Source organism: Acinetobacter halobius (assembly GCF_044130335.1).
Taxonomy (GTDB): Bacteria; Pseudomonadota; Gammaproteobacteria; order Pseudomonadales; family Moraxellaceae; genus Acinetobacter.
This window is the reverse complement of record NZ_JBIQOD010000002.1, coordinates 1-56971: the sequence shown is the minus strand read 5'-3', so window position 1 is coordinate 56971 and position 56971 is coordinate 1. Positions and strand designations below refer to the sequence as shown.

The following is a 56971-nucleotide window of genomic DNA, read 5'->3' as shown; positions in this document are numbered from 1 at the left end:
ATGTTCAATTGAACCACAGGTCACAGGGTTACGTTCACCGAGGCTACTGTCTGCATTGACCAAGAATTTAGGCACAATGAACAGTGAAATTCCTTTGGTGCCTGCAGGTGCATCTGGAAGACGCGCAAGTACGATGTGAATGATGTTTTCAGTTAAATCTTGTTCACCTGCTGAGATGAAAATTTTAGTGCCTGAGATGTTATACGTGCCATCAGCATTCGGTTCGGCTTTGGTTTTGACTTGACCTAAGTCGGTACCACACTGTGGTTCAGTCAAACACATAGTGCCTGACCATGTACCAGCCACTAAGTTCGGCATATATAGATTTTTTTGTTCGTCTGTACCAAACTGCAAAATGGTGTTCATACAGCCGATGCTTAAACCTGGGTACATTTGGAAAGACCAGTTTGCTGTACCCATCATTTCCGATTTAATCAGGTTTAATGATTGTGGCAGGTTCTGACCGCCAAATTCTTCAGGGAAAGACAAACCTTGCCAGCCACCTTGGACAAACTGGTCATAAGCGTCTTTAAAGCCTTTTGGTGTTTTTACTTCACCATTGTCGAAGGTACAACCTTCTTCATCACCCGATTGGTTTAAAGGAGATAAAATATTTTCACAAAAATCTGCTGCACCTTCTAAGATCATATCTACCGTATCAGCGTCGGCAGCTTCACCATTCGATAGGGTTTGATAATGTGCAGGATAGTCCAGCACTTCATTCATTAAGAAGCGAATATCATGTAAGGGAGCTTTATATGCAGGCATGTGTGTAATCCTAATTTAGAAATAGTATTGGATTATTTAAAACGATCATTTCATTATTCATACATCGTATCAAAATACATTGATAAATCAGACCTAAAAAAATGTCAGAAAGGCGAATTGGTAGATAAAATCATCAATCTAAAAAGACAGTTCTGTTACACTGACTCGATGGTCTTTTGATCATGTACTTTTTTAATAAACTATAATTAACTCAGGTTTTCAGCAAGTATTATGCGCTTAAAATATATAACACTTTGTTTATTGGGTTTGAGTATCAGTGGGTGTACTCAGCATGTCATTAAATCCAATGCTTCTTCAGATCAGCAGTTGGGGCAACAAGCCACGCATGGTCTAAATGCCATGTTTGAAAATGCCAGTTATGATTTTAAAGGGCAGTTCTCGATTCAGTCGGATTTTAATTTTAATGAGTCAAAGCCTAGGGCTCAGTCAAATTCCAAGTCCAATGCTCAATCAAATGCAACGAACTTAGATCCAGAGTTGAAAAAGCAATTAGATCAATTATTAAAAAATCAAAAGATTCCATTTACAGCTAAAGAGAAGCAGGCCTTGTATGATGCGCTTGCGCGTGAACAAAATCCGTATGCATCACTGTATAGCACGGGTGAGTCACGTTCAGCTCGCACGCAAATTGCAGAATCATTGGTGAATTTACTCAATGATTTGCAGTTTAGTTACAACGGTTCCGTACATTTTCGTCAAAAACTGGCTGCACTGACGTTGCAGTTGAGTTATCAAAAGCCAACCTTACAAGTGCAAGCACAGTTGCCGATGGTGGTTGATTTTAATGACTATAAGTTTTACACCAACTATTTTGCCTTTATGCCATTCATGGTGAACCGTGAAAGTCAGGATCGTTTTGCATACATTGACTTTTCCAAGCATAAAGATGCATTTGGCCATATTGATTTTAAGAAATTTGCAGAATATTTAAAGCAAATGAATGCCTTGCCTTATGCATTGGCAGAGCCAAATCAGGTACATAGTGTGGGTTTGAGTAAACCAGAAAAAGATGCAGGATTGAGTAAGAAAATTCGCTATATCGGCGACTTAGAAACAGCACAAGTACAATTGGGCTTATTTGAATACGTCAACAAACTGCACTATACCCAGCAGATACAAGCTTTTGATGCCGAGCGTCTGATTCAAGACGCTGAAAAAACGCCAAGCGCAGCAGATGATGCGATGCAAGCAGCGAAAGAAGCAGAGATGGCTGCCGCAGGTGTAGCAACTGAAGACCCTGCTTATGCCTCACTTGAGCGTGTCACGAGTTTAGTGAATCAGCAAATACATCACTTAGGTTCACATACAGATGGGGATGAGCAGGGCATCGCGGTAGATGCGGTTACAGATGCGGCTGCTGATGTTGCCTATGCAGAGGATGAGACAGAGGATACAGAAGAAGTCTCTGCTTCTGCATCATCTAATACCCTCTCTGAAGAAGCTTGTGATGCGCTCATCAATACTAAGAATATTCCTATCGGCAAAGTGACGGCATGTCGGGACTATCAAGATATTGATGTGCTTGCGCCTAAAGCCGTGACTCAATCGGTAGATACAGAGAGTTTTGGTCAAGCCGCGATCAATGTTTTGGAAGAGCTAAAACCACTCTTTACGGCGTATCAAACTGAGCAACTGGTCGATGCACAAGGTTTTAAACAACTTTGGCAAAAACATCAGGCTGAAATTACACCGATCATGGCACAATTGGGAACAGAGCGTTCACCATTTGTGATGGATGTTGCACTCGACCAAAAAGGCCGTGCGCAAAATATGGATTACAACATTGTAATCAGCGATGAGCAAATTGGTAAGCTACAAATTAAGAGTACCAATCAGGTGTTTAATTATGGCAATGCCACAGCGATTGACCGTCAAGCTTTAAAAAACGCCAAATCTATTGAGGAAGTGTCTAAAGGTTCATTACTGGAAAACGTAGTGAAAGGCATGCTTGGACCATTAGGTGCAGACGCTAGCGCATCTCAAAGTGTTGAGACAAAATTGTCAGATACGGCAGAGCAACCTAAAGACATTTCTGATTATTACCAGAAAGTTGCCAAACAAAGCTATGCACGTCATCATTCAGAGTTAAAAGCATATCAAGCAACCTTTGCCTTGGTATTCGCTGCGCAGCGTCCAGAATATATTCGTTATTATAGCCCAGCGACCATCAATGAAATTTCAGAAGTGTATGCCTATGAGTTCATGGATATTGCAGAGCCGAAAGGTTCAGCACTGAAACGTTTGAATCAGTTACGTCAAAAACATGTCCTACAGCACCAACAAGACTTTGACGAATTGGGCGAACGTGTCGCGAATATTGTTGAAGATGCCTTAGACGAAGCACAAGAAAGTCAGCAATGGAAAGACTTGGTTAAAAAATACAAGACCAAGCAGGCACTCTTTGCACATGTCTATCAAGAAAAATTTACCGATAGCTATGAGATTGAGCCAGAGCAAAAAGCAGACTTAGCGCAGGCGGCACAAATTTTTGCTAAAGCATTTGCCGATGACTTAAAAGGTCAATTGACAGAAAAATCATTGCAAGGTTTGAAGCTTGAACATGACGACTTCTTTAGTGAGTCGACTTATTATGAGACGTATAAATCCGTACAAAAGCAGATGAAGTAATGTGAAAAAAGAACCTCTGCGGAGGTTCTTTTTTATTGAGTTTTATAAAAAATCTTTCAGGTTAGGTTTGACGCCATTCCAAATGGAAAAAGATTCAATCGCCTGACCAACAAGCATGCCATAGCCTTCTGAGGTGAGTACGCCACGTGCTTTGGCTTGGTCTAAAAAGGTCGAAGGTTTGCCATAGGCCATTTCATAGGCATGTTGAAACAGGAGTGTCTCGGGCAGAACGAGGGCGTCACCACTTAGGCTTGCGGAGGTTGCGTTAATCACCAGATCAAACTGACCATCGAGTGCATCTAAGCCGATAGCTTGGAGTTCAGCTTGAGGGACAGCTGTTTTTAAGTCACTCACCAGTTGCTCTGCACGGGCAAGGGTACGATTGGCAATCACAATTTTTTTTACCCCTGCTTGTACCAGTGGATAAATAACGCCGCGAGTTGCACCACCTGCACCGATGATTAGCACATCAGTCTGGTCTAAGTTCCAGTCCAAAGCATGAATGGCATCAACTAGCCCTTGACCATCGGTGTTGTCTCCATGCAGTTGACCATCGACCATCCATAAAGTATTTACTGCTTTTGCGATTTTGGCACGTTCAGTGAGGACTGCGCAGGCAGCAAAAGCTTGCTCTTTAAATGGAACTGTGACGTTTAGACCTATGCCACCGTGGGCGAAAAATTTTTGGATGTTGGCGAGGAAGCCATCGAGCGGTGCAAGACGTTTACTATAGTTGAGATCGAGCCCCATTTTTTGTGCAAACGCATGATGCAGTTCAGGTGAGCGAGACTGCTCAATCGGGTTGCCAATGACAGCGAATTGTTTGCTCATCGCACCAAGTCCATGTGAGAAATGCCGTTCAATATACGGCAAATTAGACTCAGGCTAAAGCGTTAGACTATTTTTTCTGAAGCGGAAGGGCTTATGGATTACAGATGTTGTGAATCGTATCAAACAATAGCTTTGCCGCAGTCAGGGTTAAGCCGATACCTGCAAATACGGTGATGCTGATAGAAGCATTATCATTGAATGCACTTTCAGAAAAAATAGTGGTACTGATCGAGCTTAGCAACACTATAGCAAAGCAGAAAAGAACCATGGTGGTCGAGCTAACTCTTTTTGCGAACATGTTTGGGACCTCAGAGAACAGCAAAGGAGGATACTAAATGTTGATGTCATTAAAATGAATACATTGAAAATGACTTAATTTAGCTTACGGTTTTTGCGAACTCAAAAGAACCCAATTGCTGTTTTAAACCTGTGACAATGCTTTAATAAATGCAAAGAAATGACGCTTTGTGTAGTGGTCATTCTACGGGGAATTGATCGGGAAATATATAAAATTTAATGGATAAGCTGCCCTAATCTAGTGAAAAGGGCATGCGTAGAGGGTATAGAATTGTAAGCCTGTGTGTCTATTTGAGTAGGTTGAGCCAATCTTGGGGTTTGAGGTAATAATCGGTGAGTTTTTTCTCAGCGGAATCAAGCTCCCATTCAGGTCGATATGACCAACCCGCCAAATTCGGCAAGCTCACTAAAATCGACTCGATACGACCTCCTGTTTGTAGACCAAAAAGCGTACCACGGTCATAGACCAAATTATATTCGACATAACGACCGCGACGATAGATTTGAAAGTCGCGTTGTGCCTCGCTATATGGCTTGTCTTGGTTGCGCTGGAAGATTGGAAGAATGGCATTCAGATAGCCATTGCCCACAGCTTGAATATATTGGAAACAGGTTTCAAAGTCCCATTGATTAAGATCGTCAAAGAACAATCCGCCGACACCGCGCTGTTCATCACGATGTTTTAAGTAAAAATAGTCATCGCACCATTGTTTATGTTCGGCATAGACTTCAGCGCCAAAGGGAGCACATAAGTCATGCGCCGTCTGATGCCATGACAGTACATCTTCATCGTTGGGATAAAATGGGGTGAGGTCAAAACCACCCCCAAACCACCAAATGGGGTCTTGCCCTTCTTTTTCAGCCACGAATAAGCGCACATTGGCATGTGAAGTCGGGACATTCGGGTTTTTCGGATGGATCACCAAGGACACACCCATGGCTTGTGCTTTGGCACCTGCAATTTGCGGATGGCGTTCAGTCGCTGAAGCGGGGAGTTTAGAAATGTTGATGTGTGAGAACATCACCCCGCCTTTTTCAATCACTGTGCCATTTTGTAAAACGCGTGAACGCCCCCCACCGCCTTCAGGACGTTCCCAGTCATCTATTTCAAATTGCGCTGTTCCACCGCCAGCACACTCTTGTTGTTCAAGTGCAGAGCAAATACGTGCTTGTAAATCGAGGAGAAATTCGCGAACGCGTTGGATATCCGCAGACGTTGGGTGCTGCATGAAAAGCCTCAAGGGAAGAGATGAAAACTGCCTACATCAAAACATAAAATAGCAAAAAGATTAAGAATATTTTCCTTCGGACTGCTAATGAGAAGTCGGGCTAAAGATAAGGCAGTAAAAATGAAATACAGCTATGTGAAAAATAATCTGACTAATTCGCTAGGTTGAATTCTGATTCCAAGCTCAGCAGAATAACCCAAATACAGACCCGAGTTTGATGATGCAGAATGGGCTGCATCTTCTGAATGCGGAAGAACTGATGGTAAATATGCGCGATTCATTGATTCAAAAATACAATGTTCCTGGTCCACGTTATACCAGTTATCCAACGGTGCCGTATTGGGAAGAGGCGCAGTTTTCTTTAGAGCAATGGAAACAGACGCTGAAAACATCGTTTGCTGAATCGAATTCAACTGAAGGCATCAGTCTGTATATTCATCTGCCTTTTTGCGAAAGCCTCTGTACTTTTTGTGGTTGCCACAAACGTGTGACTAAAAAGCATGAGATGGAGCAGCCCTATATTCGGGCGGTTTTAAAGGAATGGTCACTGTATTGTGACTTGCTTGAAGAAAAACCCCGCATTAAAGAAATTCACTTGGGTGGCGGAACGCCAACTTTCTTTTCGCCAATGCATTTAACTCAATTGATTGAAGGTATTCTTGCGCAAGCAGAGATTGCTGAACAGTATGAGTTTAGCTTTGAAGGGCATCCCAACAATACCACACGGGCGCATTTGCAAGCCTTGTATGACCTAGGCTTTCGCCGTGTCAGTTATGGGGTGCAGGATTATAATGAAACGGTTCAAAAAGCCATTCATCGGATACAGCCTTTTGAACATGTCGAGCAAGTGACGCAGTGGGCACGTGAAATAGGCTATAGCTCAATTTCACATGATCTGGTCTTTGGTTTACCTTTTCAGAACCTAGATGATGTCCTCAATACCATTAATCAAACCAATCGTTTACGCCCAGACCGTTTGGCATTTTATAGTTATGCGCATGTGCCTTGGATTAAGGGCAATGGACAGCGTGGTTTTAAAGACCATGATGTGCCGAAAGATGAAATAAAACGCCAGTGCTATGAAGAAGGAAAGAATAAATTACTGGCACAGGGATATCATGAAATTGGCATGGATCACTTTGCTTTAGAAAGTGATGCGATGTACCAATCATTTCAGGCAGGCACTCTGCATCGCAATTTTATGGGCTACACCGCTTCGAAAACCCAAGTGATGATTGGTTTAGGGCTTTCCTCAATCAGCGACAGTTGGTATAGCTTTGCGCAAAATGAAAAAAAACTCGAAGATTATTATGCGAGACTCGAAAACAATGAAATTCCTGTCTATCGTGGGCATATTTTAAGTGCCGAAGATTTGATGATTCGTCGTCATATTTTAAATTTGATGTGTGGCTTTCAAACGTCGTGGGCAGAACCAGAGATGCAATTTCCAGAATTGGTTGAGGTCTTGGGACAACTAGAAGAAATGCAGGACGATGGTTTATTAGAGATTAAGCCACAAAGTATACGGGTGACTGAGCAAGGCAAAGCCTTTGTACGTAATATTTGTATGGCGTTTGATTTGCATTTAAAACGCCGCCGACCCGAGAGCCGTATTTTCTCCATGACCATCTAATATGATTGGAGTGCTCTAAGTCGCCCTTTAAAAAAGCAGGCTTAGAGCATGTTTTCAAAATTTAAAAATCATCTTTCTTGTACAAGTGCGCCATGCGCTCATGTTTGGTCTTTAAATATTCTTCATTGAAGGGATTTAAACCAACCGTCAATGGTACACGATCCACCACATTGATCCCTTGTTCTTGCAGTGCTGCAATCTTCAGTGGATTATTGGTAATCAAGCGCACCTGCTGAATCTTCAGGTGATCCAACATAATGCTGACCATGTCATAACGACGTGCATCGGCAGGGAGGTTAAGCATCAGGTTGGCATCAACGGTGTCATGCCCTTGGTCTTGCAGCGCATAAGCACGAATTTTATTGGTGAGACCAATGCCACGACCTTCTTGACGCAAATACAGAATCACCCCTTGTCCAGCTTCATTAATCAGTTTTTGCGTGGCTTGCAATTGTGGGCCACAGTCACACTTCAAGGACGCAAAGGCATCGCCTGTGAGACATTCTGAATGAACACGGACTAAAACGGGTTCTGTGATCGGCTGATCGAGACCTTTTGAGAGTGCAACATGTTCTTCACCGGTCTTAGGATCTTGAAATACGGTGATGTTAAACTCACCAAAAGCAGTCGGTAAACGGGATGTAGCAACAAATTCAATCGGCACAGCTAAACCTGTAAATAGTTCAGAAATTGGCTAAAGTATAGCGTAATGCATCGACATTGGTAGAATTGCATCCATGAATTTATGCAGAAGATTTTCTTTTTTGTATAAAGCGAACGATAATAGTTGATAAATAGTAAGATTATTCAGGATAATCACATCCACTAAACGAACACCCAGTGAGAGCACTGCTCAAAACTGCATCGCTAGAAATATGGCTGATTGAAGGTGATAGCATTCGACGATATGATCGAATTACCCATTTGACCTAGCTAGATTTGCCAGGCTTTAGAAGGCTTTGCCATATTATGTTGTATACAGAAATACCAGCTCATCGCCCTGTAACACCGTTGTTGGATACGATTGATCATCCTCAACAACTTCGCTTGCTTGAGCAAAGTCAATTAGCACAAGTGGCAGACGAGCTACGTCAATTTATTCTGTATGCCGCAGGACAAAGTGGGGGACACTTTGGTGCAAACCTTGGTGTGGTCGAGCTCACCGTGGCATTGCATTATTGTTTTAACACACCAAATGACCGCTTAATTTGGGATGTCGGTCATCAAGCCTATCCGCATAAAGCTTTGACTGGGCGTCGTGAACAGTTGACTACGATTCGTGCCAAAGATGGTTTAGCTGCCTTTCCTGCACGTGATGAATCGGTATTTGATACTTTTGGTGTTGGACATTCTTCGACTGCGATTTCAGCAGGTTTGGGGATGGCACTGGCACGTCGTTATCAAAACAATCCTTGTGAAGTGGTCGCAATCATTGGCGATGGGGCGATGACTGCAGGTATGGCCTTTGAAGCCATGAACGATGCAGTTGCGCATGATGCGGACCTGATGGTGGTACTGAATGACAACGATATGTCGATTTCATGTAGTACTGGTGGTTTTGCAAAACATCTGGCTTCAATTTGGGAAAGTGGACAGTCCATTAATATTTCAGATGATGGCGAAGCCTATGTGCAGCCACATCCTGAATGGACTTATAACTCGCGCTTACATAGTGCAGCCACAGATGCGGCCGACAACGTTTTTAAAGCGATTGGTTTTGATTACTTTGGGCCTTTCGATGGGCACGATGTCGAGCAGTTGACACAAGTCTTTACCGCATTGAAAAAACGTAAAGGGCCACGTTTAATTCATGTCTATACCAAAAAAGGCAAAGGCTTTGCCCCAGCTGAAGCTGACCAAATTAAATATCACGCAATTACAAAAATAAATGCTACCGCATCTAGCAATACTGCACCGAAGTACTCAGATGTCTTTGGTCAATGGTTATGCGATGAAGCCGCACAAGATGAGCGTTTGTTAGCGATCACCCCTGCCATGTGTGAAGGCTCAGGTATGGTGGGTTTTGCCAAACAGTACCCACAGCGCTTTTTTGATGTCGCGATTGCAGAACAGCATGCGGTGACTTTGGCGGCGGGCATGGCGTGTGAAGGCTTAAAACCTGTAGTTGCAATCTACTCGACTTTCTTGCAACGCGGTTATGATCAATTGATTCATGATGTGGCCCTACAAAACCTAGATGTTACCTTTGGTATCGACCGTGCAGGCTTAGTGGGTGAAGATGGACCGACTCATGCTGGGGCCTATGACTATGCTTTCATGCGCACCGTACCGAATTTGGTGATTATGGCGCCAAAAGACGAAAATGAATGTCGTCAAATGTTGCATACTGCTTATTTATACAATGGTCCTGCCGCAGTGCGTTACCCGCGTGGCAATGGTCTCGGAGTTGAGATTCAACAACAGATGACTCCGATGGAAATTGGTCAGGCTGAAATCGTCGCGAGTTTTAATGATGCCCAAGATGACGTTATTAGCATTCTTGCCTTTGGTAGTCGTGTTCAGGCCGCAGTAGAAGCAGCACAGAAATTGGCTGAACAAGATTTGGCTGTGCGTGTGGTAAATATGCGCTTTGTGAAGCCGCTTGATGAAAAAATGATTACGGCTTTAGCGCCCTCAACGGCTTTATTTGTCACGGTTGAAGAACATGCGGTGATGGCGGGTGCGGGCAGTGCAGTGAATGAATATTTGGCACAGGCTCAAATCGTGAAACCGATGTTAAATCTTGGTTTAGCAGATACCTTCATGCATCAAGCCACGCATGCGCAAATGTTGCATCAGGCCGGACTAGATGCCGAAGGCATTGAACGTTCAGTACGTCAAGCATGGTTAAAACTTGTACATATGGTGTAAACGCCGTTTTTAAATTTTAGAAACATTTTTTCCCTAAAAGCCCCGATCTTTGCTAAGATATGCGGGCTTTTATGCATTATTCTTTATCAATATCTTCAGATTGTAGTGGGTGTTCAATGGAACCTATGGTGGTGATGGCTGCGCGTGCGGCTCAATTAGTCGGTCAAGAGCTTTTAAAAGCGCATCAAAATCGTCATAAGCTCGATCTACAAGTCGAAGAAAAAGGAATTGATGGTCCTGTAACGCGTGTAGACCGTTATTTGGAACAATTGGCGATAGATACCCTACGTAAAAGTTATAAAAATCACAGCTTCCTTGGTGAAGAGTTTGGTCTTCAAGAAGGTAAAGGTCACGACGCAGATTGGTGTTGGATCATTGACCCACTTGATGGCACGTTAAACTTCATTAACGGTGTTCCTCACTTCTGTATCTCTATTGCAGTTCAACATAAAGGCATTACTCAACACGGTGTAATTTATGACCCTGTGAAAGATGAGTTGTTCTCTGCAAGTCGTGGTCGTGGTGCCATGATGAATCAACGCCGTATCCGTGTAAATGTAAAAGACAGCCTTGAAAATACATTCATGTCTGTGGGTCATGCTTACCGTGCAAAACGTAATGGTGAAGTGATTTCTTATGCAAAAAATCACTTTGATTCATTATTAAATGTGACTGAAGCTGGCGCGCAATACCGTCGTACAGGTTCAGCAGCATTAGATTTGGCGTATGTGGCAGCAGGTCGTTTCGATGCGTATTTCGAACTCGGCTTAAAGCCTTGGGACATCGCAGCTGGTGAGTTGATTGTGAAAGAAGCGGGCGGAACAGTGGTTGATGCACGTGGTGGTAGCGAATCTATGGAAAATGGCCAAGTACTGGCATGTTCTATGAAGCTGTTGAAACCTCTAATGAAAGCAGTTGTACCTGCTTGGGGTGAAGCTGCTAAGTAATCGCATGTAGATTGAGTTTAAGACATTGAAAAAGCCCTCACAAGAGGGCTTTTTCTTTTATGATGCGGAAAATAAAAACAAGTAAAGGTATTTATGCTCTTTCATTTTATCGGTTCTGGTGGAGCAGGAAAAACAACGGTTGCTAAACTACTTTCAGTACAAATGGAGGTAGAGAGCCATGATTTAGATGAATACTTCATGCATAGAGAGGGGGATATTTCCGATTATATTGAATATTATGGTTACGATACTTACGTACTTCGGAACATTGAATTATATATACAACTTGGAAAATCACTTAGTCGGCAGCAACATCATATTTTGGTGTGTTCATCTGGATTTATGACCTATACACATCCGCTTAGTGATACATATATAAGGCTTAAACAACAGATCATTTTAGATCCTTATACTTTTTTATTTTTGCCATCATTAGACAAGCAATGCTGTATTCAAGAAATTGTGAAACGACAAATGGGGCGCAGTTATTTAAAGGCAAATAAAGAAAAAGAGAGCACTAAAATCAATAAGCGTATAGATCACTATTTAAGTTTGCCGTGTAGGACCGTCATCACCGATCAATTGCCGTGTCAAATCGTGGCAGCATTAGAGCAAGAGCTAGTACAATTAATTGCGTTTTATGGTTGATAGTGGAGGGGGAGAACGAAGAATGCTATTTAATTTTTTCCTAGATGGTCAAAAAAGTTGAAGTGAAAACCTGTATTTATTCAATGTTTGATAAAAATATTGTATCAATTTTAAGAAAAGAGGTGACTTTTGAAAATATCCTGCTATACTCCGCCCACGCACTAAATTTCGTTCATTACCTGAACATTCTCTTCTATCATTGTGTATGCGCGTCCGGTCCAAAGAGAGGACATTATTTCGCGCCCCACCCAATCGCTTAAGCGATTCCTTCAGGTTGCGGCTGTAATCAAATGTGCGTTATACGCATCGTCGTTCTCGGATCGCCGCTGATTCTATATTTTCAGCGATTATTGCTGTGCCGCTTTTTGCCGATGTCCATCTGATTTTATTTTTAATGGAGCACCCATTTTTCGGGTGAAATACTCTATGAGCAAGACTTTTGCTGAATTTCCTTTACACGAATCGTTACAACAAGCTCTACAAAGCCTAGGATTTACGTCTCCTACGCCAGTTCAGGAACAATCTATTCCTGCAGCTTTAGACGGTAAAGACCTTTTAGTATCGAGCCAAACTGGTTCAGGTAAAACTGCAGCGTTTTTATTACCAACGTTAAACGCACTTGCAGGCCAAGAAACTTTCGTTCCGTTCAAAGAACGTATGAAAGCAATTACTCAACCGAATATTTTAGTTCTTTGCCCAACACGTGAGTTGGCGCAACAGGTGAGCCAAGACGCAATTGCATTTGTTCGCCACATGAAAGGTGCACGTATTGCTGCAATCATGGGTGGTATGCCATTTGGTAAACAAATCCAACAGTTAAAAGGTGCGCAAGTTGTTGTTGCAACACCAGGTCGTTTACTTGACCTTGTGAACCGTCGTCAAATCAAATTAGACAAAGTTGATGCTCTAATTGTTGACGAAGCAGACCGTATGCTTGATCTAGGTTTCTCTGAAGACTTAGAAGCGATTAGCGACCTTGCAGCAAACCGTAAACAAACTTTAATGTTCTCTGCAACATTTGCACCACGTATCATCACACTTGCTGAACGCATGATGAATGATCCTGAACGTATTGCAATTGAGACAGGTCATTCTACCAATACAGATATCACTCAGACTTTACACTGGACTGATGGTTTCGAGCACAAGAAAAAACTTTTAACTCACTGGTTGAGCGAAGAAGATCTTGATCAAGCAGTTGTTTTCGCGTCTACACAAGAAGACACAGACATGCTTGCTGAAGAATTGGCTGAAGCGGGTCACTCAGTGGTTGCACTTCACGGTGCAATGCCACAAACCGTACGTAACCGTCGTTTACGTAGCATCCGCGAAGGTCGTGCAAAAATCTTGGTTGCAACTGACGTTGCTGCACGTGGTTTAGACGTACCAACAATTTCACACGTTATTAACTTCGGTCTTCCTATGAAGAACGAAGACTATGTACACCGTATTGGTCGTACAGGTCGTGCGGGTCGTACTGGTAAAGCAATTACTTTAGCAACTTACCGTGAACGCGGTAAAATCCGTGCTTTAGAAGACTACTTAGATGCACGTTTAGAAGTATCTGAAATTGAAGGTTTAGAGCCATCTCCACCTCCAGCACGTTCTGGTCGTGATGGTGGTCGTGGTCGCAATGGCGGTGGTCGTCGTGATGGCGGTCGTGGCGGTTTTGGTGGCGGTCGTCGTTTTGAAGGCGAAAGCAACTTTAAGCGTCGTGAAGGTGGTCGTGATGGCGAACGTCGTTCATTCGGTGGTGAAGACCGTCCACGTCGCGAATTTAACAATGATCGTCCACGTCGTGAAGGTGGTTTTGAAGACCGTCCACGTCGCGAATTTAACAACGATCGTCCACGTCGTGAAGGTGGTTTTGAAGACCGTCCACGTCGCGAATTTAACAATGATCGTCCACGTCGTGAAGGTGGTTTTGAAGACCGTCCACGTCGCGAATTTAACAACGATCGCCCGCGTCGCGAAGGTGGTTTCAACGACAAGCCGCGTTTTGACTCGAATGATGACAACCGTGGTAACCGTGTAGACTATAAACCACGTCGTGAAGGTTCTTTTGGTGACCGTCCTAAACGTGATTTTGGTGATCGTCCACAACGCCGTGAAGGTGGTTTTGGTGACCGTCCACAACGTTCTTTTGGTGAAGATCGTCCTAAGCGTTCGTTTGGTGGTGATGACCGCCCTAAGCGTACATTTGGTGAAGATCGTCCAAAGCGTGAATTTAACTCAGATCGTCCACGCACTGAAGGTGGTTTTGACCGCCCACGTCGTAAGTTCAATGACTAATTTGAACTAAAATTAAAAAAACCAGTGGAAACACTGGTTTTTTTAATGTCTATTGCTTTCAATCCGAAAATTAAAATGTATACTGAGTCATATTTTAATTACATTGATAATAATGATGCACAATAATGAGGTTGAATCAATCGCCACTCACTCTGACGCGAAAGAGGTCAATATGGCACATTATCTTGGATTTTTTTTACTGATTTGCAATATCCTTTTCTTTGTCTATAGTCGCTATGGATGAAGTGATCCGCTTTATTTAGGTTGTTTTCTTCCATTAAATAAATATAAATACAACCAATTGAAATCAATTCGTGCACAAAATTAGGCATGGAATACGCTAACATATCGTTTTTTAATCCTTTATAGTATGCATGCTGAAAAAATGCAGGAAAACGCACAGCTATGAATAATCAAGCGCCTCTGACTGCTCAAGCCCTCATTGAGGTCAAAAACCTGAGCTTTAAGCGAGGGGAACGTGTTATTTATGACAATGTCGGTATTACAATACGACAGGGTCAAATCACGGCCATCATGGGACCATCGGGAACAGGTAAAACCACTTTACTGCGTCTGATTGGGGGACAATTGACACCAGATCAGGGCGAAGTGCTTTTAGATGGACAAAACATTGCGAAAATGTCACGCAAAGAGTTATTTGCTGCGCGTGCACGTATGGGCATGTTGTTTCAAAGTGGAGCGCTGTTTACCGACATGTCAGTCTATGAAAATGTAGCTTTCCCAATTCGCGCGCACACGGCATTGCCTGAACATTTGATTGCAGAGATTGTGTCTTTAAAACTGGAATCTGTCGGCCTGCGCGGCGCAGAGCTGATGATGCCTTCTGAGCTTTCAGGCGGGATGAACCGTCGTGTGGCTTTGGCGCGTGCGATTGCACTGGATCCTGAACTGATTATGTACGATGAACCCTTTGCAGGACAAGATCCGATTGTGAAGGGTGTACTCACACGTCTGATTCGATCATTGCGAGAAGCTCTTGATTTAACAACAATTATTGTCTCACATGATGTGGCTGAAACTTTGTCGATAGCAGATTATATCTATGTTGTCGCTGAGGGCAAAGTGCAAGGTGAGGGGACGCCTGAACAGTTACAGGCGAATGCATCTCCATTCGTGAAACAATTTTTAACAGGTTCAGTTGAAGGACCTGTCGATTATCAATTTAGCCAAAAGGCATATCTAAGTACTGAGGTGCAAGCATGAATGCGATAGCACTCTTAGGTCGACGTGTGATTGAACGGGTTCGCGGCATAGGTGTTGCGAGCTTAATGTTATTGCAAATCTTATTTTCGATGCCAACGGTACAGGGCGTTCGGTTATTTGTATACCAAATGTACCGTGTTGGCGTATTGTCGCTACTTATTATTGTGGTGTCGGGGCTATTTATTGGTGCGGTCTTGGGTCTACAGATGTATAGCATCTTAGTGACCTTTGGTAGCGAAGCGATGCTAGGTACTGCGGTTGCATTGACTTTACTCCGTGAGTTAGCACCTGTGGTTGCTGCACTGTTGTTTGCAGGCCGTGCAGGTTCGGCATTAACAGCTGAGATTGGCTTAATGAAAGCCACAGAGCAGTTGTCCAGTATGGAAATGATCGGGGTTGATCCACTCAAACGTGTGATTTCACCGCGACTTTGGGCGGGTATTTTTAGTTTGCCGATGCTGTCTGTCATCTTTGCTGCAGTCGGGATTATGGGCGGTAAAATGGTGGGTGTGGACTTCTTGGGTGCAGATGAGGGCTCTTACTGGAGTGGCATTCAAAGTAGCGTAGAGTTCTATAAAGATGTCCTGAATGGCACCATCATTAAAAGTTTTGTTTTTGCTTTAATTTGTACATGGATTGCGGTGTATCAAGGCTATGCCTGTGAACCGACATCTGAAGGTATTGCGACATCAACCACACGCACTGTGGTGTATTCATCGCTCTGTGTTTTAGGTTTTGATTTTGTGTTGACTGCGGTCATGTTTGGAGGTGTTTAATGAAATCACGTGCAAGTGAGCTGGCAGTCGGCATATTTGTCATTCTCTTCGGTATCGCTTTGTTTTTTATTGCGATGCGAGTAAGTGGCTTGGTGGGCTCAAATCTCAGTGATCGCTATGAAATGAGTGCAACCTTCGATAACGTGAATGGTTTAAAACCACGTGCGAAAGTGACGATGAGTGGGGTGAAAATTGGTCAAGTTGATCAAATTAGCTTAGACCCTGTGACACGTTTAGCCACGGTTTCTTTTTCTTTAGATGGGAAGTTGACATCTTTCAATGCAGCACAGCTCAAAGAAGTTGAAAAGAATGCACTTGAAGAGCTTCGTTACAGTAGCGACTATACCGCTGCGGATGCTGCGCAACAAAAAGAAATGGAAAAGCAACTTATTGCGAACATGAAGTCCATCACCAGCATAGATGAAGATGCTTATATTATGGTGGCAACCAATGGTCTGCTTGGTGAAAAGTACTTGAAAATTGTTCCGGGGGGTGGCTTGAACTACGTGAAACGTGGTGAAAGCATTGGCAATACCCAAGGTACAATGGATCTAGAAGACTTAATTACTAAATTTATTACGGGTGGGGCAGGTAAATCGCAAGATGCTGCAGCAAAGACTGAGCAACCTGAAACCGCTGAAACAACAGATGCCAATGTGTCATTTGTTGAATGATTTGAAGAGGAACAATTGTAGTGAATACTTTATTGAAACAAACACTAACAGCTAGCATTTTATCAACCTTGCTTGCAGGTACTGCTTTTGCAGCGCCAAGTGAAGCACCACCTGCTTTTGTTAAAAAAGTGGCAGATGGCCTGATTGCGCGTTTAAAAGCAGATCATGCCAAGCTACAAAACAACCCAGCTGCTGTGAAAACGATTGTTCGTCAAAATCTAGATCCATATGTCGATTCACAAGCGTTTTCACGTATCGTGATGGGGACTTATGCGACCAATCAATACAGTACTGCTGCACAGCGTGCGAAGTTTGAAAATAACTTTCGTGAAACTTTGATTGAAAACTACGGTACTGCATTCGCGAAGTTTAGTAATCAGACATATACCATCCGTCCGTATAAAGAAACGAACAGCAAAAACCCTGTGGTGACGATCGACTTTAATAACAAAGGCGAAAAAATCCCAGTATCTTTCCAGTTGGCGGATAAAGGCAACCAATGGAAAATCCGTAATATCAATGTGTCGGGTATCGACCTTGGTTTACAGTTCCGTAATCAGTTCGCGGCAACGGTTAAACGTAATGGTGGCGACCTAGATAAAGCGATTGCAAACTTCCAACCTGATGCAGAAGCAGCGGTTGAAAAGAAAAAATAAGTAGGTGAAAGGTGATTAACTTTAGCAATCAGGAAATGCAGCTTTCAGGTCAGATTACCTATGACAATGCTGAAAGTTACTACCAGCAAGGTTTGAAGGTGATGCAGTCACAGTCTTATCCTGTGGTGGTGAATCTGGCTCAGCTTGAGCATGGCAGTACATTGGCACTGGCGGTTTTAGTACGTTGGGTGCGTCAAACACCAAATGCGCACAGTTTACATTTTAAAGCGGTGCCTGAAAAAATGATGAAAATCATTCAAGCCTGTCATTTGCAGGATGACCTCAAGTTAATCCCTTAAATAAAAAAAGCACCGTGAGGTGCTTTTTTATGTATTGCATTTCTTAAATCTATGAGGAAAAGCAGTGTCTTAAGGTGTACTCAAATCCATTTTTTCCAGCGGAAGTAAATCAGCGGGCCAATCAAGAAAGCCACCAAAATTAAGCTGACAATCACAAAACTGGTCGTTCCTCTTGCAAAAGGCAATACATCGGTGTTCATCCCATAAATACTGGCAATCAGCATTGGTGGAGCGAGCATACTTGGTAAGATGGAGAAGCGACGAATCGTGTCATTCTGCTCGGTGTTAATGAAGCCTGAGGTGGTGTCGAGCAAGAATCGGACTTTTTGGAACAAGAAGGCATCGTGTTCAACCAGTGAGCGGACGTCTTCGCTGAGCTCTCGAATATCCGCATCATAAATATGACTGCCTAAAGCACGTGGACGTGATAAAAAAGTCAGTACACGACGTAAGTCAATCAGACACAGCTGTGCTTTCCCAAGCATATCTTCCAAGTGTGCCAGACGCGTAATCATGTCATCCAAGTCGAGAATCATCTCACGGTGTCGGTTATTCAGAACTTCTGTGGAATACTTTTCCAAGTCCTTGTGGATATCTTCTAAGATATCCGCAAGCTCGTCCAATTTGGCTTCAAGTAAACCGAGTAAGATCCATGTCGGGTCTTTATAGTCAATTTCGTAGTCATTACGACGTGCACGCGCACGGAATGCCCGAAATGCGACCAATTTTTCACCACGAAGAGTGAAGAGTCGCTCTTTATGCAAAATGAATGCCACGGTTTGTACCGTGGCAAGCGCTCCGTTGCTTTCTTCAGTTTCGCCATCGACTTGGTAATTTTTATTTTTCGTTAAAAAATACGTACTGATATGCAAAATACCATCATCATCACGGTAGAATCGAGCTGAAGATGAAATGTCTTCGAGTGATTTTAACGTAGGTAAATTTTGTTCATATGCATCTAAAATCCACTGTTGTTCTTCTTGTGAGGGAGCAATGAGGTCAAGCCAGACCAAATCGGGCTGAAGATCGAAATCGCCATTAATGGTGATGTCTTCTAAGCTACCGCGCTCTGTGGCGTAAAAGGCTTCAAGCATGCCGTCTTTCTCCTTTGCGCAGTAATGGTTGAGGTGGATGGGTGTATTTTAGACAAGGATTGCAATAAAAACACTGATCGAATGGTTAAATTGCTAAAAAATATCCATTCATTTTAGTGAAGTTGCATGACAATTAAATATCAGAGTAAAAAATGACAAATTCAATTGCGATCTTTTGTGGTTCCGCATTAGGTTCAGATCAAATCTTTTCAGAAACAGCTCGTCAGGTTGGACACACCATCGCTGAACAAGGCAAAACCTTGGTCTATGGTGGGGGTCGCTCAGGTTTAATGGGTATCGTGGCTGACAGTGCTTTAGAAGCGGGTGGTCAAGTGATTGGTGTGATTCCACACGTGCTGGTGGATCGTGAATTGGCACATCAAGGCCTCACCGAGTTATATGTCGTCAAAGACATGCAAGAGCGTAAACTGAAAATGTCAGCCTTGTCGGATGGATTTATTGCAATGCCAGGCGGTGCTGGGACTTTAGAAGAAATCTTTGAACAATGGACATGGGCTCAACTCGGCATTCACCTCAAGCCAAATGCCTTTTTGAATGTAAATGGCTTTTATGATGATTTAATCAAGTTTCTAAAAATGACAACCAGCAAAGGTTTTACCCATACACGTTTTACCGACAGCCTGATTGTATCGGACTCAGTGAAAACAATTTTAAAGCAAATGGATCAATTCCAAGCACCTGAACCGAAGTGGGGCATGGTTGATCCTGAGTTGTTGGATGTCAAAGCATGAAGGTGATTACGGTTGCTGCAGCCATTATTGTAAATGCACAACAGCAGCTTTTATTGGTGCGCAAGCAAAACACCACGTGTTTTATGCAAGTTGGCGGTAAGCTTGAGCCAAATGAAGCACCTGAGCAAACCATGCTGCGTGAGATTCAGGAAGAAATAGGCACAGATGCGATTATTAAACAGTTTGTCGGTCGTTTTGAAACAGCCACAGCTAACGAGCCTGATTTTAAATTGGTCAGCTACGTTTACCATGTTCAGCTTCAGCAAGCGCCACAGATTGCGGCTGAAATTGCGGAAATGAAGTGGCTGAACTTGGATGATCAACAAACTGCACTTGCACCGTTAACCACTGAGGTGGTCATCCCTTGGGTGCGGGAACATTTGCTGATTGAAGTCGTTTAACTATTCCAGTGCGTAGGCAATACACGCGGCGCTGACTTTATGACAACCTAAGTGTTCAAGTTGTAAAGTCAGGGCCTGAATGGAGCTGCCTGTGGTCACGACATCATCCAAAATTAAAACACGTCGGTAATGTTTTGCATACTGGCGTTGCTGTGGATCAATTTTAAACTGTTGTTGAATTTGATCTAAGCGTTCTAGTCGACTGAGTCCTTTTTGTGAATGTTGATGCAGCCGAATCACAGGTTGCCAAATGGGAACATTTAGCTGCTTGGCTAAGTCTTTGGCGAGGATCATTGATTGGTTATAGCCACGTTCCGCTAAACGTTGGGGTGAAATCGGCATCGGAACAATTGCTTGCACTTTAGGTAAGCGTATTTGCTGAAGAATGCCTGAAAATAAAGGTTGCCAATGCAGTTGTTGTTCATATTTGAACTGCTGAATCAAATGATCTAAAGGATATTGATATTGTCCTGCGACATGAATACTCAGCGCTTGCTTTTCAATGGTTTGTGGATGCAGAGGAAGCTGTTGCCAGCAGTCCAGACAGACCGAGTGCAGATCTGCACGTACAATGCCACACAACTGACAAGGCTGTGCTTTGTGTAGCAACTGTTTGGCAGTGTGCAGTAAATGACTAAACATAGGCATAGCGTGGTGCTTCAGGCAGCCAGCGTTTCAGTAAGGCTTCAGCATTTCTAGGATAGTCTTTTAAAATCTGAGCTGCGACAAAATGGGCTTGATTGAGCAAATGATCATCACGCTCCAGTTTCGCTACACGAAAGCCCATATCCCCGGTTTGTTTGGTGCCGAGTAATTCACCTGGGCCACGAATTTCCAAATCTTTTTCGGCAATTAAAAAGCCATCATTGGTTTCACGTATGATGCGTAGGCGTTCTTGCCCATTTTGAGATAGCGGGCTTTTATACAATAGTGCACAAAAACTGGCTTTGGCACCTCGACCAACACGGCCACGTAATTGGTGCAATTGAGACAGTCCTAAACGTTCCGCATTTTCAATCACCATGATCGAGGCATTTGGTACATCGACCCCCACTTCAATCACTGTCGTAGCAATCAACAGTTGTAATTGATTGGCTTTAAACTGTTGCATCACGGCTTGTTTTTCATCGGCTTTCATTTTGCCATGTACGAGGCCAATGTTGAGCTCAGGGAAGCGTTCTTTAATTTCTAAATAGGTCGCTTCAGCGGCTTGAGCATCTAAGGTTTCAGACTCTTCAACCAAGGTGCAGACCCAGTAAGCTTGTTTGCCTTCTAAGCAGTTACTGGCAATACGTTGCAGGACTTCTTCACGGCGGTCGAGTGGAATGGTCACGGTTTGAATCGGCGTTCGTCCGGGTGGAAGTTCATCAATCACGGACGTGTCTAAGTCTCCATAGGCGGACATGGCTAAAGTTCGTGGAATCGGCGTTGCGGTCATGACCAATTGATGTGGGGTCATATTCTGCGCACCTTTATTACGCAGGGCTAAGCGCTGATCGACCCCGAAGCGGTGCTGCTCATCAATAATCACTAATCCAAGTTTGGCAAAGCGGACATTGTCTTGAAACAAGGCATGCGTACCCACCACCAGATGCGCCGTGCCGTCAACAATGGCTTGTTCGGCTGTGGCACGGGCTTTGCCTTTTTGTTTACCTGAAAGCCAAGATACACTGAGTCCCAAAGGCTCAAACCATTTTTTAAAATTGAGATAATGTTGTTCCGCCAAAATTTCAGTCGGTGCCATTAACGCCACTTGCCAACCTTCTTCTAAAGCATGACAGGCTGCGACGCCTGCGACCAAGGTTTTGCCTGCACCGACATCGCCTTGAACCAAACGTAGCATCGGTTTATTGAGTTTTAAGTCGTGTACAATTTCTTTGGAGACGCGCTTTTGTGCATTGGTCATTTCAAAAGGCAGGCTACTGAGCAGTTGTTTGGCAAACTGACGACTGGCAGAAATACGTGGGGCTTCAATCTGTTGGATATAGGCACGACGGCTTAATAGACTGACCTGATGCGCAACCAACTCTTCAAAAATCAAACGTTGCTGGGCTGGATGCGAACCTTGACTCAATTGCAACATATTGGCATCTACAGGAGGGTGATGGATGTAGTCCAACGCCTGTTTAAGTGCATAGCCATTGGTAAATTTTGCGGGCAGTAGTTCAGGTAAATCATCACTGTGCTTGGCGAGAGCCTGTTTGATGTATTCACGAAACTTCGGTTGAGTCAGCCCTTCTGTACTGGGATAAATCGCAGTCAGTTGAGTTTGTGGAAGTGGCGTATGCTCTGTAATGAGTTGAATTTCAGGATGATACATTTCCAAGCCACGCGCGCCCACGCGGACTTCACCAAAAATACGCAGACGATTACCGATCTTTGCGCGGTCCGTTAAACCTTTATAAATATGGTAAAAGCGTAAAGTCACTTTGCCAAAGTCATCTTGCAGTCCAATCGCCATTGATTTACGTTTACCCGGCGGAAAGTCCACACCTTGAATCGTGCCTTCGAGTAAGTAGCTACGCCCCACAGTCAATTGGTTCATGGGGATGATCGTGCTACGATCTTCATAGTCTCGTGGCAGATGAAACAACAGATCATCTGTAGTGAAGAGATTCAACTTTTCAAGTAGTGCAGCAGAGGCAGATCCGACCCCCTGCAACTGATGGACTGCAGCCATGTCCCCTCAACTTTGTCTGTGATTTGGTGCTAAATGCATATTTTATTTATAGGTTATGGTAAAACATCTCAGCGTGTTGCTAAACAGTTATTTCAGCAAGGCCACCAAATTACCACAATTAGCCGAAGTCCGAAATCAGATGATTGGGCTGAGCATTTGACTCAAGATATTCATCAGTTGGATTTATCCCAAGTCGCACCGATTGATGCTGTGTATGTCTTACTCTCGCCTGAGGGCAGTACGGTGGAATCGTATCAGCGAACTTTTGTAGACTCGATTGCACCCATGCTACATGCCTTAAAAAGTCATCCTTTAAAAAAAGTGATCGTGGTTTCTTCCACCCGTGTATATGGTGAAAGTGCAGGTGAGCGAGTTGATGATGAGACTTCTCCTCAGCCAAGTGATGCGCAAGGGCAGGTGCTATTGAATATGGAAGCAACATGGCAACACGCTTATCCTTATGAATGTGTGATTGTACGTCCAACAGGCATTTATGGAACCTCAGTTACACGTATGATTAAACTTGCAGAAACCACAAAATCTTATCCTAAACTGCATTGGTCGAACCGAATTCATATTGAGGATTTGGCGGCTTTTTTAGCGCACTTGCTTCACGTGGAACATACTGAAAAGTCTTACATTTGTAGCAATAGCCAACCACTGCCTTTACATGAAATCATGCAATGGTTTCAACAGCAGTTAGGACTGCCAGCTTTGGTTTTGGAAAGTGATGCACCATCAGGCAAGCAAATTTATGCTACGCGGATGCAGAAGATGAATTTTGAATTACAGCATCCACATTGTTTTGATGATTATTTGGCATTGTTAGCAGAGCGTGAGTCAAAATAATTTTTTACTTTCACTCATAAAAAATGTGAAGCATCGTTTGGGAAATGGCTGTGGAACGTGAATAATCATGACAAATCCGTTCTAGTGTGCTGAACCTTAGAGTGGATTTAATTAAGATGCTGATACTTATAAGAAAATTTTAATAATTTTGTATGAGTTGTATAATGTTGATTTTAGAAATATTAAAATTTAGACGAATAAAAGGATTGCCCTGATTACCCCCCCCATTTTTTCTATATACTTACCTTTTTTTAATATCTTTGAGACTAATGAAGGCTATAGAACTTTTTGCTGGTATTGGTGGTTTCCGACTAGCATGTGATGAACTTGGTATTGATACCATTTGGGCAAATGATATCGATAACAATGCATCAAAAGTTTATCGACAAAATTTCCCTGAAACCATTCATGTTCAAGATGATATAAATGCACATATTTCTGAGGTTCCTGATCATGACCTTTTAACAGGGGGCTTTCCTTGTCAACCTTTCTCTAGCGCAGGAAAGAAACTTGGAATTAACGATGTTCGAGGGACATTATTTGCCTCTATTGTTGAAATTATAAATTTAAAACAACCTCAATTTTTTGTGTTGGAAAATGTAAAACGTTTACTGTCTATGGATAGTGGTTCACATTTTTCCACTATTTTGAATGCCTTAAGCTCAATCGGATACTTTATTGAATGGCGCTTATTAAATGCTTCAGATTTCGGCCTACCTCAGAATAGAGAAAGAGTGATTATCACTGGCTATCGTACAAATAATATTAAAGAAATTACTCCAAAGCTTCTTCCTAAAAATGACACACTTAACATCAACCATTTGTCTTTAAAAAAAGTATATGATTTCTCGCAATGGATTGATTTTTCAAAGCATAAATCCAAATTTAAAATTTGGGGGTGTGCTTACGATGGTAAGTTTATAGACATTGATATTAAAGAATTTTCAATGGCTTTACCTCCTAAATACCTCTATGAAGTTCTAGAAAAAAATCCTGATAATTCTTTCTTCTTTAATGAAGATACAAAAAAGAGAATTGAAGAAAGTATTGAAGTAAATAGGTATTACAACGGTGTAGAAATACGATACAACCAAAAAGGTGGAGCTCGTATGGGTTATTCAATCTTTGGGGTGAAAGGTGTAGCACCGACTCTTACTAGCTCAACTAGTCGTCACTATGAACGTTATGAAATAGATGGCTCTTATAGACGATTAACTAATATTGAATATGCTCGTATTCAAGGATTTTCTGATAATCACTGCCGAAATATTTCCGTGTATGACCAATATGTTCTTTTTGGAAATGCTGTACCACCCGCACTCGTAAAATGGGCAATAAATCAACTTACTAATACCAAAGGTCTAAGCCTAGATCAATTAGAGAATACTGATGACTTTAAACTTACAGCCTCAAGCTACTGAATTACGAAATAAAATTTCTGAAAACTTAGAGCTGGTACAAACTTCCATAAATCACTATTTAGCTGGTAATGATTTAAATGAATTAGAATCGATACTTACTCGATTAGGACGGGGTGGTAAACTACCTCATTGGTATGATGGATTAACTAAACGCTCTTTGCCTAATTATGATGGTAAGACTATCGGTAGTATTGTTGAAATGATGTTACTCGCAACAATAGAACATAAGATATTTAAAGATATTCCTAACCTACCTGTGTTGATGATTAACCCAGCTAAAGGAGTCGATTTTCCTCAATTAGGTTTAGGTGTAAAGTCCCCATCTGATAACTTCTGTACAAGCGAACCTTTCTTCTCGACTTATGAGCGCTTACTAGGGAATATGCACGATAGCTTAGTTCTTTTAACAAATTATCAAGACAAAGATTTTAAAGATGGAAAATCTACTCTTGCCATAAAACAGACAAAATTATTACGTGGAAGTGAATTAGCTGATAAGAATTTATGTGCTTTAGCCAAAGAACATCGTAATTTCTTATTAAATAAGAATGAAACTTTGTGTAAAAAATTTATCCAATTCCTCGCACATGTAAATCAATCTAGTTTTATGGCCAATTACTTAGTGACCTTGCTTAAAAATTTGCAGCAAGAGAAAAAAGTAATTGATAAAGAAATTGATAAAATTGAGAAAAACTTTGAAGCACGAATTCTCAAACAAATTAAAAAGGGAGAAGTCCCTTTTGACAAGGCGGAAATAAGTGAAATTTTGAAGATTAAAGATACACCCCATCAAGTTGAAGCAATTATCAATTGTTGTAATGATTGGGTTATTGAAAATCAAAAAGAATTTGCTCGAGTAGCAAATGACAATGAGTGGGAAAGATTCCTTGTAAGCCCATTGGACGGTAAAATTTCAATTAGTTTCGCACTACAATGGCGTTATAACTTTGCTAGTGTGTTTGGTAAAACCACTGATGATACAAACTTAGCTGAAGTATAAAAATATATGAGAGTACAAAATTAGTTGTACTCTCATTACTTAACATAAAATCTCTTATACGAAATAGAACTTAATTTTTATTCATAGACTTACAGCATAGGCACCTACATGTTGTAGATACCTATGCTTTAAAAAAGAAATTACTTCTTCTTACGTTTCAAACGCTTCTTCGCTTGTTCAGCAGCGACTTTGTCTAGCGTGTCTTTCAGTTCTTCATCGCTGAAAGTGGTGATGTGTTGCAACATTTGTAGCGTGACATCATCCAGTACCAAGTTGGCATATTGCGCAACGTTTTGGAAGTTCTCATCAAACACAATCGCGTTGTCTGAGTTGGTACTGATATAACCCTGTTGCGTGAGCACTTTAATAAAGCTCTGGAACAAGGCTTTATCAAAGAATTCAGGTGAATTGAACTCATATAAGACAGACAGACGTTGACCCACCAAATGACTGAGCTCTTCAACCTGACGTGCTGAAATGTTCCCAGAACCGCGCTGTGTAATCAGCGCAAGCGTCATGTAGTAACGCTCAAGACTCTGCATGACTGGCGCTGCCAATACCACCAACTGGTTATGATCTTCGCTGTTTGGAGCAGGGGAAATCAAGTGACCTTCGGCATCTTCAGAAATCAGCTTGGCTTGAATCAAACCATCTACATAGGCACAAATTTGGTCTTTGAGCTCAGCATCTTCCCATTTTAAAAACAGTTCTGCTTTTAAGAATGGATAGAGCGTGCGAATCACATTGATTAAATCACCACGACCAATGGTTCCATTGTGTTCAACCAAAGCGGCAACGAGTGATGGTAATACAAAGGCATGCAAAATGTTATTACGGAAGTAGGTCAGCAGTACTGCTTGATTGTCTGCAATCGCAATAATGTCACCCAGTACGTGATTGACGCGTTTGATCAGTTTTAGCTTCAAGCCATAAGCAATGATTTCTTTACCTGATAATGGCGTGACCAAGAGGCGCTCATCATAAGGAAGTGTGGTCAACAATTTGCGATAGGTATCAAGCTGTTTGATACAGATTTCTTCATCAAGCGTATGCTTCTCAGTAGCCAACAGAACCAAAGACAGTAATGAAACAGGGTTCACCACAGCGGCACGGTTAATATTTTCTAAAATCGCATGTGCAGAACTATTCACAGCATCAGAGACTTCTTGCGGAATTGGATCATCATTTTTAGCAATTTGTACATTCTCAGCGCCATGCTTTTTCAACATGTCATCGAGGAAAACAGGCTCGCCAAAGTTGAGATGGACTTTTCCGAAAATACGTTCAATTTTGCGTAAAGTTTGCAGAATCCCAAAGACAGACTCGGCTTCTTTCGGTTTACCGTTCATCTCACCAACGTAGGTTGCACCTTCCATCAAGCGTTCATAACCGATATAGGTCGGAACAAAGACAATCGGTTTGGCACGACCACGCAAGTGACTGTGCACCGTCATGGCCAACATACCTGTTTTTGGGGGTAGCAGACGACCTGTACGTGAACGACCACCTTCGATGAAGTATTCTAAAGGCGTGTTACGCGACAAAATACTGTATAGGTATTCTTTAAAGACCGAAGTATAGAGCGCGTTACCGCGGAAGGTACGGCGAATAAAGAATGCACCGCCACCACGTAAAATTTGCCCAACAAATGGCATATTCAGGTTATCGCCCGCGGCAATATAAGGCACCATCAAACCACGGTTATACACCACATAAGACAGCAGTAAATAGTCGATATGGCTACGGTGACATGGGGTATACACAATTTCATAATCTTTTGCCAACTCACGAACCGTATTGAAGTTATGGACTTCAACCCCGTCATAGAGCTGCGTCCATAAACGTGCTAGCGCCATTTCCGCAAAACGGATGGTGGAATGTGAATAGTCCGATACGATTTCATTGACATAACCAATAGCACGACGCTCTGCATCCAACATGCTAATTTTGCCGCGGATACTTTCACGACGAATGGCATCTTGTACATCATTAGCTTTAATCAATGAATGCATCACGTTGCGGCGGTCTGAAAGGTCAGGGCCGAGTACTGCTTCACGGTGTGCATCGAGCTGATTATTTAGGGTGTTTAGAATATACGTTGCAGGCGATAAGTTCGGATAGGTGGTTTTTGCAAAGTCAATTAAAGCACGTAAAGACTGACTTTCATGGAACTCTAAAAATGACTGGCGACCATGTAAACCAATATTCATCAGCTGTTTCACTGTACTTGGTGTCGCCCAAGTGTCAGTAAATAACAATTTAAACCAAGAGTCTTCTTTATCTGGTGAACGCCCCCACAGTACCGTCACAGGCACCAGCTCTACGTCTAAGTCGGGTTGTTTTTCTAAAGCTTCAACCAAACGTAAAAGACGTGGTGGAAAGGTGTGGGATGGAGCGTTAAGTAAATTATTTTCATCGTTATGTTGTAGAAACACGATTGATGCTTTTTCTTGATGTGTACCCAAGACTAAAGGGTCTAGTGCAGGGGAAAGCTTTAAGCGACGTGTTTCACCATCCACCAACAGCGCATTACTGCGAGAGTGGTTTTGGAGTACATAACAGACAATTTTTTTGGGATGGTCTGAAGCTGCTGAGTCAGCATCGTTTGCTGTCGGTTCTGTTGGAACCTCACCCAATACATGTGGGGTTACGATTAGGTCAAGAAGCTTACTTGAAAGCTTTCTATACATTTGACCAAAGCCACTTTTGGACATATACACTCCTGCTTAAATGACCATTCCCGCAGTTTGCCTGAAGGGGTATTTATTTTGCGTAATTGTAAACATAAACCGTATGTCATTTCCTGACAAATTTGTTTTATATGGTGAATTTTATCGTTAAAAATCGTATTTTTAGTCAAAAATAACGAAAAAAAGTTGTGACATCTCAGTCAAGCAATCTCTAGGGTTTTAGTCAGAATTTATGGCAAAATAGGTTTTATACTCTATATATGATACCTATTACTTTACAGAAATATTAGGTATCTCACCATTAAGTAGGTTGTTTATGAATGCTTTAACCCAAGAGTTGGTTGAATTACTGAGCCTCGAAAAAATTGAGGAAAACATCTTTCGTGGACAAAGCCGTAATTTGGTTGGGAAGCGTGTTTTTGGTGGGCAAGTCTTAGGTCAGGCACTGCGTGCAGCATCATATACCACAGATCGTCCTGCACACTCTTTACATGCGTACTTTTTATTTGGTGGTGACGTAAACGCACCGATTATCTATGAAGTCGATCGGATTCGTGATGGGCGTAGTTTCGTCAGCCGTCAAGTGCGTGCCATTCAACATGGTAAAACTATCTTTATGTGTATGGTGTCTTTTGCTGACAATGAAGAAGGGCTGAACTATCAAATTAGCGAACCTGAATACCCAGCACCAGAGTCGCTAAAGTCTGAGGCTGAACTGAAAAAGATGATGGTAGAATTTGTGCCTGAAAATGTACGTGCAAGTTTTATGCGAGATCGGCATGTGGAGATTCGTCCCATCAATCCACAAAACCCATATCAACCGCAGCCAGAAGCGCCTGTCTATGCACACTATATTCGTACGCATGACCGCATTGCAATTGAGGTGGATGAGGTTTCGTTACATCAAGCGATTGCGGCATTCTATTCAGACTTTACCTTAATGACTACGGCACTGCGTCCACATGGTTTAAGCTATTTGTCTCCAAGTTTGCAGTGTGCGAGTATCGACCATGCTATGTATTTCCATAAACCCTTTCGCGTAGATGAGTTTATGCTATATGACATGGACGCCACAGTGAGTGCCAGTTCACGTGGTTTAAACTTTGGTCGGATGTGGCAAAATGGTGAGCTGGTGTGTAGTACTACGCAAGAAGGTTTGATTCGGCTCCGTGAAATCGAAGCCCAATAAAGCCTGAGTATAGAAAAAGCTGAGTGATATGACTCAGCTTTTTTTATGACTGAAAGGTGGTTAGAGTTGAGCTTGAATTGTCATGGTCTCGCCTTTTGAGCAGAGGCATATAGAGAAATGTGCAGTACTTGTGACAAAAAAATCCTCGATTCTAGCCGATTCACATGGCATAGTTTCCCAAAGAAATCTTTGAAAAGCATGAAGCTATGAGCTTAAATACGCAAATTCTAATTGCAGCGATCTTTGGGGTCATCTTCGGGTTTGTTTTAAATCTATTTCCTGAAACCGCTTTTTTAGAAATGAGTTTGTATGGAATTGGAGTGGTCAGTAGTATTTTTATCGGTTTATTAAAAATGCTTCTGATTCCCCTCATTTTTAGCTCAATTGTGGTGGGGGTATCCAACTTACAGGCGGGCGGACAGCTCTCCAGTGTTTGGAAAATTACGGTGGCATGCTGTGTCACCACCACGACATTGGCCTTGATATTGGGTTTAAGCTGCGCGCATTTATTTGAAGTCGGCAAAGGTGTCGATATCGCGATGTTCCAAGATGCCATGGCGAATCATCAAACTCCAGATACCCTCACCCCATCTTCGTTCTTCACCAACTTTATTCAAAATACGTTGATTAACCCGTTTAAAGCTTTTGCCGAAGGCAATGTTTTGGCGGTGGTGGTTTTTGCGCTATTCATTGGAGTGGCATTGGTTAAAGGTGGAGAGCAATTCCGTACCGTGCGTAAGCTGAGTCAACAGTTCTTTGACATCATGATGCTGATGATTGGTTGGGTGATGAAACTGGCACCACTGGGAATTTTTGCCTTACTCGCCAAATTGATTGCCACTGAAGACATTTCGGTATTGAGCCGTTTGGCTGAGTTTGCGGCTGTGGTAACGGGCACCACCATTTTTCATGGTCTGGTGGTTTTGCCACTATTGCTGTGGATTTTTGGCAAGATGAATCCGATCACCTTTTTTAAAGGCACGCGTGTGGCCTTAATTACTGCTTTTGCCACCAGTTCAAGCTCGGCGACTATGCCTTTATCACTGAAATGTGCGCAAGAAAATCTCGGTGTACGTCCGCAAACGGCGGGCTTTGTGATTCCATTGGGGACGCAGCTCAATATGGATGGTACTGCACTGTATGAGGCGGCGGCAGCTTTGTTTATTGCCAACTTGATGGGACTCGATTTGACCTTGAGTCAACAGTTGGTGGTGTGTCTGACCGCGATGATTGCTTCTTTAGGAGCTCCCGGTATTCCGAGTGCAGGTATGGTCACCATGATTATGGTCTTGCAGTCTGTCGGGCTTCCTGCGGAAGCGATTGCGATTTTATTGCCGATTGATCGCTTACTGGATACTGTGCGTACCGTGGTCAATGTACAAGGCGACATGATGATTAGTGTGGTGGTCGATCGACATACCCAAGATCTGGATGCACCTTTACCGAATTTATCAAATTCATCTTAAGTCTTGCTCTAGAATAAAAAAGCAGCCGATTGAGCTGCTTTTTTTATTTTGGATTTAAGCGACTTTGAGCAAGGCACGTTTTGCCGCAGGGGATTGGTCTAAGTAGGTAATCGCATCTTCTGTTTTGGCTTCGTGTACAGGGTCATACCATGGCACCAAATAGCCGAACTGTTGTGACACTAACCAGAGCGGGCTTGGTAGTACTTGATGATTCCGCTTGGAAATAGAGAACCATTCACGCCAAATCCAAGGTTTAAACAGACTGGGTTGAATCGACTTAAAGCGGTCATCTTGTTTCATAATATGGGCTGCACCATCGACCCATAAACCGAGAACGGCAGCAATCACGACGAGACTCAAATAATAACGTGCAATATAGCCACCGCCTAAATGTCGGTACAAATCAAATGCGACGGTACGGTGTTCAATTTCTTCTGCGCCGTGCCATTTCACTAAGTCCAGCATGGAAGGGTCTGCACCCATTTTCTCCCATTCAGTGTTATACAGTGCATATTTGCCAAGTACGCAGGTCATGTGTTCCACCGTTGCAATAATGCCAAGTCGAAACAAATCCCACTGGTGTTCAAGTGCTTTGGGTACAGTGAGATCAAGGGGTTTATCGGCCAGTAATTTTCCAAATAAGAAATCCATCAACTCTAGATTACGGGAGACATCAATCTTTCTTTGGCTGAGATACTCTTTATTGGCTGAGTTGTGTGCTTGCGCATGCATGGCTTCTTGGCGGATAAAGGCTTGTACATCTTGCTTCAGCTTTTCATCGCTAATTTGCGGTAAGACTTTGTTGTAGAGGCGGCAGAACCAGAACTCACCTGCGGGTAGGATCATATTAATTTCATTGATGAAATAGCTGGCAAAAGGTTGGTTGGGAATCCAATCAATCGGGCTGTCTTGCCATTCAAATTTAACTTTGCGGGGCTTAATGGTGTAGGCAATCGAGGAGCAAATTTTGTTTTTTTTCAATCGAGACCATAATTTCATATGCTGACCTATTTTTATATGTGTTGAACTTTTTCACGAGTTGAATAAATTCAGTATAAAAAAAAGTCCCCGATTGTGATTAGCAATAGGGGACACAGATACAGCAATAGATGATGCTTTTATTGAATGGCGTTTAAAACTTAAGCCTCAGACTGTGGTTTGGTTTCAACATCGCCTTTGGTTTCAATACGATCTTCAGCGTCAATATCCATAGCTACTTCAGTATCTTCATCGAATTCGTCTGCATCCAACTCATCTGCTGTCGCATCTGGAATGCTGCTTAAATCAAAGTGTTGAGCTTGATCTAAAGTGAAATTCAGGCGTCCACCCATCACGCTCGCCAGTTCTTCTAGACCTTGTTTGTTGAGGGAGGAGAACAATTGAATTGAGAAATCCAATTTCATCTTTTTCAATTGGGCTTTAACTTCTTGCAATGCCTTAGAAGCAGGGCCACGGTTGAGTTTGTCGGACTTGGTCAGTAGCACATGCACAAACAATTTACGTGAATATGCCCACTCCAACATCATCACGTCAAAGTGCTGTAGCGGATGACGAATATCCATCAACAAGACTAAACCTTGTAAGCTTTTACGTTGAATTAGGTAGTTTTCTAACTCTTTTTGCCATACGATTTTCATCGCTTCAGGCACGGCTGCATAACCATAACCGGGTAAGTCGACCAGACGTTGGTCAGGATTCCCCAGACTGAAAAAGTTAATCATCTGCGTACGACCCGGTCTTTTCGAGGCACGAGCCAATTGCTTTTGGTTGGTTAAGGCATTGATAGCACTAGACTTACCTGCGTTTGAACGACCCGCAAAGGCAATTTCATAGCCTGTATCTTCTACACACAGGTTGAGCTTCGGGGCACTCATTAAAAACTCTGCTTTACGCAGCCAGTTGAGAGCGCGCACAGCATATTCAGTAACTGCAGAATCTACCTTTTTTTCATAGCTAATTTTTTGCTTTGGGGCAGCAGCAATCTTACTGTTTTTGGATTTTCCTCGGCTGTGGTGCATAACTCAACTTCAATTTATGATCTACAATCAGCCATTATAATAGAAGTCGGGCAGGCAATCGACCTTTGCAACATAAAGTCGGCAATCTTGTCGAGAAAAGACTTCAGTCTACAAGATTGATCAAGCTAATCGGGGAGTGTGTTGCAAACTTATTCTGCGAAGGGGTACCAAGCACATCAGCTAGGGTGTATTGGTCTAAGCTGTTGTAAAACTCATCTAAGGCATTATCTAAAATACCTTTCAGACCACAGTTAGAGCGGAGTACACAGGGCGGGGTATTGCATTCAACTATGTTTTGATCGGCTTGTAAAACCCGCACAATCTGCCCTAGTCTTAAATGTAGGGTTTCTGGGTTGAGTCGAATCCCACCACCACGACCGCGTGCGGTAATAATCCATTGCTGCTTTGCCATAAAATGCACGATTTTCATCAAGTGATTTTCAGACACTTGAAGTGCTTGAGCCAGTTCTGCAATGGTATGTGGCAGCGCTTTCGGCTGAGAGACATACATCAGAATTCGCAAAGCATAATCTGTAAATTTATTGAGCTGCATGAGGGTATTAATCGTCGATACGCAAAAAACAAAGGGCTAGTCTAGCATAACCTGACTAACCCACTCTATTTTATGCCGATGGCATCAGTTAGTGATGAACACCACCTGTACCAAAAGCTTCACTGTGGATATTTTCGGCAGGAACACCACGGGCAATCAGAGCTTTTTGTTGCTCAGCCATAAATGGCATTGGACCACATAAATAATAATCTGCTTGCGTTGGTAGAATCGCACTATCAATGGTACTCAAATCAAGACGACCTTTCGCATCAAAGTCTTGACCTAAAATATCACTTTGATGTGGAAACTCGTAAGCAGTAAAGGTACTTAGGCGAGGGTACTTCGCTTTTAAGTCATGAATGTGCTGTTTCATGGCATGCACTTGTTTACTACGACATGCATGAATGAAGGTTACAGGCTCAGGCATATCTAAAGTCACCAATTGATTCAGCATTGCCACCATTGGGGTGAGACCCACACCACCACTAATAAAGACATTACGTTTGTTTGGATCAATCAGGTAGAAGTTACCTGTTGGTGCAGAGACTTCAATTTCGGCACCAACGTCCAGACCATGTAGAGTATTTGAAACCCAGCCTGCAACCAAGTCGCCTTTTTCATCTTCACGTTTAACTGAGATGCGTAAATAATCTGCTTGAGGACTCGTTGAAAGGGTGTATTGGCGTGGTTGTTTTAGGCCAAGTTCTTCAACAAATACACGTACTGAAATGTACTGACCCGCTTCATATTGTGGTAAATCACCACCGTCTACAGGGGCAAGATAGAAAGACGTGATTTCTTCACTTTCAACCACTTTTTTCGCGATTTTAAAGTTGCGCCAGCCTAACCAACTTCCTTTGGTTTGTTGATGCTGTTCATAAATTGCCTTTTCGGTGCTAATGAATAAGTCAGCCAACTGACCATAAGCAGCAGCCCACGCACCAATTAAAGGGTCTTCCATTGAAATACTTAAAACTTCGCTGATGGAATGTAGCAGATTTTCCCCAACAATATTGTAATCAGGAGCTTGAATATTCAAGCTCACATGTTTATGTGCAATCAGCTCAACCACTGGAAGCAATACAGAAGGATCTTCAATGTTTTCGGCATAAGCTAACACTGCGCCAGCCAAAGCTTGAGCTTGAGCACCGCTGCGTTGGTGACCCATATTAAAGGTTTCTTTTAAAGCAGGGTTATTACCTAACATGCGGTTATAAAAATAACCTGTGAGCGCGACACCGTTTTCACGGAGGACAGGAACAGTTGCTTTTACAAGGTCAATTTGCTGCGGAGTCATGGTTGATCTCTCTTGGCTATCATTTATAAGATGTATTAAAAATATACCTTTAAAGATGTAATGTAAATACATCTTTATGCTAAAAGGATAAAATATTTTCATGCGTATAGGAAAGTTTTTGATGTGATGGTGAATTCTTTAACATTTTTAATATCTTAGTTTGCTCTTTTTAGATGTTTATTATTGCCCTATAGGAATGTTTTATATTTCTATGAAACATTATATGGAATTGATGTTTCATTTAGCGTTTTTTCAACCGATTACGTAGATTTTCTTTAGTGTGCAATGGTGACAAGGCGTGAGGTATTAATTCATCAAGAGGTCTTTTTATTATTTGATTATGAATAGCGATGTCGAAAAGCATTGGGCGTTTCGCCTGTCCATTTTTTAAAGGCGCGAGCAAAAGAGTTCACTTCTTGAAAACCGAGTAGATAAGAGACCTCACTAGGGCTAATTGAGGAGCAGGTGAGATAGTGTTCGGCTAGAGCTTGGCGCGTGTTATCCAAAATGCTTTGGAAGTTGGTCTGCTCTTCCTCTAAAAGTCGTTGTAAGCTACGCTTACTGAGCGCCAGTTTTTCTGCGACATCCTCAATTCGGCTAAATCCAGCAGGTAAATTTTCTAGTAAAATTGTTTTTACTTTTTCTTGGGTTTGCACCGCATTGTTTAAATTCAGCAGATTTTGTCTGAGATTGGGCTCAAAAAATGCCCACATGGTTGGGTTTGCTGTCATGAAGGGTTTGGTGCAGTCTACGTGTGAAAAACTGATCGAAATTTTTGAGCCTTTCTTTGGGGTGACACCAAAGTAGTCTCGATAGGGCGCGAGTTGTTCGGGGAGCTCAGGTAAAGTGATTGCTAGTGGCACAATATGGCTACGCAGGCATAATCGTGCCAACTGCGTAAAAAAGACCAATTCTGTCAGTATCAGACTTTGGGGAATGGCTGCGCCGACTTGATAGAATTCAATGTCTAAGCGCATTTGCTGAGCATCGGTTGCTGTATTTAGATGAATAGGACCAATCAATTTTTTAAACAGCGTTATGCGTTCCAAAGCAACGCTTAAATTGGGGCTGCATATACACGCAAAAATGGCGGGATCGAAAAGTTCTACTGAGAGCATTTGCCCGATTTTAAGCGGTAAATGCTCAATATTTGCAATATGCTCAACAGCTTCCCAAAATTGAAAATAATGTTGTGGTGTGAGTTCCATTTTTTCACGGTTAAACGCATCTAATGGCAGGGCAGCTTGTCGAACTACATCTTCAGGTCGGATGCCTAAATCAATCAAAAAAAGCCTCCAATTAGGTTGCAGTACAAACTTTGTTGCATATTTCATGGCGGCAACCCCTGCATTAGATATTGCGATTTCATGTGAATGAGTCGCTGGCTTTATTTAACGACTGACATGACCATCATATCGAAAATACGATCCCCAAACCATTTGCGCACAAAAATCATGAGTTTGGCATACTTGCCACCCACATATCGGGTCTTTGGTTGCTTTGCATTAACGGCTTTTATCAACATATCGACCACGACTTGTACATCTGAGAGCTCACCTTTACGTACCGATTCATTGGTAGCATGGGCAACCGATTGCGCCATGTGGGCATAAGCACCTGTACCTGAACGTGAGAGCATGGGTTGGAGCATGACGTCGGCAAATTCAGTATTAATCGCACCGGGTTCGATCACAACCACATCAATATTAAAAGCTTTCAGCTCTAGACGTAGGCAATCTGACCAGCCTTCAACAGCATGTTTACTGGCATGATACCAACTGCCGAGCGGCGTATAAATTTTGCCACCCATAGAGGAAATGTTGATGATGCGCCCTTTATTTTTTTGGCGCATGGCGGGCAAAACTTGTTGGGTCAATTCAGCCATGCCAAACAGATTCACTTCAAATTGATAGCGGGCGTCTGCAATCGACGTATCTTCCATGGCACCGTATAAGCCAAATCCTGCACAGTTAATCAGGATATCGACACCTTGGGTTTCTCGTTCAATCTGTTGGATGACTTGATGAATATCTTCAGATCGGCTGATGTCCATTTTTAATGTACGAGCGCCGAGTATTTTTAGCTCATTCATTGCTTCAAGACGACGTGCTACAGCATATACGAGGGCGCCTTGTTGTAATAAGGCGCGTGTAAATGCTCTACCCATGCCTGATGATGCGCCTGTAATTAATACCACTTGTTCTTGGGCTTTATTCATTTCACTATCCTCAATACTTTGTTGATCTAACTTGATGATTGAATTTTAGTGATTGAGTCCAGCTTTCTGACATCCGATCATGCCAAGTTATATGCAGATGACGTCATGTTGTAATGGAGTATTTAATCGTCGTACATAAAAAACGTCACCAAAAATTGGTGACGTTGAATGAAGGTTGTAAGCAGTTAGGCGCGCATTACTTACCAAAAATAGACCCTAAAATACCACGCATAATTTTCTGTCCAGTACTGCCACCCAGACTACGTGCTGCACTTTTGGCGAACGTTCCTACTGTGTCTTGAATTAGCTTCTCACGCTGTTTAGCTGAGCGCTCAGCTTCTTTTTGCTGTTCTTTGGCAACACGCTCCTGTTCACGCGCTTGTTGTTTGGCAATTGCTTCCGCTTCTTTGGCTTGTTGTTTTGCGAGCTGCTCTTGTTCTTTGGCTTGTTGTTTTTCTTGCTCTATCTGTACCGCTTGTTGTTGGCGTTCAGCGACTTTGTTTTGTAACAATTCAAAGGCACTTTCGCGGTCTAATGTTTTCTCATAAATGCCAGCGACAATACTTTGTGAGATTAAGACCTGACGTTGTTCAGGGCTAATCGGGCTGAACGATGAGTAGGGAGGCATGACCCATGCACGTTCTACAATTTGCGGTGTACCTTGCTCATCAAGGCAGCTAATCAGCGCTTCCCCGACAGCTAGTTCGGTAATGGCTTGTTCAACCTTAAATTCAGGATTGGCACGGAAGGTATCTGCTGCTGTTTTTACAGCCTTTTGGTCTTTTGGGGTGAAAGCACGCAACGCATGCTGAATACGGTTACCCAACTGCCCCAAAACGCTTTCGGGTAAATCAAGAGGATTTTGGGTGACAAAGTAGATCCCCACACCTTTAGATCGAATTAGACGGACCACCTGTTCAATTTTTTCTTGTAGTGCTGCACTGGCATTATCAAACAATAAATGCGCTTCATCAAAGAAGAACACCAGTTTAGGCTTGTCCATATCGCCCACTTCAGGGAGCTGTTCAAACAGTTCGGAGAGCATCCACAATAAAAAGGTTGCATACAACTTCGGCGTATTCATCAGCTTGTCTGCAGCTAAAATATTGATATAGCCGTGTCCATTACTGTCGGTTTGAATAAAGTCGAGAATATTTAAGCTAGGTTCACCAAAGAATTGATCACCACCTTGGTCGGCTAGAGCCAGTAAATTGCGCTGAATGGCGCCAAGACTAGCAGGCGATAGATTGCCATATTCTGCTTTAAACTCAGCAGCATGTTCGCTGACATAGCTAATCATGGCTTTTAAGTCTTTAAAGTCGATCAATAGTAGACCTTGATCATCCGCAATACGAAACACCGCAGAAAGGACACCTTCCTGAGTATCATTTAAATTCAGCATGCGCGCTAGAAGTAATGGGCCAATTTCTGTAATTGTTGTACGAATAGGATGACCTTGTTCAGCAAATAAATCCCAAAACACTACAGGTGATGCGGCAAACGGAATACTATCAATACCTAAGCTTTTGATGCGTTCATCAAACTTAGGATTGGCTGTTCCTGCTTGGGCTAAGCTTGAAACATCACCTTTGGCATCAGCGAGAAACACGGGTACACCGAGTCGTGAAAAACTTTCAGCTAATACTTTTAAAGTGATGGTTTTGCCTGTCCCTGTTGCACCAGCAATTAAGCCATGGCGGTTAGCAAATTTTGAATGTAGAACCACGTCTTGTTGGGTATCACTGGTTTTTTTTGCAATGATAATCGGTGTACTCATATTTCTTCCTATTCGGTTTTCTTGTGATGGCTATTCAATTGTTTTAGTGCGTTTTCTATATCTTGAATTAAATCGTTAGGATGTTCCAGTCCTATACAAAAGCGAACCAATAAACCTTGTTGTAAATGTGTATGTTCAAGCAGACGCATGTCTTTGAGATCATAGAGCATCACTAAACTGACGGGACCACCCCAGCTAAAACCCAGTTTAAACAAAGACAAGGCATCACAAAAATGACGAATATCTTGTAAGTTAAACTCTGGTTTAAAAATCACACTGACCAAACCTGCGCTGTGTTGTTCTATGCAAATATCTTTCCAGAAGGAGTGACCTGCAGTATTCGGATCTGCTGGGTGTAAAACTTGTACAAATTCAGGTCGTTGCTTTAGCCAAGTGAGGAGTTGTATTGCACTTTGAGACTGTGCGGCATAGCGAACACGCATCGAGGCCAGACTGCGCTGCACTTGAGCAACATCATCTCCCGATACACAAATACCTTGAATGGCATGCATTCGAAATAATTGATGGTGCAAATGTTGCTTACGTGTGACCACAGAACCCATCAAGATATCACCGCCACCGCTGGGGTACTTGGTTAGGGCATGTACGGTCATATCGACACTTAAATGTGCATCACTAAAATCAAAAGCATTAAAGGCAAGACCTGCTCCCCAAGTATTATCCAAAGCGGTGAGTATGTTATGTGCTTCTGCCTTTTTAACAAGTCCAGCTAAATCGGGAAACTCTAAGGTGACTGAGCCTGCTGCTTCTAACCAGATTAGTTTTGCTTTTTCCGTTGGTTGAAATGAGTTCACATCAATGGCGTTATAGACTTTGACCGTAATGTCATAGCGCTTTTCCAGATTGCGCAGATGCTCCATGTTCGGACCATAAATATTGTCTGCAACCCAAACTTCATCACCCTGACTGAGAAAACATGAATTGACTAGATTAATGGCGGATAAACCACTGGGTGCCAGTAAGCAATATTTACCCCCTTCAATTTGTGCAATGTTATCGCCCAATGTGAATGAGGTAGGAGTGCCATGGGTGCCATAACTGTAATCATATTCATCTGTCCAATGGCGATTAAATAGTGCATCGGTATTTTTAAAAATGATCGTTGATGCACGATAGAGGGGAGGTTGAATGGTTGAAATGGATTGCGGGGCTTGTCTTGGTGCATGGATTAAAGCGGTTTGCGGATTTTTCTTCACGAATCGACTCAACATAAAGCGCTAAATTGTTTTAGCTTAAGAGAAAGTGATGAAATAGGCTAGAAAATTGAGTAAATGTAAGTAAAGCTCAGCAAAATAAAAAAGTTGGCTTCAATTTTGCTAAACCATCTGAAGAGATAGCATAAAAGAAGGCTTAAGCGCATGAAGTCGCATTTAAAAGTACATTATTTTCAGCATATTGCTGGTGAAGGGTTCGGTAGTTGTTATGAATATTTGAAAAAGCAAGGTGCTGTTATAAGTGCAACGGAGTTTTTTGCATTACCCGTTGATCAGGCTCTGGAAATTGAAGCTTTACCCAACATTGAAGATGTGGATTTACTTATCATTATGGGGGGAACAATGAGCGTTAATGATGAAGTAAATTATCCATGGCTAAAGATAGAAAAACGTTGGTTACGTCGGTATTTGGCATCAGGTAAACCTGTCATTGGGCTATGCTTAGGGGGGCAGTTGATTGCAAATGCACTTGGGGCTGCGGTGAGTCGAAATGAACAACAGGAACTAGGTTGGACAACAGTACGGAAAATTCAACATGTGCCAATAGAATGTTTTGAGCTACCAGAACAATTTAATGTAATGCAATGGCATAGCGAAACGTTTGAAATTCCTAAAGGGGCTATTCATTTGGCAGAAAATACCATCTGTCGTAATCAAATGTACCAAATTGGCAAAAACGTATTGGGTTTTCAGTTTCACCCAGAAATCACACCTGAAACATTAGACTTATTTTTAGAGAATGATGATGAGTTGAGTAAATTTTCAGGGCGTTATGTCACCGCAGAAACAGAATTGAAAAAAACACCTAAATTAAATTTTATTGAAGGAAATCAGATTCTTAATAGGGCTATTGAATATGTGCTCCGACAAACAATATATTGATGATTTTTTAAGCTACTGAAAATGCAAACAAATTGAAAATATTGTAAAAACTCGAAAATCAATTTGCTTATGCATTAAACAATGGCTATAATGAGCGACCCTTTAATGAAAGGGGGTTGGCTACGAATAAAGTAGTTAACATCGTGACAGTCGTGGCATCGATCATGACCTTAGTGATATTTCACTGCTCTTGACACTTACCTTAAATAGTGGGGTGAGATGCGTCAAGAGTGATTCTTTATATATTTGGCTTGGAGTTTACTGGTATGTCTAACCAGAGAATTCGTATCCGTCTTAAGTCTTTTGATCACCGTCTAATTGATCAATCAGCTCAAGAAATCGTAGAAACAGCAAAACGTACTGGCGCACAGGTTTGTGGTCCAATTCCAATGCCTACACGCATTGAACGTTTTAACGTTTTAACATCACCACACGTTAATAAAGATGCGCGTGACCAATACGAGATCCGCACTTACAAACGTTTGATCGACATCGTTCAACCTACAGACAAAACTGTAGATGCATTGATGAAGTTGGATCTTGCAGCTGGTGTTGATGTTCAGATCGCATTGGGTTAAGGCTTTCGGGTTAATTAACGCTCTAAGTTAATTAGGCCGCTTTTTTAGAGGTTTATGCACATGGCTATTGGTTTAGTCGGTCGCAAGTGCGGTATGACACGTATCTTTACAGATGCTGGTGTTTCTGTGCCTGTTACAGTGATTGAGGTTGATCCTAACCGCATCACTCAAATCAAAACGCTTGAAACTGATGGTTATCAAGCGATTCAAATCACTACTGGTGAACGTCGCGAATCTCGCGTAACTAACGCTCAGAAAGGTCACTTCGCTAAAGCGGGTGTTGCTGCTGGTCGTTTAGTTCAAGAATTCCGTGCAACAGAAGCTGATCTTGAAGGTCGTGAAGTTGGTGGAACTATCGGTGTAGACTTGTTTACAGTGGGTCAAGTTGTTGACGTAACTGGCCAGTCGAAAGGTAAAGGTTTCCAAGGTGGTGTTAAGCGTTGGAACTTCCGTACGCAAGACGCAACTCACGGTAACTCAGTTTCTCACCGTGTTCTAGGTTCTACAGGTCAAAACCAGACTCCTGGTCGCGTATTCAAAGGCAAAAAAATGGCTGGCCATTTAGGTGCTGAACGCGTAACTGTACAGGGTCTAGAAATTGTATCTATCGACGCAGAACGTTCAGTTTTAGTAGTAAAAGGTGCGATTCCTGGCGCTACTGGCGGTGACGTAACTGTTCGTCCTACGATCAAGGCCTGAGGGGAAATAACGTGAATTTAAATACTGTTTCCGGCTCTGCTGTTGAATTATCAGAAGTTGCGTTCGGTCGTGAATTTAATGAAGCTCTTGTACACCAAGTTGTTACCGCTTATTTAGCTGGTGGCCGTCAAGGTTCAAAAGCTCAGAAATCACGTGCAGACGTTTCTGGCGGTGGTAAAAAACCATTCCGTCAAAAAGGTACTGGTCGCGCTCGTGCGGGTTCTATTCGTAGCCCAATCTGGGTAGGTGGTGGTAAAACTTTTGCTGCTCGCCCACAAGATTGGTCTCAAAAAGTTAACCGCAAAATGTACCGCGGTGCAATGCAATGTATCTTAGCTGAACTTGTTCGCCAAGATCGTCTAGTATTAGTTGAAGAGTTTGCTGTTGCTGCTCCAAAAACTAAAGAGTTGCTTGCAAAACTTAACGACTTGAATGCTACTCGCGCATTGATCGTTACAGAAGCTGTAGATGAGAATCTATACCTTGCAGCGCGCAACATTCCACACGTTGATGTGGTTGATGCTGCTGCTATCGATCCTGTTAGCTTGATCGCGTTCGATAAAGTTGTTATGTCTGTAGCTGCTGCTAAGAAAATTGAGGTAGAACTCGGATGAACAACGAACGTATCTATCAAGTCCTACAAGGACCTGTATTCTCAGAAAAAGCACAAGTTTTAGGCGAAACTGCTGGTGTTCAAGTTTTTAAAGTTGCACTTGATGCAAACAAACTTGAAATCAAAAAAGCGGTTGAGCAATTGTTTGGTGTTCAAGTTGTTAAAGTTAACACAACGATCACTAAAGGTAAGACTAAACGCTTTGGTAAAACATTAGGACGTCGTTCTGATGTTAAAAAAGCATACGTCACCCTGAAAGCTGGCCAAGATGTTGAAATGGCTGACTTGGGCGATACCGCTGAAAGCGCAGCGGAATAAGGACGAGAATTATGCCAATTCAAAAATGTAAGCCAACGTCTCCTGGACGTCGCTTTGTAGAGAAAGTCGTTCACGACCATCTTCACAAAGGCGCGCCTTATGCTCCGTTGGTTGAAGCTAAAAAACGTACTGGTGGTCGTAATAACAACGGTCACATCACGACTCGTCACGTTGGTGGCGGTCACAAGCAGCACTATCGTCTAGTTGACTTCAAACGTAACAAAGATGGTATTCCTGCAACTGTAGAGCGTATTGAATACGATCCTAACCGTACAGCACACATTGCACTAGTATTGTATGCTGATGGTGAGCGTCGCTACATCATCGCGCCTAAAGGCCTTCGCGCTGGCGATAAAGTTCAATCTGGTAACGATGCACCAATTCGTCCAGGTAACTGTTTACCGCTTCGCAACATGCCTATCGGTTCTACTCTTCACAACATTGAACTTAAAATTGGTAAAGGCGCGCAATTAGCTCGTTCTGCTGGTACTTCAGTTCAGTTGTTGGGTCGTGACGGTTCTTACGCCATCGTTCGTTTACGTTCTGGTGAAATGCGTAAAATTCACGTTGAGTGCCGTGCAGTTCTTGGTGAAGTTTCTAACCAAGAAAGCAACCTTCGTTCACTTGGTAAAGCAGGTGCAGCACGCTGGCGTGGCGTTCGTCCTACCGTTCGTGGTATGGCGATGAACCCAGTAGATCACCCGCACGGTGGTGGTGAAGGTCGTAGCAAAGGTATTCAACCTGTAAGCCCATGGGGTCAAAAAGCTAAAGGGTACAAGACACGTACCAATAAGCGTACGACTAAGATGATTATTCGCGACCGTCGCGTTAAGTAACAAGTAAAGGAATCTGACAATGCCTCGTTCTCTGAAAAAAGGCCCATTCGTCGATGCGCACTTGTTCGCTAAGGTTGAAGCGGCTATCGCGGCTAATAACCGTAAGCCGATCAAAACTTGGTCGCGTCGTTCGATGATCCTCCCAGATTTTGTTGGTTTAACAATTTCTGTACATAATGGCCGTAACCATGTTCCAGTGATCGTATCTGAACATATGGTTGGTCACAAACTTGGTGAATTCGCGCCAACTCGTACCTATCGTGGTCACGGTGTTGACAAGAAATCTAAACGTTAAGGTGCTATGATGGAAGTTACTGCTAAATTACGCGGTGCCGCTATCTCGGCACAAAAAACTCGTTTGGTTGCAGACCTAATCCGTGGCAAATCTGTTGCTCACGCGCTTAATATTCTTAACTTTAGCAACAAAAAAGCTGCAGTTTTGGTTAAAAAAGCATTGGAATCTGCGATTGCAAACGCTGAACACAATAACAGTTTAGATGTAGACGACCTTAAGGTTACTACGATTTACGTTGATGAAGGCACTAGCCTTAAGCGTATTATGCCACGTGCTAAAGGCCGTGCAGATCGTATTACTAAGCGTACTTGTCACATTACCGTTAAGGTAGGGGTTTGATATGGGTCAGAAGGTTCATCCAATCGGTATCCGCCTTGGTGTTGTAAAACGTCATAACGCCAACTGGTATGCGAGTCCGAAACAATACGCTGAATACTTGCTTAAAGATCTTCAAGTTCGTGAGTTTTTAACTAAAAAACTTAAGAATGCGATGATCAGCAATATTCTTATCGAACGTCCTACGGGCGCTGCTAAAGTAACAATTAGCACTGCACGTCCTGGTATCGTGATCGGTAAAAAAGGCGAAGATATTGAGAAATTACAGCGTGAACTTACTCAAATTATGGGTATTCCAGCGCAAGTAAGTATCAATGAAATTGATCGCCCAGACTTAGACGCTCGTTTAGTTGCTGAAGCAATCGCTTCTCAATTAGAAAAACGTGTAATGTTCCGTCGTGCTATGAAGCGTGCGGTTCAAAACACAATGCGTGCTGGTGCTAAAGGTATTAAAGTTGAAGTATCAGGCCGTTTAGGTGGTGCTGAGATTGCTCGTACTGAATGGTATCGTGAGGGTCGTGTACCTTTGCATACACTTCGTGCAGACATCGACTATGCAACTATGCGTGCTGAAACGACTTACGGTACCATTGGTGTTAAAGTTTGGATCTTCCGTGGTGAGATCTTGGGTGGCATGAAACAAGTCATGAACCCAGCTCCAGCTGAAGAACGTCCAGCTAAACGCGGTCGTGGTCGTGGTGAAGGTCAAGAGCGTCGTGGTCGTCGCAATGATCGTTCTGCTGAAAAAGGAGAATAATCCATGTTACAACCTAAACGTACTAAATTCCGTAAAGTGCAGAAAGGCCGTAACACTGGTCTAGCTCACCGCGGTAGCTCAGTATCTTTTGGTACAATCGCACTTAAATCTGTTGAGCGTGGTCAAATGACTGCTCGTCAAATTGAAGCAGCGCGTCGTACAATCAGCCGTCGTATTAAACGTGGTGGTAAGATCTTTATCCGTGTTTTCCCAGACAAGCCGATTACTTCTAAGCCTCTTGAAGTGCGTATGGGTAAAGGTAAAGGTTCTGTGGAATACTGGGTTTGCCAAATCAAACCAGGTAAAGTCTTGTACGAAATTGATGGTGTTAACGAAGAATTGGCTCGCGAAGCGTTTACGCTTGCAGCTGCTAAACTTCCGTTTAAAACCACTATCGTGACTCGGACGGTAATGTAATGAAAACTAAAGATCTACGTGAAAAGTCGGTAGAAGAGTTGACAGCTTTGCTTGATGAGCAACAGCTAAACCAATTCCGTCTTCGTATGGCAAAAGCAACTGGTCAATTGGGTAAATCGCATGAAGTTGCGCTTACTCGTAAGACAATTGCTCGTATCAAGACACTCCTTACCGAAAAACAGGGGAACGGACAATGAGTGAACAAACAGTTCGCACGTTAACCGGCAAAGTAGTAAGCGACAAGATGGACAAGTCTATCGTAGTACTTATCGAACGCCGCGTTCAACACCCGTTGTATGGCAAATCAATCCGCCGTTCAACTAAATTACACGCTCACGATGAGAACAACACAGCTAAAACTGGCGACGTTGTGACTATCAAAGAAAGCCGCCCAATTTCTAAAACTAAGTCTTGGACTCTAGTTGAAGTTGTTGAAGCTGCTGCTGAGTAATTAGACGTATCTGTTGCATCATCGGTTAATTTCGAGTACTCTTTGAGCCTTTCGAAATTGTGACCGGTGATGCTCGGTTTTGGAGTAGGGCAATGATTCAAACCGAAAGTATGCTAGACGTAGCAGACAATAGTGGTGCTCGCCGCGTACAATGTATTAAAGTACTTGGTGGTTCACATCGTCGTTATGCTTCTGTTGGCGACATTATTAAAGTTACTGTAAAAGAAGCTATTCCACGCGCACGTGTTAAAAAAGGTGACGTGATGAATGCTGTAGTTGTACGTACAAAATTCGGTATCCGTCGTCCAGACGGTTCAGTGATTCGTTTCGACGATAACGCTGCTGTTATTTTGAACAACAACAAAGCGCCGATTGCAACTCGTATTTTCGGACCAGTGACTCGTGAACTTCGTACTGAACAGTTCATGAAAATTATTTCACTGGCTCCTGAAGTTCTATAAGAGGCAATCATGGCTAAGATTAAAAAAGGCGATCAAGTAATTGTGATCGCAGGTAAAGAAAAAGGCAAACAGGGTACTGTTCTGTCTGTTTCAAATGACCGTGTTATGGTTGAAGGCCTTAACTTGGTTAAGAAGCATCAAAAGCCAAACCGTGCAACAGGTGCTGAAGGCGCTGTCGTTACACAGGAAGCTTCGCTTCATATTTCTAACGTGGCAATTTTTAATGCTACAACCCAAAAGGCTGACCGTGTTGGTTACCAAGTGATTGATGGCGCGAAAACTCGTGTTTATAAATCAAATGGTGAATCAGTGGCGGTAGCGAAGTAATAGGTTGAAAAGGCAATGGCCAGACTTAAAACGCGTTACAACGACGAACTTAAGGCTCAATTACAAGAGACTTTAGGCGTTAAAAATGTGATGGATATTCCTCGCATTACTAAAATCACGATCAACATGGGTGTTGGCGCAGCTGCTGCTGACAAAAAACTCCTTGATGGTGCTCTTGCTGATATGCAAGCTATCGCTGGTCAAAAACCAGTTCTTACATTAGCTCGTAAATCAATCGCGGGTTTCAAAATCCGTGATGGTTGGCCGATTGGTTGTAAAGTTACTTTACGCGGCGAACGTATGTACGAATTCTTAGACCGTTTGATCTCGATTGCGATCCCTCGTATCCGTGACTTCCGTGGTTTCTCTTCGAAATCATTTGATGGTCGTGGTAACTACTCAATGGGTCTTAAGGAACAAATTATGTTCCCTGAAATCGATTTTGATAAGATTGATCGTATTCGTGGTATGGATATTACCATCACTACGACTGCTCGCACCGATGACGAAGGCCGTGCGCTTATGCGTGCATTCGGCTTCCCGTTCAAATAAGAGGTCGATATGGCTAAGAAAAGTATGATTAATCGCGAATTGAAACGCGAAGCTACTGTTGCTAAATACGCTGCAAAACGTGCTGAATTAAAAGCTGTTATTGCAAACGTAAATGCAAGCGACGAAGAGCGTTTCGAAGCGATGATGAAATTACAAGCATTACCACGTAATGCATCTCCAGTACGTTTACGTAACCGTTGTGGTTTAACTGGTCGTCCTCATGGTTACTTCCGTAAGTTCGGTTTAAGCCGTAACAAATTACGCGATACAGTAATGCAAGGTGATGTACCGGGCGTTGTTAAGGCAAGCTGGTAAGGAGCACTATAGATGAGTATGCAAGATACCGTTGCCGACATGTTAACTCGTGTTCGTAACGCACAAATGGCGAAGAAGCAAACTGTTTCTATGCCAAACTCTAAGTTGAAGGTTGCAATTGCAAATGTTCTTCAACAAGAGGGTTACATTTCAAATGTAGAAGTTGCTGATGCTGAAGGCAAAGCGACGCTTACTTTGACTTTAAAGTATTTCGAAGGCAAACCAGTTATCGAAACTGTGAAACGCGTAAGCCGTCCTGGTCTACGTCAGTATCGCGGTAAAGATGCACTTCCAAGCGTTAAGCAAGGTTTAGGTATTGCAATTGTTTCTACAAGCAAAGGCATCATGACTGATCGCGCTGCACGTGCTGCAGGTATCGGTGGTGAAGTTATTGCTTTTGTTTCTTAATAGGTGATTCCTCATGTCTCGTGTGGCTAAAGCCCCAGTAACTGTACCTAACGGTGTAACAGTTACTCAGAACGGCCGGCAGGTCGAAGTGAAAGGTAGCAAAGGTACTTTGTCTTTCACCCTGCATGCGCTGGTCGAGCTTAAACAGGAAGACGGTATTCTAGCGATTGCTCCAAAAGCTGAGTCGAAAGACGCTTGGATGCAAGCTGGTACTGCTCGCGCTGTGCTTAACAACCTTGTAAAAGGTGTGAGCGAAGGCTTCGAACGTAAGTTACAACTTATCGGTGTTGGTTATAAAGCTGCGGTTAAAGGTAACATTGTTAACCTTAACCTTGGTTTCTCTCACCCGATCGACTATACGCTTCCTGAAGGTGTAACTGCTGAAACTCCTACAGCAACTGAAATTATTCTTAAATCTGCTGATAAAGCACGTTTAGGTCAAGTTGCTGCAGATATCCGTGGTTACCGTCCACCAGAGCCTTATAAAGGTAAAGGTGTTCGTTATTCTGACGAAGTTGTACTTCGTAAAGAAGCTAAGAAGAAATAAGGCGCGAGGTTCTTATGAACGAAAAGAAACAATCCCGTTTGCGTCGTGCGAAAAGCACACGCTTGCACATTCGTGCATTGGGTGCGACTCGTTTGTGTGTAAACCGCACTCCGCGTCACATCTATGCTCAAGTTATCTCAGCAGATGGTGGCAAAGTTTTAGCGCAAGCTTCAACTTTAGATGCTACTTTACGTGCTGGTACAACTGGTAACGTTGAAGCAGCTACTAAAGTAGGTGCTTTAATCGCAGAACGCGCTAAAGCAGCTGGTGTTACTAAAGTTGCATTTGACCGTTCTGGTTTCAAATATCATGGTCGTATCAAAGCCTTGGCTGATGCTGCTCGTGAAAACGGCTTGGAGTTCTAATCATGGCTAAAGTTGAACAAAACGAAGGTCTTGTTGAAAAGCTGGTTGCCGTTGATCGTGTAGCCAAAGTTGTTAAGGGTGGTCGTATCTTCTCTTTCACAGCACTAACTGTGGTAGGTGATGGTAATGGTCGTGTAGGTTTTGGTCGTGGTAAAGCACGTGAAGTTCCAGCTGCTATTTCTAAAGCACTTGAAGCTGCTCGTCGCAACATGATTACTGTTGACCTTGTTAACGGTACTGTACAACACCCTATTAACGCGCGTCACGGTGCAAGCCGTGTTTACATGCAGCCTGCTTCTGAAGGTACTGGTGTAATCGCTGGTGGTGCTATGCGTGCAGTTCTAGAAGCTGTTGGCGTACGTAACGTATTAACAAAATGTTATGGTTCTACTAACGCTGCGAACGTAGTAAACGCGACTTTTAATGGTCTGCGTGATATGACTTCTCCTGAGAAGGTTGCTGCGAAACGTGGTCTTACAGTAGAACAAATTCAAGGGTAATCAATCATGAAAACGATTAAAGTTACCCAGACTAAATCTTCATCGCATCGCTTGAAAAATCACAAGCTTAGCCTTAAAGGTTTAGGTCTGCGTCGTATTGGTCATACTGTAGAAGTGCAAGATACGCCTTCTAACCGTGGTATGATCAACCAAGTCTACTATATGGTTAGTGTAGAGGAATAAGCCATGACTCTGCGTTTAAATGAGCTTGCACCTGCTGAAGGTGCAAAACGTGAAAATCGTCGTCTAGGCCGTGGTATCGGTTCTGGCGTTGGTAAGACTGGTGGCCGTGGTGTCAAAGGTCAAAATTCACGTAAGAGCGGTGGTACTCGTCCAGGCTTTGAAGGTGGTCAAACTGCGTTATATCGTCGTTTACCTAAATTCGGTTTCACTAGCCAAATCGCTTTAAAAACTGCTGAAGTACGTTTATCTGAGCTTACTAAAGTTGAAGGCGACATCGTTAGCCTAGAAACTTTAAAAGCTGCAAACGTTGTACGTAAAGATATGTTACGTGCTCGTATCGTACTTTCTGGTGAAATTACTCGTGCATTCACTGTTCAAGGTGTTGCTGTGACTAAAGGCGCTAAAGCTGCTGTTGAAGCTGCTGGCGGTAAAGTCGAGGAGTAATCGCTAGTGTCTATGTCTCCTAGTTCTTCAGGTCATGTCAATATGATGAAAGGCCAGCCATTTCATGTGAAATACCGTGAAATTATACGCCGTATGATGTTTCTCATCGGTGCATTATTGGTTTTTCGACTAGGAGCACATATTCCAGTACCAGGCATTAATAATGCCGCACTTGAAAATCTTTTTAATGCAAACCAAGGCACGATCCTTGGTTTGTTTAACATGTTTTCAGGTGGTGCATTAGAGCGTATGTCCATTCTTGCTCTTGGGATCATGCCGTACATTTCTGCATCGATTATCGTGCAGTTAATGTCTACAGTTATTCCTTCGCTGGAAGCTTTAAAAAAAGAAGGCGAACAAGGCAAGCGTAAGATTAATCAGTATACGCGACAAGGTACATTGTTCCTTGCACTTGTGCAGGCAATTGGGATGTGTGCTGGTCTGATCAGTCAAGGCATTACCTTAACTGCAGGTCTGGCTTTCTACGTACCAGCTGTAACCTCTTTGGTTGCAGGTACAATGTTCTTGATGTGGTTGGGTGAGCAAATTACCGAACGTGGGGTGGGGAATGGTATTTCCATGATCATCTTCGCCGGTATTGTTGCAGGATTGCCGAATTTGATTCTGCAATCACTATCATCAGTAGATAATGGTCAAACCAGTCTAATTGGCTTGGTTATTTTTGGTGTGTTATCTCTGGCTGTATTAGCTGCAATTGTGTTTATTGAGAAGGCGCAACGTCGTATTCCAGTAAACTATGCTCAAAAACAACAAGGACGTCGTGTGTTTACTGCACAACAGTCGCATTTGCCATTAAAAATTAATATGGCGGGTGTGATCCCGGCGATTTTCGCAAGTTCATTGCTTTTGTTCCCTGCGAGCTTAGGGCAATGGGTGGGTAGTGCAGATCCGAATGCGGGTATTATCAAACGTAGTTTGCAAGATTTGGCATTGGTGCTTTCGCCTGGTCAGCCGTTGTATTTGGTGCTCTTTGGTGCGTTAATTATCTTTTTCTGTTACTTTTATACAGCGCTTGTATTTAGCCCGAAAGAAGTATCGGAAAACTTGAAACGCAGCGGGGCTTATGTACCTGGTATTCGTCCAGGTGAGCAAACTGCTCGTTACTTAGATCATATTCTTAACCGTTTGACATTTATTGGTGCGATTTATATCACCATCATTTGCTTAATGCCGATGATTTTACAAAGCTCATTTGGTATTCCATTTTCTTTAGGTGGAACATCTTTGCTGATTGTTGTGGTGGTAGTGATGGACTTTATGGCTCAGCTGCAAGCACATCTCACCTCGCATCAGTACGATAATCAAACGTTAATGAGAAAAACGACTGCTCATCCTAAGGGATAAGCGCACTTGAGGTTTCATCATGAAAGTACAAGCTTCTGTAAAGAAAATTTGTGGTAGCTGTAAAGTTATCCGTCGTAATGGGGTTATTCGCGTAATTTGTAGCGCAGAACCTCGTCATAAGCAGCGTCAAGGTTAATCTGATCAAGACCTGTTGATTTCAGTAGGCTAATTAGGTTATTATCCGCCCCTCAAGATTTTTGTGGGGCGGTTGATTGTCTTAACTGCCTTTTTGGAGAAAATTGAATGGCTCGTATTGCCGGTGTAAACATTCCGGATAACAAGCATGCTGTTATCTCTCTAACGTACATCTTTGGTATTGGTCGCCACACTGCTAAGAACATCTTAGCTGCTGCAGGCATCGCTACTACTACTAAGATCCGTGAATTAGATGACGCTCAGCTTGATGCGATTCGTGCAGAAGTTGCTAAGGTTCCAACCGAAGGTGATTTACGTCGCGAAATTTCCATGAACATTAAACGTTTAATGGATTTAGGCTGCTACCGCGGTCTTCGTCATCGTCGCAGCTTGCCTGTCCGTGGTCAACGCACCAAAACTAACGCACGTACCCGTAAAGGTCCGCGCAAACCTATTAAGAAATAAGATTTCTGGAAGCTAAAAGATGGCTAAAGATACTCGCGCACGCAAGAAGGTCACTCGTACCGTCTCTGAAGGTGTTGCACACATTCACGCTTCTTTTAATAACACCATTGTGACTATTACCGATCGTCAAGGTAATGCACTGGCTTGGGCTACCTCTGGTGGACAAGGCTTCCGTGGATCACGTAAATCAACTCCGTTTGCTGCTCAGGTAGCTGCTGAAGTTGCTGGTAAAGCTGCTTTAGATTACGGTTTGAAAAACTTGGACGTCCTTGTAAAAGGTCCTGGTCCTGGTCGTGAGTCTGCGGTTCGTGCTTTAGGTGCAGTGGGTTATAAAATTAACAGCATTACCGATGTGACGCCAATCCCGCACAACGGTTGCCGTCCACCTAAAAAACGTCGCGTGTAAGGAGAAACATTCATGGCTCGTTATATTGGTCCAAAATGCAAACTCTCTCGCCGCGAAGGGACAGACCTGCAATTAAAATCTGGCGTTAAACCATTTGACGTCAAAACTAAAAAAGCTGCTAAAGCTCCTGGCCAACATGGCGGAGCTCGTGGTGGTAAACAATCTGAGTATTCACTACAATTACGTGAAAAACAAAAAGTACGTCGTATGTACGGTGTTTTAGAGCGTCAATTTAGTAATTACTATAAAGAAGCTGCTCGTGTTAAAGGCGCAACAGGTGAAAACTTGTTGAAATTGCTTGAAAGCCGTCTTGATAACGTCGTTTATCGCATGGGTTTTGGTTCTACACGCGCAGAAGCTCGTCAGTTAGTATCTCACCGCTCAATCACTTTGAATGGCCGTCGTGTTAACATCGCGTCAATCCAAGTTAAAGCTGGTGATGTAATTGCTGTACATGAAGGTGCTAAACAACAATTGCGTATCAAAAACGCAGTTGAATTAGCTGCACAACGTGGTATCCCTGCTTGGATGGAAATTGACCATTCTAAGTTGGAAGGTACGTTCAAAGCTGCACCAGATCGTTCAGATTTACCTGCTGAAATCAACGAAAGCTTGATTGTAGAATTGTATTCTAAATAATCCTTGAGGTAGCAATAATGACGCGTACTGCAAATGAGTTTCTAACTCCGCAAGCGATCAAGGTCGAAGCGGTTAGCGGGACCTCGGCAAAAGTTATTCTAGAACCCTTAGAGCGTGGCTTTGGTCATACTCTGGGCAATGCTTTACGTCGCATCCTTCTTTCTTCTTTGCCTGGCGCTGCTGTGGTTGAAGTTGAGATTGAAGGTGTCGAGCACGAGTACAGTACTTTGGAAGGCTTGCAGCAGGACATCGTCGAGCTCTTGCTGAACCTAAAAGGATTGTCTATTAAGCTGTTCGATCAAAATGAAGCTTATTTGACATTAGAGAAACAAGGTCCTGGCGACGTAACTGCCGCTGACCTTCGTTTACCTCATAATGTTGAAGTGGTTAACCCTGAACATTTGATCGGTACTTTAAGTGCTTCAGGCTCATTAAAAATGCGCTTGAAAGTTTCTCAAGGTCGTGGTTATGAAACTTCTGACTCGCGTTTCCCGGAAGGCGAAACTCGCCCTGTAGGTCGCTTACAGTTAGATGCTTCTTATAGCCCAATCAAACGTGTGTCTTACACAGTGGAAAACGCTCGTGTAGAACAACGTACAGACCTTGATAAATTGGTCATTGATCTTGAGACCAATGGTACAGTTGATCCAGAAGAAGCGATCCGCAAAGCGGCAACAATCTTGCAACAACAAATTGCAATTTTTGTTGATCTTCAGAAAGATCAAGCTCCTGTTGCTCAAGAACCTCGTGAAGAAGTTGATCCAATTTTGCTTCGTCCAGTAGATGATCTAGAGCTTACTGTTCGTTCTGCTAACTGTTTGAAAGCAGAAAACATTTACTACATTGGTGATCTAGTACAGCGCACTGAGGTTGAGTTACTCAAAACTCCTAACCTTGGTAAAAAATCGCTTACTGAGATCAAAGATGTTCTGGCTTCAAAAGGCTTACAACTCGGCATGCGTTTAGAGAACTGGCCACCAGCTAGTCTCCGTATGGACGATCGTTTCGCCTATCGTAGCCGTTAATTAAGTAGGACTATCACCATGCGTCATCGTAATAGTGGTGTGAAATTAGGCCGTACCAGCAGCCATCGTAAAGCGATGTTTCAAAACATGGCTAACTCTTTGTTTGAGCACGAGTTGATCAAAACAACTGTGCCTAAAGCAAAAGAGTTACGTCGTGTAGCTGAGCCTTTAATCACTTTAGCTAAAAACGATACTGTTGCAAACCGTCGCTTAGCGTTTGCTCGTACTCGTTCAGCAGCAACTGTTGGTAAATTATTTACCGTTCTTGGCCCTCGTTACAAAGAACGTAACGGCGGTTATCTACGTGTTCTTAAAGCGGGCTTCCGTGCAGGTGATGCTGCGCCGATGGCTTACGTTGAACTAGTAGATCGCGAAGTTAAATAATTTCGTAGAACTATTCAGTTGTTCTTAAAAAAAGACCGGTGTTTCACCGGTCTTTTTTATGTCTTATTGTTTAACAATTTGTTTATTTTGACCCGTATTGACACATTTTGTGGGAAATATGCTTAAACTTGACATTGTGTATTGTCAGCTTTGTGGTTTAATAGGAACAGAATATAAGACAGGATAAAAACAACATGGATAAGCACGTCGATTTACTGATTGTAGGTGCTGGTATTTCTGGTATTGGTCTTGCAGCACATTTAACCAAGCATTGCCCACAACGTTCTTTTGAGATTATTGAACGTCGCGATAGCTTTGGTGGTACTTGGGATCTATTTAAGTACCCCGGAATTCGTTCTGATTCTGATATGTCGACCTTTGGTTTTAATTTTAAACCATGGCAGCAGGCGAGTGTACTGGCTGATGGCTCGTCGATTAAAGGCTATTTATCCGAAGTGATAGATGAACAAAAGCTCAAAGAAAAAATTCATTTTAAGCATCGTGTTTTAAGCGCCAATTATGATTCTGCACTAAAGAAATGGCAGGTGGTGATTGAGAATGCGAAAGGTAAAAAAGAGAACTGGATTGCAAACTTTGTGTTTGGTTGCACAGGCTATTATAACTATGATCATGGTTTCCAACCTGAGTTTCCAAATCAACAGGCATTCAAAGGGCAGTTTATTCATCCACAGTTATGGCCTGAAAACTTAGATTATCGCGGCAAAAAAGTAGTGATCATCGGTAGTGGAGCAACAGCAATTACGCTAGTACCTGCGATGGTCAAGGGTGGAGCTAGTCATGTGACCATGTTACAGCGTTCGCCAACCTATATTGCTTCAGTGCCATCTATTGATTTTGTATATGACAAAATGCGTAAAGTGTTACCAGAAGATGTGGCGTATAAACTGACTCGTGCGCGTAACATTGGGATGCAACGTGGAATTTATGCACTCGCGCAGAAACAACCGAAACTGCTACGCCGATTGCTGTTACAGTCGATTAAGATGCAGCTCAAAGGTAAAGTGGATATGAAACATTTTACCCCAGACTATAATCCGTGGGATCAGCGTTTATGTGTGGTGCCAGACGGTGATTTATTTAAAATTCTTCGTTCAGGTCAAGCCAGTGTTGAAACAGATCAGATTGAGCGCTTTACTGAAACGGGTATTCAATTAAAGTCTGGTCAGCATTTAGAGGCGGATATTGTTGTCTCAGCGACAGGTTTAGAAATTCAAATCTTGGGCGGCATTCAAGCAACGATTGATGGCGAACCTTTAGATACGTCTAAACATATGTTGTATCAAGGCGTGATGGTCAGTGATGTGCCGAATATGGCCATGATTATTGGTTATATCAATGCCTCTTGGACTTTAAAGGTGGATATTGCCGCAGAATACATTTGTCGTTTACTCAACTATATGGATCAAAAACAATGGACAGAAGTGATTCCACAAGGGGATGCGACTGAGCTAATGCAAGATACGGTGATGGGAAGTTTAAGTTCTGGCTATATTGCACGTGCGGCAAATGTGATGCCAAAGCAAGGCAAGCATGCGCCTTGGAAAGTGTCGAATAACTATTTAGCTGATCGTAAAGTATTAAAGAATGCTTCTTTTGAGGATGGCGTACTGAAATTTGCTAAACGTGAGCTTGCATTGGATCAGAAACCCAAACTAGTGTCCTGACTTGCAAAACGGCATAGATATGAAAGGAGCTTAGGCCACTGCTGTCCCATAGTTAGACTTAAATAAAAAAACCTGAGTCCAAAGTAGTTAAAATATAAGTGCGAACAAACACTTCAACTACAAGGATTCAGGTTTTGTCACATCAGAAT

At 42.7% G+C, this 56971-nt stretch carries 64 protein-coding genes and 1 pseudogene (1 of these 65 cut by a window edge); 48 read left to right on the top strand and 17 right to left on the bottom strand.

Annotation, left to right across the window (positions count from 1 at the left end; translation table 11 throughout):
- Positions 1-768 carry the 5' end (the start) of an acyl-CoA dehydrogenase C-terminal domain-containing protein gene (locus ACE01U_RS02565; protein ID WP_086208987.1) on the bottom strand. The gene continues 1056 nt to the left of window position 1, outside the view, so 768 of the gene's 1824 nt are visible here — the first part of the coding sequence; the start codon lies at positions 766-768; its stop codon lies beyond the left edge, outside the window.
- Between the two features lie 231 nt (positions 769-999).
- On the opposite strand from ACE01U_RS02565, the gene ACE01U_RS02560 reads away from it, so the two are divergent.
- Positions 1000-3417, top strand: a complete 2418-nt coding sequence (locus ACE01U_RS02560) for a hypothetical protein (protein WP_395553290.1) — start codon at positions 1000-1002, stop codon at positions 3415-3417.
- 42 nt (positions 3418-3459) lie between these two features.
- Here ACE01U_RS02560 and aroE read toward each other — a convergent pair whose 3' ends face one another.
- The 3 genes from aroE to hemF form a co-directional block, all read right to left on the bottom strand.
- Positions 3460-4248 carry a shikimate dehydrogenase gene (gene aroE, locus ACE01U_RS02555; RefSeq protein ID WP_395553289.1) on the bottom strand — a complete coding sequence of 263 codons (789 nt, stop codon included), beginning with the start codon at positions 4246-4248 and terminating at the stop codon, positions 3460-3462.
- Between the two features lie 91 nt (positions 4249-4339).
- Positions 4340-4546 (bottom strand): hypothetical protein, encoded by a 207-nt coding sequence (locus ACE01U_RS02550; RefSeq protein WP_086208984.1) that lies wholly within the window; start codon positions 4544-4546, stop codon positions 4340-4342.
- A gap of 286 nt (positions 4547-4832) precedes the next feature.
- Positions 4833-5774, bottom strand: coding sequence for an oxygen-dependent coproporphyrinogen oxidase (gene hemF, locus ACE01U_RS02545; protein WP_086208983.1), 942 nt, complete (start codon positions 5772-5774; stop codon positions 4833-4835).
- Positions 5775-6042: 268 nt separating this feature from the next.
- Here hemF and hemN point away from each other — a divergent pair, with 268 nt between their 5' ends.
- Entirely contained in the window at positions 6043-7407 is a 1365-nt protein-coding gene (gene hemN / locus ACE01U_RS02540; protein WP_110974095.1) for an oxygen-independent coproporphyrinogen III oxidase, read from the top strand.
- A 61-nt stretch (positions 7408-7468) separates the two neighbouring features.
- Here hemN and ribA read toward each other — a convergent pair whose 3' ends face one another.
- Positions 7469-8071 carry a GTP cyclohydrolase II gene (gene ribA / locus ACE01U_RS02535; protein WP_110974055.1) on the bottom strand — a complete coding sequence of 201 codons (603 nt, stop codon included), beginning with the start codon at positions 8069-8071 and terminating at the stop codon, positions 7469-7471.
- 305 nt (positions 8072-8376) lie between these two features.
- On the opposite strand from ribA, the gene dxs reads away from it, so the two are divergent.
- The 9 genes from dxs to ACE01U_RS02490 all read left to right on the top strand — a co-directional run bounded on the left by dxs (position 8377) and on the right by ACE01U_RS02490 (position 17794).
- Positions 8377-10278: a 1-deoxy-D-xylulose-5-phosphate synthase gene (dxs, locus tag ACE01U_RS02530; protein WP_395553288.1), complete on the top strand. Its 1902-nt coding sequence runs from the start codon at positions 8377-8379 to the stop codon at positions 10276-10278.
- A 116-nt stretch (positions 10279-10394) separates the two neighbouring features.
- Complete coding sequence (locus ACE01U_RS02525; RefSeq protein WP_086208980.1) at positions 10395-11225, top strand: inositol monophosphatase family protein; 831 nt, start codon at positions 10395-10397, stop codon at positions 11223-11225.
- A gap of 93 nt (positions 11226-11318) precedes the next feature.
- Complete coding sequence (locus ACE01U_RS02520; protein ID WP_395553287.1) at positions 11319-11873, top strand: shikimate kinase; 555 nt, start codon at positions 11319-11321, stop codon at positions 11871-11873.
- A 426-nt stretch (positions 11874-12299) separates the two neighbouring features.
- Entirely contained in the window at positions 12300-14165 is a 1866-nt protein-coding gene (locus tag ACE01U_RS02515; protein ID WP_110974058.1) for a DEAD/DEAH box helicase, read from the top strand.
- Between the two features lie 405 nt (positions 14166-14570).
- The gene (locus ACE01U_RS02510; protein ID WP_086208978.1) at positions 14571-15389 is read left to right on the top strand and encodes an ABC transporter ATP-binding protein; all 819 of its coding nucleotides are present in this window, start codon (positions 14571-14573) and stop codon (positions 15387-15389) included.
- Positions 15386-16165 carry a lipid asymmetry maintenance ABC transporter permease subunit MlaE gene (gene mlaE / locus ACE01U_RS02505; RefSeq protein WP_086208977.1) on the top strand — a complete coding sequence of 260 codons (780 nt, stop codon included), beginning with the start codon at positions 15386-15388 and terminating at the stop codon, positions 16163-16165. The genes ACE01U_RS02510 and mlaE overlap by 4 nt, the downstream gene beginning before the upstream one ends.
- Positions 16165-16839 carry an outer membrane lipid asymmetry maintenance protein MlaD gene (gene mlaD, locus ACE01U_RS02500; protein WP_395553253.1) on the top strand — a complete coding sequence of 225 codons (675 nt, stop codon included), beginning with the start codon at positions 16165-16167 and terminating at the stop codon, positions 16837-16839. Before mlaE ends, mlaD begins: the two co-directional genes overlap by 1 nt.
- A 20-nt stretch (positions 16840-16859) precedes the next feature.
- Positions 16860-17495 (top strand): MlaC/ttg2D family ABC transporter substrate-binding protein, encoded by a 636-nt coding sequence (locus tag ACE01U_RS02495; protein ID WP_086208975.1) that lies wholly within the window; start codon positions 16860-16862, stop codon positions 17493-17495.
- A gap of 11 nt (positions 17496-17506) precedes the next feature.
- Positions 17507-17794: an STAS domain-containing protein gene (locus ACE01U_RS02490; RefSeq protein WP_086208974.1), complete on the top strand. Its 288-nt coding sequence runs from the start codon at positions 17507-17509 to the stop codon at positions 17792-17794.
- Between the two features lie 80 nt (positions 17795-17874).
- On the opposite strand, the gene ACE01U_RS02485 is transcribed toward ACE01U_RS02490, so the two are convergent.
- The gene (locus tag ACE01U_RS02485; RefSeq protein WP_086208973.1) at positions 17875-18888 is read right to left on the bottom strand and encodes a CorA family divalent cation transporter; all 1014 of its coding nucleotides are present in this window, start codon (positions 18886-18888) and stop codon (positions 17875-17877) included.
- 152 nt (positions 18889-19040) lie between these two features.
- Here ACE01U_RS02485 and ACE01U_RS02480 point away from each other — a divergent pair, with 152 nt between their 5' ends.
- Positions 19041-19640: an LOG family protein gene (locus tag ACE01U_RS02480; protein ID WP_087527366.1), complete on the top strand. Its 600-nt coding sequence runs from the start codon at positions 19041-19043 to the stop codon at positions 19638-19640.
- Positions 19637-20041 carry an NUDIX hydrolase gene (locus ACE01U_RS02475; RefSeq protein ID WP_086208971.1) on the top strand — a complete coding sequence of 135 codons (405 nt, stop codon included), beginning with the start codon at positions 19637-19639 and terminating at the stop codon, positions 20039-20041. The genes ACE01U_RS02480 and ACE01U_RS02475 overlap by 4 nt, the downstream gene beginning before the upstream one ends.
- Here the strand turns inward: ACE01U_RS02475 and ACE01U_RS02470 are convergent, their stop codons facing one another.
- Positions 20042-20689 (bottom strand): ComF family protein, encoded by a 648-nt coding sequence (locus ACE01U_RS02470; protein WP_395553207.1) that lies wholly within the window; start codon positions 20687-20689, stop codon positions 20042-20044.
- Entirely contained in the window at positions 20676-22721 is a 2046-nt protein-coding gene (recG, locus tag ACE01U_RS02465; RefSeq protein WP_395553194.1) for an ATP-dependent DNA helicase RecG, read from the bottom strand. Before recG ends, ACE01U_RS02470 begins: the two co-directional genes overlap by 14 nt.
- Positions 22722-22754: 33 nt before the next feature.
- On the opposite strand from recG, the gene ACE01U_RS02460 reads away from it, so the two are divergent.
- From ACE01U_RS02460 to ACE01U_RS02450, 3 genes are all read left to right on the top strand, one after another.
- The gene (locus ACE01U_RS02460; RefSeq protein WP_395553190.1) at positions 22755-23570 is read left to right on the top strand and encodes an NAD-dependent epimerase/dehydratase family protein; all 816 of its coding nucleotides are present in this window, start codon (positions 22755-22757) and stop codon (positions 23568-23570) included.
- Positions 23571-23839: 269 nt separating this feature from the next.
- A complete protein-coding gene (locus ACE01U_RS02455; RefSeq protein ID WP_395553189.1) occupies positions 23840-24991 on the top strand; it encodes a DNA cytosine methyltransferase in 1152 nt (383 codons plus the stop codon).
- Positions 24960-25991 (top strand): hypothetical protein, encoded by a 1032-nt coding sequence (locus ACE01U_RS02450; RefSeq protein WP_395553188.1) that lies wholly within the window; start codon positions 24960-24962, stop codon positions 25989-25991. Before ACE01U_RS02455 ends, ACE01U_RS02450 begins: the two co-directional genes overlap by 32 nt.
- 140 nt (positions 25992-26131) lie before the next feature.
- Here ACE01U_RS02450 and plsB read toward each other — a convergent pair whose 3' ends face one another.
- Positions 26132-28705: a glycerol-3-phosphate 1-O-acyltransferase PlsB gene (gene plsB, locus ACE01U_RS02445; RefSeq protein ID WP_395553187.1), complete on the bottom strand. Its 2574-nt coding sequence runs from the start codon at positions 28703-28705 to the stop codon at positions 26132-26134.
- Positions 28706-28997: 292 nt separating this feature from the next.
- Between plsB and ACE01U_RS02440 the strand changes: the two genes are divergently transcribed.
- Both ACE01U_RS02440 and ACE01U_RS02435 read left to right on the top strand, forming a co-directional pair.
- Positions 28998-29870, top strand: a complete 873-nt coding sequence (locus tag ACE01U_RS02440) for an acyl-CoA thioesterase (protein ID WP_119064780.1) — start codon at positions 28998-29000, stop codon at positions 29868-29870.
- A 206-nt stretch (positions 29871-30076) separates the two neighbouring features.
- Positions 30077-31336 carry a dicarboxylate/amino acid:cation symporter gene (locus ACE01U_RS02435; protein WP_395553186.1) on the top strand — a complete coding sequence of 420 codons (1260 nt, stop codon included), beginning with the start codon at positions 30077-30079 and terminating at the stop codon, positions 31334-31336.
- 54 nt (positions 31337-31390) lie between these two features.
- On the opposite strand, the gene ACE01U_RS02430 is transcribed toward ACE01U_RS02435, so the two are convergent.
- From ACE01U_RS02430 to ACE01U_RS02395, 8 genes are all read right to left on the bottom strand, one after another.
- Positions 31391-32335 (bottom strand): metal-dependent hydrolase, encoded by a 945-nt coding sequence (locus tag ACE01U_RS02430; RefSeq protein ID WP_348937580.1) that lies wholly within the window; start codon positions 32333-32335, stop codon positions 31391-31393.
- Positions 32336-32475: 140 nt separating this feature from the next.
- Positions 32476-33354 (bottom strand): ribosome biogenesis GTP-binding protein YihA/YsxC, encoded by an 879-nt coding sequence (gene yihA / locus ACE01U_RS02425; RefSeq protein ID WP_119064786.1) that lies wholly within the window; start codon positions 33352-33354, stop codon positions 32476-32478.
- Between the two features lie 103 nt (positions 33355-33457).
- Positions 33458-33907 (bottom strand): RrF2 family transcriptional regulator, encoded by a 450-nt coding sequence (locus ACE01U_RS02420; RefSeq protein WP_086208961.1) that lies wholly within the window; start codon positions 33905-33907, stop codon positions 33458-33460.
- Between the two features lie 88 nt (positions 33908-33995).
- Entirely contained in the window at positions 33996-35204 is a 1209-nt protein-coding gene (gene hmpA / locus ACE01U_RS02415) for an NO-inducible flavohemoprotein (RefSeq protein ID WP_086208960.1), read from the bottom strand.
- A gap of 338 nt (positions 35205-35542) precedes the next feature.
- The gene (locus tag ACE01U_RS02410) at positions 35543-36538 is read right to left on the bottom strand and encodes an AraC family transcriptional regulator (protein WP_395553185.1); all 996 of its coding nucleotides are present in this window, start codon (positions 36536-36538) and stop codon (positions 35543-35545) included.
- Positions 36539-36591: 53 nt separating this feature from the next.
- On the bottom strand, positions 36592-37422 hold the full coding sequence (locus ACE01U_RS02405) for an oxidoreductase (RefSeq protein ID WP_086208958.1): 831 nt from the start codon (positions 37420-37422) through the stop codon (positions 36592-36594).
- A gap of 196 nt (positions 37423-37618) precedes the next feature.
- On the bottom strand, positions 37619-39199 hold the full coding sequence (locus ACE01U_RS02400) for a helicase HerA-like domain-containing protein (protein WP_086208957.1): 1581 nt from the start codon (positions 39197-39199) through the stop codon (positions 37619-37621).
- An 8-nt stretch (positions 39200-39207) separates the two neighbouring features.
- Positions 39208-40431 carry a PLP-dependent transferase gene (locus tag ACE01U_RS02395; protein WP_395553184.1) on the bottom strand — a complete coding sequence of 408 codons (1224 nt, stop codon included), beginning with the start codon at positions 40429-40431 and terminating at the stop codon, positions 39208-39210.
- 147 nt (positions 40432-40578) lie between these two features.
- On the opposite strand from ACE01U_RS02395, the gene ACE01U_RS02390 reads away from it, so the two are divergent.
- From ACE01U_RS02390 to ACE01U_RS02245, 30 genes and pseudogenes are all read left to right on the top strand, one after another.
- On the top strand, positions 40579-41316 hold the full coding sequence (locus ACE01U_RS02390) for a type 1 glutamine amidotransferase (protein ID WP_086208955.1): 738 nt from the start codon (positions 40579-40581) through the stop codon (positions 41314-41316).
- 266 nt (positions 41317-41582) lie between these two features.
- Positions 41583-41894, top strand: coding sequence for a 30S ribosomal protein S10 (gene rpsJ, locus ACE01U_RS02385; protein ID WP_000070912.1), 312 nt, complete (start codon positions 41583-41585; stop codon positions 41892-41894).
- A 60-nt stretch (positions 41895-41954) separates the two neighbouring features.
- Positions 41955-42593 (top strand): 50S ribosomal protein L3, encoded by a 639-nt coding sequence (gene rplC / locus ACE01U_RS02380; protein ID WP_086208954.1) that lies wholly within the window; start codon positions 41955-41957, stop codon positions 42591-42593.
- 11 nt (positions 42594-42604) lie between these two features.
- Positions 42605-43207 carry a 50S ribosomal protein L4 gene (rplD, locus tag ACE01U_RS02375; RefSeq protein WP_086208953.1) on the top strand — a complete coding sequence of 201 codons (603 nt, stop codon included), beginning with the start codon at positions 42605-42607 and terminating at the stop codon, positions 43205-43207.
- A complete protein-coding gene (gene rplW, locus ACE01U_RS02370; protein ID WP_004691323.1) occupies positions 43204-43524 on the top strand; it encodes a 50S ribosomal protein L23 in 321 nt (106 codons plus the stop codon). Before rplD ends, rplW begins: the two co-directional genes overlap by 4 nt.
- Positions 43525-43535: 11 nt before the next feature.
- The gene (gene rplB / locus ACE01U_RS02365) at positions 43536-44360 is read left to right on the top strand and encodes a 50S ribosomal protein L2 (RefSeq protein WP_004691322.1); all 825 of its coding nucleotides are present in this window, start codon (positions 43536-43538) and stop codon (positions 44358-44360) included.
- A gap of 19 nt (positions 44361-44379) precedes the next feature.
- On the top strand, positions 44380-44655 hold the full coding sequence (gene rpsS / locus ACE01U_RS02360; protein WP_004281508.1) for a 30S ribosomal protein S19: 276 nt from the start codon (positions 44380-44382) through the stop codon (positions 44653-44655).
- Between the two features lie 9 nt (positions 44656-44664).
- Positions 44665-44994, top strand: a complete 330-nt coding sequence (rplV, locus tag ACE01U_RS02355; RefSeq protein WP_004691320.1) for a 50S ribosomal protein L22 — start codon at positions 44665-44667, stop codon at positions 44992-44994.
- 1 nt (position 44995) lies between these two features.
- A pseudogene (gene rpsC, locus ACE01U_RS02350) lies at positions 44996-45812 on the top strand (30S ribosomal protein S3).
- Complete coding sequence (gene rplP / locus ACE01U_RS02345; RefSeq protein WP_004691317.1) at positions 45752-46165, top strand: 50S ribosomal protein L16; 414 nt, start codon at positions 45752-45754, stop codon at positions 46163-46165. Before rpsC ends, rplP begins: the two are co-directional and overlap by 61 nt.
- Positions 46165-46362 (top strand): 50S ribosomal protein L29, encoded by a 198-nt coding sequence (gene rpmC / locus ACE01U_RS02340; protein WP_004650482.1) that lies wholly within the window; start codon positions 46165-46167, stop codon positions 46360-46362. Before rplP ends, rpmC begins: the two co-directional genes overlap by 1 nt.
- A complete protein-coding gene (gene rpsQ, locus ACE01U_RS02335; RefSeq protein WP_004691314.1) occupies positions 46359-46616 on the top strand; it encodes a 30S ribosomal protein S17 in 258 nt (85 codons plus the stop codon). The genes rpmC and rpsQ overlap by 4 nt, the downstream gene beginning before the upstream one ends.
- A 92-nt stretch (positions 46617-46708) precedes the next feature.
- Entirely contained in the window at positions 46709-47077 is a 369-nt protein-coding gene (gene rplN / locus ACE01U_RS02330) for a 50S ribosomal protein L14 (RefSeq protein WP_004657680.1), read from the top strand.
- A 9-nt stretch (positions 47078-47086) separates the two neighbouring features.
- Entirely contained in the window at positions 47087-47404 is a 318-nt protein-coding gene (gene rplX / locus ACE01U_RS02325) for a 50S ribosomal protein L24 (RefSeq protein ID WP_086208951.1), read from the top strand.
- A gap of 15 nt (positions 47405-47419) precedes the next feature.
- Positions 47420-47956, top strand: a complete 537-nt coding sequence (rplE, locus tag ACE01U_RS02320) for a 50S ribosomal protein L5 (RefSeq protein WP_086208950.1) — start codon at positions 47420-47422, stop codon at positions 47954-47956.
- A gap of 9 nt (positions 47957-47965) precedes the next feature.
- Positions 47966-48271 (top strand): 30S ribosomal protein S14, encoded by a 306-nt coding sequence (rpsN, locus tag ACE01U_RS02315; protein WP_005180266.1) that lies wholly within the window; start codon positions 47966-47968, stop codon positions 48269-48271.
- Between the two features lie 12 nt (positions 48272-48283).
- The gene (gene rpsH, locus ACE01U_RS02310; protein ID WP_004691308.1) at positions 48284-48679 is read left to right on the top strand and encodes a 30S ribosomal protein S8; all 396 of its coding nucleotides are present in this window, start codon (positions 48284-48286) and stop codon (positions 48677-48679) included.
- Between the two features lie 13 nt (positions 48680-48692).
- Positions 48693-49226, top strand: coding sequence for a 50S ribosomal protein L6 (gene rplF, locus ACE01U_RS02305; RefSeq protein ID WP_086208949.1), 534 nt, complete (start codon positions 48693-48695; stop codon positions 49224-49226).
- Positions 49227-49240: 14 nt separating this feature from the next.
- Positions 49241-49591: a 50S ribosomal protein L18 gene (rplR, locus tag ACE01U_RS02300; protein WP_004650473.1), complete on the top strand. Its 351-nt coding sequence runs from the start codon at positions 49241-49243 to the stop codon at positions 49589-49591.
- A gap of 2 nt (positions 49592-49593) precedes the next feature.
- Entirely contained in the window at positions 49594-50091 is a 498-nt protein-coding gene (gene rpsE, locus ACE01U_RS02295; RefSeq protein ID WP_004691304.1) for a 30S ribosomal protein S5, read from the top strand.
- Positions 50092-50097: 6 nt separating this feature from the next.
- On the top strand, positions 50098-50274 hold the full coding sequence (gene rpmD / locus ACE01U_RS02290; RefSeq protein ID WP_005012961.1) for a 50S ribosomal protein L30: 177 nt from the start codon (positions 50098-50100) through the stop codon (positions 50272-50274).
- A 3-nt stretch (positions 50275-50277) separates the two neighbouring features.
- Complete coding sequence (rplO, locus tag ACE01U_RS02285; protein WP_004691300.1) at positions 50278-50718, top strand: 50S ribosomal protein L15; 441 nt, start codon at positions 50278-50280, stop codon at positions 50716-50718.
- 45 nt (positions 50719-50763) lie between these two features.
- Positions 50764-52083, top strand: a complete 1320-nt coding sequence (gene secY, locus ACE01U_RS02280) for a preprotein translocase subunit SecY (protein WP_171264445.1) — start codon at positions 50764-50766, stop codon at positions 52081-52083.
- Positions 52084-52102: 19 nt separating this feature from the next.
- Positions 52103-52219 (top strand): 50S ribosomal protein L36, encoded by a 117-nt coding sequence (rpmJ, locus tag ACE01U_RS02275; protein WP_000867907.1) that lies wholly within the window; start codon positions 52103-52105, stop codon positions 52217-52219.
- Positions 52220-52326: 107 nt separating this feature from the next.
- Entirely contained in the window at positions 52327-52683 is a 357-nt protein-coding gene (gene rpsM / locus ACE01U_RS02270) for a 30S ribosomal protein S13 (RefSeq protein WP_005012957.1), read from the top strand.
- 19 nt (positions 52684-52702) lie between these two features.
- Positions 52703-53089 carry a 30S ribosomal protein S11 gene (gene rpsK / locus ACE01U_RS02265; RefSeq protein ID WP_004281491.1) on the top strand — a complete coding sequence of 129 codons (387 nt, stop codon included), beginning with the start codon at positions 52703-52705 and terminating at the stop codon, positions 53087-53089.
- A gap of 12 nt (positions 53090-53101) precedes the next feature.
- Positions 53102-53728, top strand: coding sequence for a 30S ribosomal protein S4 (gene rpsD, locus ACE01U_RS02260; protein ID WP_086208947.1), 627 nt, complete (start codon positions 53102-53104; stop codon positions 53726-53728).
- A gap of 17 nt (positions 53729-53745) precedes the next feature.
- Positions 53746-54753 (top strand): DNA-directed RNA polymerase subunit alpha, encoded by a 1008-nt coding sequence (locus ACE01U_RS02255; protein WP_004691292.1) that lies wholly within the window; start codon positions 53746-53748, stop codon positions 54751-54753.
- An 18-nt stretch (positions 54754-54771) separates the two neighbouring features.
- Positions 54772-55137, top strand: coding sequence for a 50S ribosomal protein L17 (rplQ, locus tag ACE01U_RS02250; RefSeq protein WP_004691290.1), 366 nt, complete (start codon positions 54772-54774; stop codon positions 55135-55137).
- A gap of 194 nt (positions 55138-55331) precedes the next feature.
- Complete coding sequence (locus tag ACE01U_RS02245; RefSeq protein ID WP_395553183.1) at positions 55332-56822, top strand: flavin-containing monooxygenase; 1491 nt, start codon at positions 55332-55334, stop codon at positions 56820-56822.
- The last annotated feature ends 149 nt before the right edge of the window (positions 56823-56971 follow it).

Coding starts and splice junctions, on each gene's coding strand:
- ACE01U_RS02560 (WP_395553290.1), top strand. CDS start 1,000: ATGCGCTTAAAATATATAACACTTTGTTTATTGGGTTTGAGTATCAGT.
- aroE (WP_395553289.1), bottom strand. CDS start 4,248: ATGAGCAAACAATTCGCTGTCATTGGCAACCCGATTGAGCAGTCTCGC.
- ACE01U_RS02550 (WP_086208984.1), bottom strand. CDS start 4,546: ATGTTCGCAAAAAGAGTTAGCTCGACCACCATGGTTCTTTTCTGCTTT.
- hemF (WP_086208983.1), bottom strand. CDS start 5,774: ATGCAGCACCCAACGTCTGCGGATATCCAACGCGTTCGCGAATTTCTC.
- hemN (WP_110974095.1), top strand. CDS start 6,043: ATGCGCGATTCATTGATTCAAAAATACAATGTTCCTGGTCCACGTTAT.
- dxs (WP_395553288.1), top strand. CDS start 8,377: ATGTTGTATACAGAAATACCAGCTCATCGCCCTGTAACACCGTTGTTG.
- ACE01U_RS02525 (WP_086208980.1), top strand. CDS start 10,395: ATGGAACCTATGGTGGTGATGGCTGCGCGTGCGGCTCAATTAGTCGGT.
- ACE01U_RS02520 (WP_395553287.1), top strand. CDS start 11,319: ATGCTCTTTCATTTTATCGGTTCTGGTGGAGCAGGAAAAACAACGGTT.
- ACE01U_RS02515 (WP_110974058.1), top strand. CDS start 12,300: ATGAGCAAGACTTTTGCTGAATTTCCTTTACACGAATCGTTACAACAA.
- ACE01U_RS02510 (WP_086208978.1), top strand. CDS start 14,571: ATGAATAATCAAGCGCCTCTGACTGCTCAAGCCCTCATTGAGGTCAAA.
- mlaE (WP_086208977.1), top strand. CDS start 15,386: ATGAATGCGATAGCACTCTTAGGTCGACGTGTGATTGAACGGGTTCGC.
- mlaD (WP_395553253.1), top strand. CDS start 16,165: ATGAAATCACGTGCAAGTGAGCTGGCAGTCGGCATATTTGTCATTCTC.
- ACE01U_RS02485 (WP_086208973.1), bottom strand. CDS start 18,888: ATGCTTGAAGCCTTTTACGCCACAGAGCGCGGTAGCTTAGAAGACATC.
- ACE01U_RS02480 (WP_087527366.1), top strand. CDS start 19,041: ATGACAAATTCAATTGCGATCTTTTGTGGTTCCGCATTAGGTTCAGAT.
- ACE01U_RS02475 (WP_086208971.1), top strand. CDS start 19,637: ATGAAGGTGATTACGGTTGCTGCAGCCATTATTGTAAATGCACAACAG.
- ACE01U_RS02470 (WP_395553207.1), bottom strand. CDS start 20,689: ATGCCTATGTTTAGTCATTTACTGCACACTGCCAAACAGTTGCTACAC.
- recG (WP_395553194.1), bottom strand. CDS start 22,721: ATGGCTGCAGTCCATCAGTTGCAGGGGGTCGGATCTGCCTCTGCTGCA.
- ACE01U_RS02460 (WP_395553190.1), top strand. CDS start 22,755: ATGCATATTTTATTTATAGGTTATGGTAAAACATCTCAGCGTGTTGCT.
- ACE01U_RS02455 (WP_395553189.1), top strand. CDS start 23,840: ATGAAGGCTATAGAACTTTTTGCTGGTATTGGTGGTTTCCGACTAGCA.
- ACE01U_RS02450 (WP_395553188.1), top strand. CDS start 24,960: ATGACTTTAAACTTACAGCCTCAAGCTACTGAATTACGAAATAAAATT.
- plsB (WP_395553187.1), bottom strand. CDS start 28,705: ATGTCCAAAAGTGGCTTTGGTCAAATGTATAGAAAGCTTTCAAGTAAG.
- ACE01U_RS02440 (WP_119064780.1), top strand. CDS start 28,998: ATGAATGCTTTAACCCAAGAGTTGGTTGAATTACTGAGCCTCGAAAAA.
- ACE01U_RS02435 (WP_395553186.1), top strand. CDS start 30,077: ATGAGCTTAAATACGCAAATTCTAATTGCAGCGATCTTTGGGGTCATC.
- ACE01U_RS02430 (WP_348937580.1), bottom strand. CDS start 32,335: ATGAAATTATGGTCTCGATTGAAAAAAAACAAAATTTGCTCCTCGATT.
- yihA (WP_119064786.1), bottom strand. CDS start 33,354: ATGCACCACAGCCGAGGAAAATCCAAAAACAGTAAGATTGCTGCTGCC.
- ACE01U_RS02420 (WP_086208961.1), bottom strand. CDS start 33,907: ATGCAGCTCAATAAATTTACAGATTATGCTTTGCGAATTCTGATGTAT.
- hmpA (WP_086208960.1), bottom strand. CDS start 35,204: ATGACTCCGCAGCAAATTGACCTTGTAAAAGCAACTGTTCCTGTCCTC.
- ACE01U_RS02410 (WP_395553185.1), bottom strand. CDS start 36,538: ATGAAATATGCAACAAAGTTTGTACTGCAACCTAATTGGAGGCTTTTT.
- ACE01U_RS02405 (WP_086208958.1), bottom strand. CDS start 37,422: ATGAATAAAGCCCAAGAACAAGTGGTATTAATTACAGGCGCATCATCA.
- ACE01U_RS02400 (WP_086208957.1), bottom strand. CDS start 39,199: ATGAGTACACCGATTATCATTGCAAAAAAAACCAGTGATACCCAACAA.
- ACE01U_RS02395 (WP_395553184.1), bottom strand. CDS start 40,431: ATGTTGAGTCGATTCGTGAAGAAAAATCCGCAAACCGCTTTAATCCAT.
- ACE01U_RS02390 (WP_086208955.1), top strand. CDS start 40,579: ATGAAGTCGCATTTAAAAGTACATTATTTTCAGCATATTGCTGGTGAA.
- rpsJ (WP_000070912.1), top strand. CDS start 41,583: ATGTCTAACCAGAGAATTCGTATCCGTCTTAAGTCTTTTGATCACCGT.
- rplC (WP_086208954.1), top strand. CDS start 41,955: ATGGCTATTGGTTTAGTCGGTCGCAAGTGCGGTATGACACGTATCTTT.
- rplW (WP_004691323.1), top strand. CDS start 43,204: ATGAACAACGAACGTATCTATCAAGTCCTACAAGGACCTGTATTCTCA.
- rplB (WP_004691322.1), top strand. CDS start 43,536: ATGCCAATTCAAAAATGTAAGCCAACGTCTCCTGGACGTCGCTTTGTA.
- rpsS (WP_004281508.1), top strand. CDS start 44,380: ATGCCTCGTTCTCTGAAAAAAGGCCCATTCGTCGATGCGCACTTGTTC.
- rplV (WP_004691320.1), top strand. CDS start 44,665: ATGGAAGTTACTGCTAAATTACGCGGTGCCGCTATCTCGGCACAAAAA.
- rplP (WP_004691317.1), top strand. CDS start 45,752: ATGTTACAACCTAAACGTACTAAATTCCGTAAAGTGCAGAAAGGCCGT.
- rpmC (WP_004650482.1), top strand. CDS start 46,165: ATGAAAACTAAAGATCTACGTGAAAAGTCGGTAGAAGAGTTGACAGCT.
- rpsQ (WP_004691314.1), top strand. CDS start 46,359: ATGAGTGAACAAACAGTTCGCACGTTAACCGGCAAAGTAGTAAGCGAC.
- rplN (WP_004657680.1), top strand. CDS start 46,709: ATGATTCAAACCGAAAGTATGCTAGACGTAGCAGACAATAGTGGTGCT.
- rplX (WP_086208951.1), top strand. CDS start 47,087: ATGGCTAAGATTAAAAAAGGCGATCAAGTAATTGTGATCGCAGGTAAA.
- rplE (WP_086208950.1), top strand. CDS start 47,420: ATGGCCAGACTTAAAACGCGTTACAACGACGAACTTAAGGCTCAATTA.
- rpsN (WP_005180266.1), top strand. CDS start 47,966: ATGGCTAAGAAAAGTATGATTAATCGCGAATTGAAACGCGAAGCTACT.
- rpsH (WP_004691308.1), top strand. CDS start 48,284: ATGAGTATGCAAGATACCGTTGCCGACATGTTAACTCGTGTTCGTAAC.
- rplF (WP_086208949.1), top strand. CDS start 48,693: ATGTCTCGTGTGGCTAAAGCCCCAGTAACTGTACCTAACGGTGTAACA.
- rplR (WP_004650473.1), top strand. CDS start 49,241: ATGAACGAAAAGAAACAATCCCGTTTGCGTCGTGCGAAAAGCACACGC.
- rpsE (WP_004691304.1), top strand. CDS start 49,594: ATGGCTAAAGTTGAACAAAACGAAGGTCTTGTTGAAAAGCTGGTTGCC.
- rpmD (WP_005012961.1), top strand. CDS start 50,098: ATGAAAACGATTAAAGTTACCCAGACTAAATCTTCATCGCATCGCTTG.
- rplO (WP_004691300.1), top strand. CDS start 50,278: ATGACTCTGCGTTTAAATGAGCTTGCACCTGCTGAAGGTGCAAAACGT.
- secY (WP_171264445.1), top strand. CDS start 50,764: ATGAAAGGCCAGCCATTTCATGTGAAATACCGTGAAATTATACGCCGT.
- rpmJ (WP_000867907.1), top strand. CDS start 52,103: ATGAAAGTACAAGCTTCTGTAAAGAAAATTTGTGGTAGCTGTAAAGTT.
- rpsM (WP_005012957.1), top strand. CDS start 52,327: ATGGCTCGTATTGCCGGTGTAAACATTCCGGATAACAAGCATGCTGTT.
- rpsK (WP_004281491.1), top strand. CDS start 52,703: ATGGCTAAAGATACTCGCGCACGCAAGAAGGTCACTCGTACCGTCTCT.
- rpsD (WP_086208947.1), top strand. CDS start 53,102: ATGGCTCGTTATATTGGTCCAAAATGCAAACTCTCTCGCCGCGAAGGG.
- ACE01U_RS02255 (WP_004691292.1), top strand. CDS start 53,746: ATGACGCGTACTGCAAATGAGTTTCTAACTCCGCAAGCGATCAAGGTC.
- rplQ (WP_004691290.1), top strand. CDS start 54,772: ATGCGTCATCGTAATAGTGGTGTGAAATTAGGCCGTACCAGCAGCCAT.
- ACE01U_RS02245 (WP_395553183.1), top strand. CDS start 55,332: ATGGATAAGCACGTCGATTTACTGATTGTAGGTGCTGGTATTTCTGGT.